53 protein-coding genes and 2 pseudogenes are annotated in these 43272 nt (G+C 42.7%); 46 read left to right on the top strand and 9 right to left on the bottom strand.

Annotation, left to right across the window (positions count from 1 at the left end; all coding sequences use genetic code 11):
• The 4 genes from NT141_02985 to NT141_02970 form a co-directional block, all read right to left on the bottom strand.
• On the bottom strand, positions 1 to 1006 hold a 1006-nt coding region (locus NT141_02985), incomplete at its 3' end, for a recombinase family protein (protein MCX6784008.1).
• Between the two features lie 117 nt (positions 1007 to 1123).
• Positions 1124 to 1543 carry a hypothetical protein gene (locus NT141_02980; GenBank protein ID MCX6784007.1) on the bottom strand — a complete coding sequence of 140 codons (420 nt, stop codon included), beginning with the start codon at positions 1541 to 1543 and terminating at the stop codon, positions 1124 to 1126.
• A 2-nt stretch (positions 1544 to 1545) separates the two neighbouring features.
• On the bottom strand, positions 1546 to 1797 hold the full coding sequence (locus NT141_02975; protein MCX6784006.1) for a hypothetical protein: 252 nt from the start codon (positions 1795 to 1797) through the stop codon (positions 1546 to 1548).
• Positions 1798 to 2147: 350 nt separating this feature from the next.
• Positions 2148 to 2312: a hypothetical protein gene (locus NT141_02970; protein MCX6784005.1), complete on the bottom strand. Its 165-nt coding sequence runs from the start codon at positions 2310 to 2312 to the stop codon at positions 2148 to 2150.
• A gap of 259 nt (positions 2313 to 2571) precedes the next feature.
• Between NT141_02970 and NT141_02965 the strand changes: the two genes are divergently transcribed.
• The 3 genes from NT141_02965 (at position 2572) to NT141_02955 (ending at position 4760) form a co-directional block, all read left to right on the top strand.
• Positions 2572 to 3729 carry a hypothetical protein gene (locus NT141_02965; GenBank protein ID MCX6784004.1) on the top strand — a complete coding sequence of 386 codons (1158 nt, stop codon included), beginning with the start codon at positions 2572 to 2574 and terminating at the stop codon, positions 3727 to 3729.
• A 38-nt stretch (positions 3730 to 3767) separates the two neighbouring features.
• On the top strand, positions 3768 to 4085 hold the full coding sequence (locus NT141_02960) for a hypothetical protein (GenBank protein ID MCX6784003.1): 318 nt from the start codon (positions 3768 to 3770) through the stop codon (positions 4083 to 4085).
• A 390-nt stretch (positions 4086 to 4475) separates the two neighbouring features.
• Positions 4476 to 4760 (top strand): hypothetical protein, encoded by a 285-nt coding sequence (locus tag NT141_02955; protein MCX6784002.1) that lies wholly within the window; start codon positions 4476 to 4478, stop codon positions 4758 to 4760.
• 5 nt (positions 4761 to 4765) lie between these two features.
• Here the strand turns inward: NT141_02955 and NT141_02950 are convergent, their stop codons facing one another.
• Positions 4766 to 6253 carry a hypothetical protein gene (locus tag NT141_02950; GenBank protein ID MCX6784001.1) on the bottom strand — a complete coding sequence of 496 codons (1488 nt, stop codon included), beginning with the start codon at positions 6251 to 6253 and terminating at the stop codon, positions 4766 to 4768.
• A 102-nt stretch (positions 6254 to 6355) separates the two neighbouring features.
• Positions 6356 to 6655, bottom strand: coding sequence for a hypothetical protein (locus NT141_02945; GenBank protein MCX6784000.1), 300 nt, complete (start codon positions 6653 to 6655; stop codon positions 6356 to 6358).
• Positions 6656 to 6804: 149 nt separating this feature from the next.
• Between NT141_02945 and NT141_02940 the strand changes: the two genes are divergently transcribed.
• Both NT141_02940 and NT141_02935 read left to right on the top strand, forming a co-directional pair.
• On the top strand, positions 6805 to 8034 hold the full coding sequence (locus NT141_02940; protein ID MCX6783999.1) for a restriction endonuclease: 1230 nt from the start codon (positions 6805 to 6807) through the stop codon (positions 8032 to 8034).
• Positions 8035 to 8297: 263 nt separating this feature from the next.
• Positions 8298 to 8525 (top strand): DUF5652 family protein, encoded by a 228-nt coding sequence (locus tag NT141_02935; protein MCX6783998.1) that lies wholly within the window; start codon positions 8298 to 8300, stop codon positions 8523 to 8525.
• A gap of 45 nt (positions 8526 to 8570) precedes the next feature.
• Here the strand turns inward: NT141_02935 and NT141_02930 are convergent, their stop codons facing one another.
• Positions 8571 to 8981, bottom strand: coding sequence for a hypothetical protein (locus NT141_02930; GenBank protein ID MCX6783997.1), 411 nt, complete (start codon positions 8979 to 8981; stop codon positions 8571 to 8573).
• Positions 8982 to 9072: 91 nt separating this feature from the next.
• On the opposite strand from NT141_02930, the gene NT141_02925 reads away from it, so the two are divergent.
• From NT141_02925 to rpsG, 5 genes and pseudogenes are all read left to right on the top strand, one after another.
• A complete protein-coding gene (locus NT141_02925) occupies positions 9073 to 9570 on the top strand; it encodes a GreA/GreB family elongation factor (protein ID MCX6783996.1) in 498 nt (165 codons plus the stop codon).
• A gap of 825 nt (positions 9571 to 10395) precedes the next feature.
• Complete coding sequence (locus tag NT141_02920; GenBank protein MCX6783995.1) at positions 10396 to 13689, top strand: DNA-directed RNA polymerase subunit beta; 3294 nt, start codon at positions 10396 to 10398, stop codon at positions 13687 to 13689.
• Positions 13690 to 13691: 2 nt separating this feature from the next.
• Positions 13692 to 17388, top strand: a pseudogene (gene rpoC / locus NT141_02915) (DNA-directed RNA polymerase subunit beta').
• Positions 17375 to 17791, top strand: a complete 417-nt coding sequence (gene rpsL, locus NT141_02910; protein MCX6783994.1) for a 30S ribosomal protein S12 — start codon at positions 17375 to 17377, stop codon at positions 17789 to 17791. The pseudogene rpoC and the gene rpsL overlap by 14 nt, the downstream one beginning before the upstream one ends.
• 4 nt (positions 17792 to 17795) lie before the next feature.
• Positions 17796 to 18263, top strand: coding sequence for a 30S ribosomal protein S7 (rpsG, locus tag NT141_02905; protein ID MCX6783993.1), 468 nt, complete (start codon positions 17796 to 17798; stop codon positions 18261 to 18263).
• 61 nt (positions 18264 to 18324) lie between these two features.
• On the opposite strand, the gene NT141_02900 is transcribed toward rpsG, so the two are convergent.
• Complete coding sequence (locus NT141_02900) at positions 18325 to 18792, bottom strand: hypothetical protein (protein MCX6783992.1); 468 nt, start codon at positions 18790 to 18792, stop codon at positions 18325 to 18327.
• Positions 18793 to 18939: 147 nt separating this feature from the next.
• On the opposite strand from NT141_02900, the gene fusA reads away from it, so the two are divergent.
• The 33 genes and pseudogenes from fusA (at position 18940) to mltG (ending at position 40190) form a co-directional block, all read left to right on the top strand.
• Positions 18940 to 21021 (top strand): elongation factor G, encoded by a 2082-nt coding sequence (fusA, locus tag NT141_02895; protein ID MCX6783991.1) that lies wholly within the window; start codon positions 18940 to 18942, stop codon positions 21019 to 21021.
• Between the two features lie 171 nt (positions 21022 to 21192).
• Positions 21193 to 22371 carry an elongation factor Tu gene (gene tuf, locus NT141_02890; GenBank protein MCX6783990.1) on the top strand — a complete coding sequence of 393 codons (1179 nt, stop codon included), beginning with the start codon at positions 21193 to 21195 and terminating at the stop codon, positions 22369 to 22371.
• A gap of 59 nt (positions 22372 to 22430) precedes the next feature.
• The gene (rpsJ, locus tag NT141_02885) at positions 22431 to 22742 is read left to right on the top strand and encodes a 30S ribosomal protein S10 (GenBank protein ID MCX6783989.1); all 312 of its coding nucleotides are present in this window, start codon (positions 22431 to 22433) and stop codon (positions 22740 to 22742) included.
• A gap of 278 nt (positions 22743 to 23020) precedes the next feature.
• Positions 23021 to 23323: pseudogene (rplC, locus tag NT141_02880) on the top strand (50S ribosomal protein L3).
• Between the two features lie 2 nt (positions 23324 to 23325).
• Positions 23326 to 23946 carry a 50S ribosomal protein L4 gene (gene rplD / locus NT141_02875; GenBank protein ID MCX6783988.1) on the top strand — a complete coding sequence of 207 codons (621 nt, stop codon included), beginning with the start codon at positions 23326 to 23328 and terminating at the stop codon, positions 23944 to 23946.
• A 1-nt stretch (position 23947) separates the two neighbouring features.
• Positions 23948 to 24253 carry a 50S ribosomal protein L23 gene (gene rplW, locus NT141_02870; GenBank protein MCX6783987.1) on the top strand — a complete coding sequence of 102 codons (306 nt, stop codon included), beginning with the start codon at positions 23948 to 23950 and terminating at the stop codon, positions 24251 to 24253.
• A gap of 3 nt (positions 24254 to 24256) precedes the next feature.
• Positions 24257 to 25087: a 50S ribosomal protein L2 gene (rplB, locus tag NT141_02865; protein MCX6783986.1), complete on the top strand. Its 831-nt coding sequence runs from the start codon at positions 24257 to 24259 to the stop codon at positions 25085 to 25087.
• A gap of 2 nt (positions 25088 to 25089) precedes the next feature.
• Entirely contained in the window at positions 25090 to 25416 is a 327-nt protein-coding gene (rpsS, locus tag NT141_02860) for a 30S ribosomal protein S19 (protein MCX6783985.1), read from the top strand.
• Positions 25417 to 25421: 5 nt separating this feature from the next.
• Entirely contained in the window at positions 25422 to 25781 is a 360-nt protein-coding gene (gene rplV, locus NT141_02855) for a 50S ribosomal protein L22 (protein MCX6783984.1), read from the top strand.
• A complete protein-coding gene (rpsC, locus tag NT141_02850) occupies positions 25781 to 26413 on the top strand; it encodes a 30S ribosomal protein S3 (protein ID MCX6783983.1) in 633 nt (210 codons plus the stop codon). The genes rplV and rpsC overlap by 1 nt, the downstream gene beginning before the upstream one ends.
• 11 nt (positions 26414 to 26424) lie before the next feature.
• The gene (gene rplP / locus NT141_02845; GenBank protein ID MCX6783982.1) at positions 26425 to 26844 is read left to right on the top strand and encodes a 50S ribosomal protein L16; all 420 of its coding nucleotides are present in this window, start codon (positions 26425 to 26427) and stop codon (positions 26842 to 26844) included.
• Complete coding sequence (gene rpmC, locus NT141_02840; GenBank protein ID MCX6783981.1) at positions 26841 to 27041, top strand: 50S ribosomal protein L29; 201 nt, start codon at positions 26841 to 26843, stop codon at positions 27039 to 27041. The genes rplP and rpmC overlap by 4 nt, the downstream gene beginning before the upstream one ends.
• Positions 27042 to 27043: 2 nt before the next feature.
• Entirely contained in the window at positions 27044 to 27283 is a 240-nt protein-coding gene (locus NT141_02835; GenBank protein MCX6783980.1) for an uS17 family ribosomal protein, read from the top strand.
• On the top strand, positions 27280 to 27648 hold the full coding sequence (rplN, locus tag NT141_02830) for a 50S ribosomal protein L14 (GenBank protein ID MCX6783979.1): 369 nt from the start codon (positions 27280 to 27282) through the stop codon (positions 27646 to 27648). The genes NT141_02835 and rplN overlap by 4 nt, the downstream gene beginning before the upstream one ends.
• Complete coding sequence (rplX, locus tag NT141_02825; protein MCX6783978.1) at positions 27649 to 27960, top strand: 50S ribosomal protein L24; 312 nt, start codon at positions 27649 to 27651, stop codon at positions 27958 to 27960.
• The gene (gene rplE, locus NT141_02820; GenBank protein ID MCX6783977.1) at positions 27957 to 28430 is read left to right on the top strand and encodes a 50S ribosomal protein L5; all 474 of its coding nucleotides are present in this window, start codon (positions 27957 to 27959) and stop codon (positions 28428 to 28430) included. The genes rplX and rplE overlap by 4 nt, the downstream gene beginning before the upstream one ends.
• 5 nt (positions 28431 to 28435) lie before the next feature.
• Positions 28436 to 28615 (top strand): type Z 30S ribosomal protein S14, encoded by a 180-nt coding sequence (locus NT141_02815; GenBank protein MCX6783976.1) that lies wholly within the window; start codon positions 28436 to 28438, stop codon positions 28613 to 28615.
• A 1-nt stretch (position 28616) separates the two neighbouring features.
• Positions 28617 to 28997, top strand: a complete 381-nt coding sequence (rpsH, locus tag NT141_02810; GenBank protein ID MCX6783975.1) for a 30S ribosomal protein S8 — start codon at positions 28617 to 28619, stop codon at positions 28995 to 28997.
• 9 nt (positions 28998 to 29006) lie between these two features.
• A complete protein-coding gene (gene rplF, locus NT141_02805; protein ID MCX6783974.1) occupies positions 29007 to 29552 on the top strand; it encodes a 50S ribosomal protein L6 in 546 nt (181 codons plus the stop codon).
• A gap of 4 nt (positions 29553 to 29556) precedes the next feature.
• Positions 29557 to 29916: a 50S ribosomal protein L18 gene (rplR, locus tag NT141_02800; protein ID MCX6783973.1), complete on the top strand. Its 360-nt coding sequence runs from the start codon at positions 29557 to 29559 to the stop codon at positions 29914 to 29916.
• A gap of 4 nt (positions 29917 to 29920) precedes the next feature.
• Positions 29921 to 30388 carry a 30S ribosomal protein S5 gene (locus NT141_02795; GenBank protein ID MCX6783972.1) on the top strand — a complete coding sequence of 156 codons (468 nt, stop codon included), beginning with the start codon at positions 29921 to 29923 and terminating at the stop codon, positions 30386 to 30388.
• Positions 30385 to 30651, top strand: a complete 267-nt coding sequence (locus tag NT141_02790; protein ID MCX6783971.1) for an uL15 family ribosomal protein — start codon at positions 30385 to 30387, stop codon at positions 30649 to 30651. The genes NT141_02795 and NT141_02790 overlap by 4 nt, the downstream gene beginning before the upstream one ends.
• Positions 30652 to 30707: 56 nt before the next feature.
• Positions 30708 to 32909 (top strand): DNA translocase FtsK, encoded by a 2202-nt coding sequence (locus tag NT141_02785; protein MCX6783970.1) that lies wholly within the window; start codon positions 30708 to 30710, stop codon positions 32907 to 32909.
• Positions 32910 to 32960: 51 nt separating this feature from the next.
• Complete coding sequence (locus NT141_02780; GenBank protein ID MCX6783969.1) at positions 32961 to 33278, top strand: hypothetical protein; 318 nt, start codon at positions 32961 to 32963, stop codon at positions 33276 to 33278.
• Positions 33256 to 33603, top strand: coding sequence for a YtxH domain-containing protein (locus NT141_02775; GenBank protein ID MCX6783968.1), 348 nt, complete (start codon positions 33256 to 33258; stop codon positions 33601 to 33603). The genes NT141_02780 and NT141_02775 overlap by 23 nt, the downstream gene beginning before the upstream one ends.
• Positions 33604 to 33684: 81 nt before the next feature.
• The gene (locus NT141_02770) at positions 33685 to 35454 is read left to right on the top strand and encodes an alanine--tRNA ligase (GenBank protein ID MCX6783967.1); all 1770 of its coding nucleotides are present in this window, start codon (positions 33685 to 33687) and stop codon (positions 35452 to 35454) included.
• 18 nt (positions 35455 to 35472) lie between these two features.
• On the top strand, positions 35473 to 35769 hold the full coding sequence (locus tag NT141_02765; GenBank protein MCX6783966.1) for a nucleotidyltransferase family protein: 297 nt from the start codon (positions 35473 to 35475) through the stop codon (positions 35767 to 35769).
• Entirely contained in the window at positions 35756 to 36109 is a 354-nt protein-coding gene (locus NT141_02760) for a DUF86 domain-containing protein (protein ID MCX6783965.1), read from the top strand. The genes NT141_02765 and NT141_02760 overlap by 14 nt, the downstream gene beginning before the upstream one ends.
• Positions 36110 to 36129: 20 nt before the next feature.
• Complete coding sequence (locus NT141_02755) at positions 36130 to 36726, top strand: hypothetical protein (protein ID MCX6783964.1); 597 nt, start codon at positions 36130 to 36132, stop codon at positions 36724 to 36726.
• A gap of 5 nt (positions 36727 to 36731) precedes the next feature.
• Positions 36732 to 37262, top strand: a complete 531-nt coding sequence (locus NT141_02750) for a cell division FtsA domain-containing protein (protein ID MCX6783963.1) — start codon at positions 36732 to 36734, stop codon at positions 37260 to 37262.
• On the top strand, positions 37259 to 38779 hold the full coding sequence (locus NT141_02745; GenBank protein MCX6783962.1) for a hypothetical protein: 1521 nt from the start codon (positions 37259 to 37261) through the stop codon (positions 38777 to 38779). The genes NT141_02750 and NT141_02745 overlap by 4 nt, the downstream gene beginning before the upstream one ends.
• Positions 38776 to 39192, top strand: a complete 417-nt coding sequence (gene ruvX, locus NT141_02740) for a Holliday junction resolvase RuvX (GenBank protein MCX6783961.1) — start codon at positions 38776 to 38778, stop codon at positions 39190 to 39192. Before NT141_02745 ends, ruvX begins: the two co-directional genes overlap by 4 nt.
• A 5-nt stretch (positions 39193 to 39197) precedes the next feature.
• Positions 39198 to 40190, top strand: a complete 993-nt coding sequence (gene mltG / locus NT141_02735; protein MCX6783960.1) for an endolytic transglycosylase MltG — start codon at positions 39198 to 39200, stop codon at positions 40188 to 40190.
• Between the two features lie 93 nt (positions 40191 to 40283).
• Here mltG and NT141_02730 read toward each other — a convergent pair whose 3' ends face one another.
• A complete protein-coding gene (locus tag NT141_02730) occupies positions 40284 to 40787 on the bottom strand; it encodes an NUDIX domain-containing protein (GenBank protein ID MCX6783959.1) in 504 nt (167 codons plus the stop codon).
• 100 nt (positions 40788 to 40887) lie between these two features.
• Here NT141_02730 and NT141_02725 point away from each other — a divergent pair, with 100 nt between their 5' ends.
• From NT141_02725 to NT141_02715, 3 genes are all read left to right on the top strand, one after another.
• On the top strand, positions 40888 to 41487 hold the full coding sequence (locus tag NT141_02725; protein MCX6783958.1) for a hypothetical protein: 600 nt from the start codon (positions 40888 to 40890) through the stop codon (positions 41485 to 41487).
• A 207-nt stretch (positions 41488 to 41694) separates the two neighbouring features.
• Positions 41695 to 42903, top strand: a complete 1209-nt coding sequence (locus tag NT141_02720; GenBank protein ID MCX6783957.1) for a hypothetical protein — start codon at positions 41695 to 41697, stop codon at positions 42901 to 42903.
• A gap of 61 nt (positions 42904 to 42964) precedes the next feature.
• Positions 42965 to 43272, top strand: a 308-nt coding sequence (locus NT141_02715; GenBank protein ID MCX6783956.1) for a hypothetical protein, incomplete at its 3' end; no start/stop codon positions are given.

Below are 43272 nucleotides of genomic sequence, written 5' to 3'. Positions count from 1 at the left end.
CTTTAAGTAACTGCTGGAAATCGTCAGCTCCGATAGGGTGCTCGTGGCAACCACCTTTTCGATGAGTGCAGTGGTTATAAAGATAAGTGGCGGTTCGGTCTGTCTCCTTGTAGTGCTTGGTTTTTATTGTCGTGGTTATAGCACAGCCGCATTCGGCGCAATAAACAAGGCCGTTAGTCCAATACTTCCAAGTATTCATTCGAGGTTTGGAACGAATTCCTAATGCGACTTGAACCTGATCAAAAAGATTCTTGCTGACAATTGGCTCGTAAGATCCAGAGTACAGCTCACCTAGAGAGTAAAAGCAGCCATAATAGATCGGTGACGTTAAAATTCTGTAAAGATGACTAACGCTTATTCGCTTGCCCTTCTTCGTTCGTAGGCCACTATCAAATAACCAATTAGACAGGTAGTGCAACGACATTTGACCGGTCGCCGCCATTTCGTAAACCTTTCTAATAAGCGGCGCTTCTAAAATGTTAGGTTTAAGGTTGCGGCTTCCCTTCTCGCCAAAAGTGTCAAAACCAACCGGCGCCATCCTTGGGTATTCACCCCGCTCCCGTTTATGAATTAAGCTTCGCCGAACATCTCGGCTGATGTTGCGTGAGTACTGGTTAGCCATTCCAAAATGGATTTGTAACACAAGATGATCTGACTCTGGGGTGTAGGCTTCGCCAGTAGTGGTTCGAATTTCTTTAAGAACCCCGTCCTGTAAAAGTTGAAGAATTCGGCCGCCCTCCTCAGGATTTCTACAAAGACGATTCGGCGCCCAAGCTAAGATGGCATCGGCGGCGCCGTTTTCAATTAATCTAAGCATTTGATCGAATACCGGGCGGATTCGTGGTTTAAATGACGACTTACTTTCCTCTAAACGATAGGTGATGTTTAGATTATTAGTGACGGCATACTTCTCACACTCGGCGTTCTGTTCAGGAATCGATAACGCCTGCTTCTCTTTAGGTTCTGATGACTTTCGGCTGTAGCGTATATATCTTAAGTTACTCATAACTTTAATTCTTTGGTTGTTGTGGTCAGATTGGTGAGGCTTTCATCAATGGGTGCACAAAATGCCTCACCTATCTAATCACACTCGAATCTTAGTCTTCCAGAGTACCGGTATCAATTAGGATCTACTAAATTTCGTTTTTAGATCCCAGTGTCTCAATATTCCCAGGAAGTATATGGGTTTCCTTGTTCTTATGATTCCCATCTCATATGCTTCAAGCGTTAAGGCAAGTGCCTCAAGTAGCAAATCGGATTTATAATTTTCAGCTAATACTGTGTAGTATGCTCTGCTTTCTATATCACCGAGATCGGTAGCTAATTTATCGGCTATATAATCAGACTTACAACCAAAATCGTGAACAAGACCCTCAAACTTACTTGAAAAATCAGTTTCATGGCCAACAGTACTATTACTGTTAACTGTATTTATGGATCTATCTTTACTGTTAACTGTAGATAAAGATTTATCTGTACTGTTAACAGTACCATTAAGTTTTAAAGATCTATCAGCTAAGATCTCCTTCATAGATTCTGTCATTGTTATCTCACCTCCTTTCCGGGAATTGATCTCGAATGTACTAAATTCTTAAGTCTTTTAATGGCTTCCGCATACATCGAGGCATTAATGGTTAGCGTTCCGGCCCACCAAGCCTCCTCGATTTTCTTGCAGGCGGCGGGCATCCCGAAAACGAATATTAGGTGGGAGCCCAAATCTTTAGTTCTTAGTAGCGGCAGACCTTCTGATAAAATCGCCGCCGATAACATCAGGTCTCTAGACTCAAAGGTATCCATAATCGGATTCCTCCTTTCGTTTTTGTACAACCGATGTTATTCGTCTTTGAATGCCTCCAGAGGCCAAATATTTCAAGGTCGATTCTTTAGATTCTGGGGTACGGGAGTTCCAGGATTTAATTCCGCCCAACTCTTTCGGAAACAGACCTTTATTTTGAAGCTCGTTACCCAGTTTGAGCCGGATTGATTTTCCGAGCGTGCATTTTTGTTCTTCTGGGAAGCGGAACCGTGTTTGCATTAACGGATCGAGAGGACACCGGGGAGCAGAGCAGAATTCAAAGCGAGGACATCTTTTGATTATTGTTAAATCTTCCATAATTACTACTTTCTCAGGAATTCAACGATTCCTTTTACGAATTTAAATTTGGTTTATTAATCCCGGCCACACTCTCCATAAAACTAACTAAATTAGTGGCGATAGTTTCTAACTCCTCATTAGTCAACTCCCGACCGTAGCGGGGTTTAAATACTTTCTGAATCTCTGCTTTTAGTGTTTCGTTGAGCCATGTGACCATACTGGATGAAATGTACCTTCAGGGTTATGAGAATAAAATTAGATAATTTTGAAGCTTTCAGGATATGCGGATGTTCGGTAAATTTGTTGGCAAAATTGTTGAGTTATACGCTTAAAGAGCTACAATATGGTCAATCTATTAGCCTGACAGCTAAAAAACGCTCAAAAAGCGTTTGGTCCGTATTTAGGGGTTACTCTCTATGGACCAAACGCTGTCAGGCTGAGGTTACGAGGGTAGCCCCTTCGTGTTTCTTAGCTGTATGAGGTTATTCGCGGGTATTCGGTCAGCATTTCATAACCAGAATCTATTTTTACCATTTGTATTGGTTATAACTGCTTTAGGCAGTGCTCTTTTTGTCTACACTGTATACAGCTCGGGGTTACCCGCCAAATTATTGGCTTACCTCAGTCAATCGAAATCAGGTATAGAAAGTTCGGTGCCACCGGTACCAAAACTTTCAAATGCTGACCATGCCCAATTTCTAACACTTTTGGGTAAGATAAACGCCTTAAAAGTAAAACTACCGGCGTCTGGTGACGTTAGCACCCGCATTCAAACTCATCTTGAGGATCTTCGTTTAGAGTTAACGGGGAACAACGACAGCTTAGTTGACCCTAAAACACCGGCCACGACAGCTGGTATTCTAAGAGACAGAAACGGTGTCATAGCTGAAGAGCTAAACCAGCTAGATAAAGATTTAGCGAATGGACTTGAGGGGCTAAATGCTTTTGAGGCGGCGGCCAGCGAGCAGGACGCAATTAATCAGATTTTTACAGATACCGCTCTTACACCAAATACAACTAATCCAAACACCGACACGACCACAAAGCCGGCTCAACAAGAGAATAGCGACCCTATAATTACCTGTAAATTCGATCATTGCGGCGATTTTCAACTTCCCCAAAATGAATGCAAGGTGAGTGTTTGTTGCCCCATCGGTGACACCTGGAAGTGGGAAAAATCCACTGATATCTGCACAGATGATCAAAATGCCTATGCCGAGCGGAAAGTGACCACTAATTTATTCCTTAACGGGCTAAATTTCACTAGGAATTGCAGTGCTAATAAGGCCGGGTTATTTACTTCTTTGGAACAAGATTATGTAAATGCAGCGAGAGAGTGGGTTTGTCAAAGTCAGTGTTGGGAAACATACAAACAGGCACTAGATAAGTTTAACGCTGACTTTGTGATATTAAGGTCTCAAGGTATGCCGATACCCGCTATTAACTACCCAAACAATTGGTCTTCCTGCTCGAACAAATGCTGCGGCTTGGATTCAAACAGCGATAAATACTGCCCCGGGGCTAGAAATTCAGGTAATGGCTACAACTACGAAGGCCCTACAAAAGCTGCTGAATCAAAGACTAATGGTATTGGCGACGAAATAAATAACGACATTAATCTTTATTGCGAGTAAGCAACGGGCCGCAGCGACTTGTATAGGAAGGTTAAATAATGATTTTATTTAAAATTAAAAAGTTCGAAATTACATTATTTGAGGCGGTTATTTATTTCCTTATTTTCTGGATTTTCTTTATTAATCCGTTAGTTTGGGTTTATAAATCGAACCCCATGCTTTGGAGCCGTGGTATAAATTCTATCTTTAAAGTTACTTTTTTCCCTCTTTTAAGTACAGACAAAAACTTTAACATAAACCTTTTACTCAATTACAAAAATTTAAGTAGCGACCTACTTTTAACTAACATCAATTTAGCAATCGGGTTTTTGGCGGCAATATTTACAAGATTTGTGACAAAAAGAGGTAAGAATTAATACAAAACTCACTGAAATAGACTTTTGTCATACCTATACCCGTCACATTGGTGGGGTGAGCTGGAAGACCCCCGGTACCCGGGCTGAAGGATGGAAAACCACCAGTTATAGGACGGTATTTTGTTAAATGAAGCATTTTAGAAGTTACAATAAGATCACCAGATGTCGAATAATCCCTACAGTTACAATACATTATAAGAGGTAGTTACATAAATAATCTAGTCGTATAATCTCTATTTAACGACGTGTCGCTCACAAATCATTGGCCACCCAATCTCCAAGTTAAAACAATTTTGACGAAATTGTGGGTAATGGCCACACCTTTTTGTACTACTTTTTCTATTGGTTTTATGGAGCTCCCACTCGTAGGATTAGTAGTATAATTGCGGCGTGTTTAGCATAAACGTTGAGAGCTTCGCCAAAAATCCCTATCACTACCTTAACCACGTAAAGCTTCCTATGGCCGTGACCGTACACGGAAAGCCTTCCTACTACGTAATGCCTATAACTAAGGTTGCCAAAAGCCGGGACGGTCTACGGTTCCTAAAAGAGCTCGGTCGTCATGACAGTAAAAAGGTTGCCGGGGGAGAATCAACTCGATACAGCCCCGCCACTATTTGCCCGGATCACAATACTTACCGGGCCGCCTGTGGTTGCGGGTTATTTGTTGGATAATTTTACTACCTATAAATAACATGGTCTGTGCTCATCATAGTTTTATACCAGTCAATGTCCCATGGTAAGTTCATCCAAAAAGCGAATGCGTTGTTATAATGCCGGTGTTCTTGTAAGAATTTATCAACGCTACTGCGTATGAAATTTTGGTTCGATTTCTGCAGAAAGTTATCAATCGCAACATTTCCCCATGCATTAAGCATATACAGAACACCTTCGATATCTTTTATCACCAATGTTCTAAAAGGATGGTCTTCTGACGATGACAGGTAAAGATATTGGAATTTATCCCCCCTACTCGCCGCTTCACTAAAGGCTCCAATTAGGTCGTTTAAGGAATTAAAAATAACTACATCGGGCTTACGACAGCCATCCATATTAGGTATGCAAGTCAGACCCGGTTGATAAAGTCCCCATTTTACTAACAATGTTTTTTCTTTAAGTTCTTTATCTAATAATGATGATATAGCATCAAATGAGTCCGCATAGATATATTTTTCACCATTTTTAGTAATTGCTAGAATCCCAACATCGTGCTTCCTTCCACTAATATGCTCTAGGGTTTGTTTAAATTCTAGTTCATCAGATAAAAATGTGACCACTACTACTTCAAATTCACTACAGTAGTGCAAGAGGTCATTTTTTTCGGGTAGTGTAATACCACTTTCGGAAAGTCTAATGTTCATGTTTGCGACTATAAGAGATTGCGTGTTTTCTAAAACGGCAGCCGCACCTTCAGGAACTTGTTTTACATCAATTTCAGTCATTTTTTGGTCAATACCCGCAAGGTCATACAAGTAGTTTATAAACTCGGCTACCTCTACTTTTGTTGCGTCAGGGAAGTATTCAACATCTGCGGCCGCACAAATGTCGATCTCACTCTTCTTCAATAAGCTTGGTGACTTAGCTACTGTTTGTACCAGTTTCAGTAGTCTGATATCCGGAGAAACACTCGGGCTTGCAAGAAAATGTTGTAGCCCCTTAATATTACCGAAAAGATCTCTCTCATAGCAGGCTTTTCTAAATCCATTTTGGAAAGTTATTCTTGATATCTTTGTTGTAAAGTTTTCTCTATATCGGTTGCTCATACTGATTACAAACGACATTGGTGAGAACCAGTCGTAGTACTCCTGCGTTAAGTTCGCTCTTGCCCAAATTAGGCTGGCCCGCTTACCTATTTCTCCCCGCAGCATTAAAAGCTCCATTAGCGTTGCCAAACCCTCTTGTGCATTTGTCTGATTTCTCATAAGAGATTGTTTTATCTTGTCCTTGTCTTCCCTGGATATAGAAGTGATTTTAGGCAAAAGATTTAGTATTGGTAGGATTGCTAACCCGTAATCTGTCGTTGAGGTAAGAAGTGAGTGTGTAACTTCGTGAAAAAGAGTTTGTTTAGCGCGAAGAGGGTCAAGGTAAAGTTTCCCGTAGTCAACACCCATCAATCGGGATTCCGGATTATATAGTCCCAATGTTAGTCGATTCCAGGAATTTTCCATAAGTTGATTTTAGAATAAAAGCTCAAAGTCGAGTTGCAGCAGGAAACACCGCCACCGAGATGATTCCATTTACGATTTGATCCCATATACTCTACTTATTTATTAATTACTGTCTGGGGGTACCACTACGGTGAACTGGATCCTGCTTACCACGCTACTTGCATCATTATTCTTGACTGTAGCGTTTACTCCCAAACCTACAACTTGTATAACACCTATACCAATTTTACCGTCAGCGGACTGCTCTGTTGAGTTCGCTGTTGTCACTGCGACATCGAAGTGTACTCCGTTGTTCGGACTAGAGATTTCTATATAAGAACTTTTCCCAGTCACCTTACTCGCATCCGATAATCCCTTATTTATATCGGAAAGGGCTCCGGCGACAAAATCATCAAGCTTCATACCGTTATTTTAGCATAGTAATAGCTTTATTCGGCGATAATTAAGGTGCTGAGTTAGGTCCTCTGAATTGTTAATAAAATATCGTGGCCCTCCTCTTTTATACTAATTAACGAACGTAGTAATATATTAGGTGTCTAATTAATTTACAAATGTTTAATCAATTCACCAGTAAATACCTAGCAAAGCTTCTTTCTTATGGACTGACTTCCATGGTTTTAGTTATCCCTGTATTTATTTATTTTTTACTTACTAGTAGTCTTTGGCTAGGGGTATTGTCGGTAGGAGTATTCCTATTTTTCGTGGCATACGGAACATATAAAGAGCTTGTAGATAAGGTCAGCTCTGAAACACAAATCGCCATCGCTTTACTAAAACAGAAGCTAGAAACTTCTGAAGCCAAGGAGAGTATGTGGAGACAATCACTTAAAGAGCGGGCATCTGGATTTCCCAGTCTCTTCAAGAATATTTCAAATTATGAAAAATTGATGGACGACGCACTTTCTGGGTACCTAACCAGAAAATCGCACCCAGCGTATTCTTCATCCGAAATCGTCAAATTAGAAGCTAAGAGGAGACGAGAAGCGGAAACATCACAACGAGTGACTCAATCTATTATCGAGTATTACGAGAACATAGCCCCATTTTTATTAGATTACAAAGAGCAGGAATTTGATGAAAACGAAGAAATAGCGGCTGGTTATAGTGAGGAAGAAAGCGCCGACCCGGTTACAAACTTCCTCACAAAAGACGAATATCACAAACTTTCCTCTGCGGAAAGAAATCAAATGGCACTTGATCGGTTTTGGAAGCGCCCCAATAAGCCCAAATGGTTGTTGGGTAGATTATATGAGCGGTATGTTGGATATTTGTACGAGACGGCCGGCTATGATGTCGAATACACCGGCATATTTAAGGGTTATGAAGACTTAGGTCGAGACTTAATTTGTGCTAAAGGAAAAGAAATAGTGGTAATACAGTGCAAAAACTGGTCGCAATTTAAAACAATATTCGAAAAACATATTTTCCAATTCTTCGGGACTGTTTTTCAGTACAAAGATCAAAACCCAAATAAAAAGGTGACCGCCGTCTTCTATACGACAACTGAGGTATCAGATTTAGCTAGGCGGTTCGGTGGTGAGCTGGGTATAGAGATAAAAGAAAAGTTTAAAATGTTAAACGAATACCCTTGCATTAAATGTAATATATCAAAGGTTGACGGCGCTAAAATTTACCATTTGCCATTTGATCAGCAATACGACAACACTAAGATAGAAAAATCAAAGGGGGAGATATACTGCCAAACCGTAGGCGAAGCCGAGAGCAACGGCTTCAGAAGAGCATACAGATGGCACGCTGCTAAAGAAACCTCAGCCGCCTAAACAAAATTCTGCAGTGGTCTCCCGAACAGCTTTGTACTCTTTGATGTTGCATAGTTTTCTGTAGTCTGGTAGTAGTTGCTCACGTATTCGACGAGGCGGTACCACGTAAAAATATTGGCGAATTGCAGCTTCGCTTGCAATGAGTCTAGATTTTTACAGTGTGGCGTTTAATTCGAGCATAGCGAGAATTATTACGCCACTAGTAAACCTGTCGCCAATCTTTAACGTGGCACAGCCATTTTTATTAGGTATATAATTTAAATATGCTCTCTAATCTTTCCGCTACTTCACCGATTCTTGATTTTTATTTTAAGTATTCTTGGGTTTTAATAATTTTGGTTTTAGTCGATGTGATCCTTAAAGGTATGGCCCTGTGGCAGGCCGGCCGAAATAATCAAAAAAGCTGGTTTGTGGCTTTGTTTTTACTGAACACCGTTGGGGTATTACCGATTATTTACCTACTGTTTTTTAAGAAGACTCCTACGCAGTAGTTGTCAAAACTTTAGTTTAGTGTTTACAAGAAAGATTGCGGAAAGTTAGTAAGATGGTACGTTTGTGTCGCTTGATGGAAGGACTGGCTCTGGAAGTGTCGTACCGTTGTTGAGCGGCAGGTTCTGCTCGGAATTTTGAAGTTGCTGTTGTTGCATTTGGTTGGCGCGGTTGAGGGCTTCCTTAGGATTAATAGCCACTAACAAAATTGAGCCGAAGAAAAATATTATAGCGATCAAAATTGGTAGACAGGTTATACAGGTCACTAGGGCTTTAATCGATTTTTTCCATTTCGCCCAAAACCACATTAGCGCAAACCCGACCGGATAAACAAAAATCAAAAGTAGAATCGTGACAATTGTCCGCGTGTCTTCGGTCTCTCCCGCCGGCTTAACTACCGGTGGAGTTTGCGGAGCGACTGGCGGAATGGGTGTGGCGTTGATAGTTTTTTCTGGCATTAAGTATATAATCCTCTTGAAGCAACTATTTGTCAACACCTGGGTTGCTGGTGATTCATGAATCGTTCTTACTACTATATAATGTAGCCTTATGTCGACATCTCGCACTAAAACACCTACTAAGGAGGAAACACCGCGAACTGTCATTCTTACGGCCGACAGTGTTAAAAAGCTGCAAAAAGAGTTAAAAGATATTATTAAAGTGAAGCAACCGGCTTTATCGAAAAAGTTGGCGCTAACAGCGTCATTCGGCGATTTACCGGAAAACCACGCTTGGGATAATGCTCAGGAAGAACAGGCTTTTTTGCTGGGCCGAAAAGCCGAGATCACAGCACTTTTAACAATCGCCAAAATTGTCCCTAGTGGTGAAAGTGACATTGTTGCCATCGGGTCCAAAGTGACAGTGAAAAGCGAGCACGGTCAAGAAACCTTTAAAGTAGTTGACACCACGGAGGCCAACCCGATCAAGAAACTTATTTCTTTTGATTCACCACTTGGGCAAGCACTACTTGGTCGAAAAGTTGGGTCAGAAGCAATCCTAAAGGCTGGTAATTCCCAAACCTCTTTTAGGATCCTAAAAATTTCGTAGTACAAACCCTTGACTTTGGCCGGTTTTCTGCTATAATATATGGTTAGAAGGTGATAATTTCGTTACGATTCCTTGCGAATCTTTTTGAAGTAGTCACCCGTTTACGAAAGAAGGTGACTATATACTAATGGATTATCAACAAAGAGCTCCTCGTCAAATGTTTGACGTGTCTTCTTTAGGATTAACTTGCGCTCAATGCAATGCCGCCGTAACTGAACTTCCTTTCCAACCTACTAAAAAGCAGGATGGAACTTTTGGAAAGATTTACTGTCGGGATTGTAACAAGCAGAGGATGCAAAACCGTCCTCCCCGAAGTTACTAAACTGAAGGTGAATTAAACACTGATTCCTCGGGTAAAACCGGGGAATCTTTGTTTTTTCTATATTAATTTTTAACGCTCGGCTTCGCCTCGCTACCAATTCTCGCGAGGCGCTCAAATTGTAACAAGCAGAGGATGCAAAATCGTCCTCCCCGAAGTTACTAATTTGAAGTAGATTAAACATTAACTCCTCCAAGAAATTGGGGGAGTTTGTGTTTCCCACGGTTTCTATTTTATTATACCGCTATAACAAGTTACCAGCGACAAATCTCTCGGTAGGGGAAAGGTCATCGAAAGGCGGTCTAGCTGGACTAACTGACCTCGATGAAAGTCGGGGTTTTTTATTTGGTTAGTTTGACGAGACTAAAACTGACAGTTGACAAAATTCTCATTTGTGGTAAAAGTAACTAACTTAGGTGATGGTTTCCAATATTAACGCAATTAGTTAGATAGCCGATTAGATTTGATAGGCAGTAGTAGTACCGCCATGTTTCGTTCCTAAACTTATGAGGCAAACTTTTGGTGAACAAACCCGAGAAATCCTACCCCTGCCTAATCTTAGTAGCATTCAGCGCGATTCTTTTGATTTCTTCAAAAAAAATGGCATCTCCGAAATCTTAGATGAAGTTAATCCTATCAAAGATAACACCGGGCGCAACTGGGAAGTGTCTTTTGAAAGTCCCAGGATCGATAAACCAAATTCCACTATTGCCGATTCCTTAAAATACGATATTACTTTTGATGCTCCTTGGTATCTCACCGTAAAACTAACCGATGCCAACACCGGCAAAAACCGGAAGCAGGAAATTTACATGGGTGATATTCCCCTCATGACGGAGCAGGGTACCTTCGTTATTAATGGGGTGGAACGAGCGGTTATTAATCAGTTAGCTCGTTCCGAAGGCGTTTTATTTAGTGATGAATACGATAAAGCTACCGGGGCGCGTTTAGCCGGAGCTAAAATTCTCCCGAAAAACGGGGCTTGGCTTGAAATAGAAACCTCTAAAAGCGGTGTTCTGTCCGTTAAGATTGATCGTCGTCGTAAACTAACAATCACTACTTTATTACGTCTCTTTGGTTTGGAAAGCAACGATAAAATTCGGGTCGCTTTTAAAGACATAGATACTAACAACGAACTTTCTTACATCGAAAAAACTTTAGAGAAAGACGTAGCCACTTCTTACAACGAAGCTTTATTGGAATTTTATCGAAAGATGCGTCCCGGGGAGCCGTTAGTAATCGAAAACGCTAAATCTCTAGTTGAAGCAATGTTCTTCAATCCCAGACGTTACTCTTTAGGAAAAGTGGGTCGTTTTCGTTTAAACCAAAAAATGGGGATTGACACGCCTAATGACCCCGAACATCGCCTCTTAACCATCACCGACTTAGTAAAAATAGTCGGTCGAGTGATCGAAATGAATAACGGCTCTAAATTTGTGGATGACACTGATAGTTTAGCCAACCGTCGGATCAGAAGCGTCGGAGAATTGCTACAGTTACAGGCCCGCGTCGGCTTTTTGCAGATGGAACGTAATATTAAGGAGCGAATTGCCCTGCAGCCCCGCGAAGAACTGTGTGATCCGGCCGTCCTAGTCTCACCCCGTCCCGTCGCTGCCCGCTTGCATGCTTTCTTTGCTTCCGGTCAACTCTCACAATTTCAAGAGCAGACCAATCCTTTGGCCGGCCTTGATCACCTTCGTCGTTTGTCAGTTCTTGGTCCCGGCGGTTTAACTCGCGAACGGGCTTCTTTTAGCGTTCGTGATGCTCATTACAGCCATTATGGTCGCATTTGCCCTACCCGGACTCCAGAAGGCTCTTCCATTGGACTTATCACTTACTTGGCTTTGCATGCTCGAGTTAACGAATATGGTTTTGTGGAAACTCCATATCGAAAATTGAAACACGAAACTGACGGTCGAGTGCGAGTGACCGAAGAAGTGGAATTTTTAGCGGCTTACGAAGAAGATAAATTTTATACTACTGATACTTCGGTTTCTATCGATTCTAAAGGTTACATCACCAGTGTTAAAGTGCCGCTTCGAAAAGGATCGGAATTTGTTCTTGGAGATCCTAAATTAGCATCCTACATCGACGTTATTGCTGAACAAACAGTTGGCTTAACCACGTCCTTGATTCCATTCCTTGCCAATGACTATATTGCCAGGGCACTAGTGGGTACTCAACAGGCTTCCCAAGCGGTGCCGTTAGTCCGGCCACAAGCGCCAATTGTGGGAACCGGTATGGAAAAGGTAACTTCCGATAATTCCGGAATTCTGCTTACGGCCTCTGAAGCCGGTGTTGTTACCGAAATTACCGGCGAAACCGTCGTCGTTACCGGGAAAGACAGTAATAAGAAGAAAATATATTTCTTGAAGAAATTCGTGCAGTCCAACATGAAGACCTGCTATAACCAACGAGTAGCTGTCAACGTTGGCGATAAGGTCAAAGTAGGCTCCGTTCTCGCTGAAGGGCCCGCTTCCGAAAATGGAGAATTGGCTTTAGGAACCAACCTTAAAATTGCTTACATGTATTGGCATGGTTATGGTTACGAAGACGCAGTGATTATTTCCAGCCGCTTAGTCATTGAAGACGTTTTAACCTCGGTGCACATTACCGATCATACGGTGCAGGTTTTGGAAACTAAACTGGGGAATGAAGAAGTCACTGCTGATATTCCTAACGCCTCTGAAGAATCATTACGAAATTTAGATGAAAATGGCATTGTTATAATTGGGGCCAAGGTAAAGGCCGGCGACATTTTGGTCGGAAAAATCGCTCCCAAAGGGGAATTAGAACTCTCCGCCGAAGAGCGACTACTGCGGGCTATTTTCGGTGAAAAAGCCGAGGAAGTCCGCGACAATTCTTTGCGCATGCCTCATGGTGAGCAGGGAACGGTGATTGGCGTTAAAGTTCTTACAAAGGCTGAAAATGATGAACTTTCAACCGGAGTGATTAAAGAGATTAAAGTTTTTGTAGCTCAGGAGCGCAAGATTTCGGTTGGTGACAAACTAGCCGGGCGTCACGGAAACAAAGGTGTGATCGCTAAAATCGTGAGAGCTGAGGACATGCCTTATACGGCCAGTGGCGAGCCAATTGATATCATCTTATCTCCGGCGTCCATGTTCTCTCGAATGAATCTTGGTCAGTTATATGAGGCTCACTTAGGGGCTTGTGGGGTGGCTTTACATAAGAATTATGAAGTGCCTTCGTTTAAGCACGTGTCGATGGAAACTTTAGCGTTGGAATTAAAAGAAGCGGGATTGCCGGTTTCCGGTAAGCAGCTATTGATTGATGGCCAAACCGGAGAATTTTTTGATCACGAAAGTGTGGTTGGCAGTGCTTATATCTTTAAATTAATTCACATCGCTGAAGATAAAATGCATGCTCGCAGTACCGGGCCGTATTCCTTAATCACGCAGCAGCCACTAGGAGGCAAGGCTCAATTTGGTGGTCAGCGCTTTGGAGAAATGGAAGTTTGGGCCTTGGAAGCCTATGGAGCAGCTCATACTTTGCAAGAAATGCTAACTATCAAATCCGACGATTTAATTGGCCGCACTAAAGCTTACCGGGCTATTTTGCAAAACCAAACTTTGCCGGAATCGGCTGTTCCCGAATCCTTCAAATTATTGGTCCGAGAGCTAAATGGTTTGGGACTAAAACTGGAAACGGTGGTTACTACTCCTCGAGAAGTGATCGTGGCGGAGCCGGTAATTTCCGAGGAAACGCCGGTCGCGACTCCGGTGGTTGATAAAATATTGGACATTCCTGAAGCCGAATTATTGGCCGTGGCGGAAACATAATTATGAATCAAATTGGCGCCCTTACAAGTTTCGATGCTCTAAAAATCAGTCTGGCGTCACCGGAGGATATTTTATCCTGGTCTCGCGGCGAGGTTACCAAACCGGAAACTATTAATTACCGAACTTTTAGGCCCGAAAAAGCCGGTCTCTTTTGTGAGGTAATCTTTGGCCCCACTAAAGATTACGAGTGTTATTGCGGTAAGTACAAGCGAATTCGTTTTAAGGGCGTAATTTGTGAAAAATGCGGCGTGGAGGTAACTCAAAAAAGAGTTCGCCGGGAGCGGATGGGTCATATTAAATTAGCAGCACCTGTTGCCCATGTGTGGTTTTTCCGAAATATTCCTTCTAAAATGGCCACCTTGCTTGAGGTTTCGCCACGCAGTTTAGAATCTGTCGTTTATTTCTCTTCATTTCTAGTCGTGGAAGTCGATGGCGATAAAAAGGCTCAAGTAATCTCTAATTTAGAGAAAGAACTGCTGAAGAAAAAAGATGAACTGCGTAAAGAAGTCGAAAAGCAATCCGAAGAAATTCTAGCGATCGCCGAAAGCGAAGCCAAAAAGATTGAAATTAAAGACAAAGCTCAAAAAGAGCTCGTTGCTAGTGAATTAAATCTCAAGGCCAAGAAGCAAGCGGCTAACTTACGAGAAACACTGGCGTCAAAGGAAGAAAATTGAGTTTAAAAAACTCGAAGGTAGTTTAGAGGATTTAACTTATTTAGCGACCTTAAGTGATAGTGAGTATGCCAGATTAGCCGATTTTGCCGATCAGTTCGCGGTCATCAAAACCGGAGCCGAGGCCATTCTTGGGGTTCTTGAAAAGCTTGATCTTACCGAAATTGCTCGTGATTTACGCTCTAAAATTGAAAAGGCCAACGGGCAGCGACTGGTCCGCTTAACTAAGCGCTTACGGGTGGTTGAAGGAATGCGCCGCGCAAAGATCAATCCTACGTGGATGATTATGAGCATGCTCCCGGTGATTCCGCCTGATTTGCGGCCTATGGTGCAGCTTGAAGGCGGTCGCTTTGCTACGTCTGACTTAAATGATTTGTATCGTCGCGTTATTAACCGCAACAATCGTCTAAAAAGACTTTTAGATTTAGGGGCCCCGGAAATTATCGTTCGTAACGAAAAGCGAATGCTACAAGAAGCAGTCGATTCTTTGCTTGACTCACCTCGTCAACAACGTCGTAGCGCCCCTCGTAAGGGCAACAAGGAAGAGCGTTCGCTATCAGATATGTTAAAAGGCAAGCAGGGCAGGTTTCGCCTTAATCTTCTAGGCAAGCGGGTCGATTATTCCGGTCGCTCAGTCATTGTTGTCGGTCCAGAATTAAAATTCAACGAGTGCGGACTTCCCAAAGAGATGGCTTTGGAGCTTTTTAAACCGTTCGTGCTACGTGAAATATTATTGCGAGGACTGGCTCCAAATATTAAAAGCGCCAAGATGTTTTTGGAAACCAGAGACGCCGCCGTATGGGATATTTTGGAAGAAATTACCATTAATTATCCGGTAATGCTTAACCGCGCTCCTACTTTATGGCGTCTGGGTATTCAAGCTTTTTATCCGAAATTAGTTTCCGGTAACGCCATTCAATTGCATCCTTGCGTTTGCCCGGGCTTTAATGCCGACTTTGATGGTGATCAAATGGCCGTTCACGTGCCTCTTTCCGATGCCGCCATCGCCGAAACCAAAGATATAATGCTTGCTCCTTTGAATATTCTACGCCCTAGTTCCGGTGAAATTATGCACGGCCCGGGCCGAGAAATGATTTTTGGAATTTATTACTTAACTAGCACCGATACATTGCTTCCTGTCTACAAATCCGTTCTAACACCGACGGAAGCTCTAAGTGCCGAAGCTTGTGGTGTCATCGCTCTTCGTCAACGAGTAAACCTGCGCATCAATGGCGAAACTATTGAGTCCACGGTCGGTCGGATTATTTTTAATCAAAACTTACCGGTGTCTTTAGGATTTAGAAATCAAACTTTTGATCGTAAGAACTCGGATAATTTAGTTCAAGAAGTTTTGGCTAAATTGGGTCGAGAAGAGACAGTGGCCGTTATCGATGTTTTTAAGAGTTTAGGCTTTAAATACTGCACTATTTCAGGGTATTCCTTGGCTATCTCGGACTTTAGTATTCCGGCCGGGAAAACGGTGTTACTAAACGCAGCGATTGAAAAAGTTTCTGAAATTGATCGCAACTATCACCGCGGTTTAATTACTCCATCGGAAAAGACTCGTTTGGCGATCGAAATTTGGAAGTCGGTTTCGAATGATATTGAAAAACTGGCTTGGGATAATCTACCAGCTGATTCTGTCGCTAAAACTATGATTGGCAGCGGTGGCGTTAAGGGTACTAAGTCACAATTAAAGCAAATTTCCGGCATGCTTGGTTTAGTGACCACGCCAACCGGGGAAATCGTAGAAATGCCGGTCCTATCTAACTACGTCGAAGGTTTATCGACCACCGAATACTTCTCCTCATCCCGAGGGACTCGTAAAGTGCTTACCGATAAGGCTTTATTAACCGCTGATGCCGGTTACTTAACTCGTCGTTTAGTGGATGTGGCTCAGGACGCGATTATTCGCGAAGACGATTGTGGAACTACCGATGGCCGCGCCGTCAATCGCGACGATGAAACTTTTATCGCCTCTTTTGGGGATCGACTGGTGGGTCGTTATTTATTAAATGACGTTACCGAGGGCCACAAGGTGCTGGCTCGGGCTAATACGTTAGTGACCGTTGATTTAGCGGAGATAATTTCGGCTTCCAAAATCGATTCCGTGATCGTTCGGTCACCGCTAACTTGCAAGACTCATTTTGGTGTTTGCACGAAATGTTACGGCACTGATTTGTTAACCGGTAATTTAGTTCACGAAGGCTCTGCTGTCGGGGTGATTGCCGCTCAAGCTATTGGCGAACCGGGTACCCAGCTCACTTTAAGAACCTTCCATACCGGAGGACTAGTCGGAGTTAAGGATATTACTCAAGGCATTCCGCGGATTGATGAGGTCTTTGAGGCCCGAATTCCTAAACAATTAGCCGTAATGAGCGAGATTGCCGGTAATGTGGAACTGGTTGAGGATGGCGAAGTTCGTCAAATAATCGTTCATCCGGTTGATAAAAAAGAGCTTGACGTCACCTACAGTGTGGCCCAGACGACGGAGATCATAGTTAAGGCTGGGGTCCAGGTTCTACCAGGCACGCCATTAACAGCCGGTCATTTAGATTTACGGGAATTGCTTTCTGTCGTGGGGGTGGCCCAAACAGAGACTTACATTATTAATGAAATTCAACGAGTCTACGCTTCTCAAGGGGTACTCCTTAATGACAAGCATGTAGAAGTAATTGCCAGACAGATGTTTAATAAAGTCCAAATCGAAACTATTGGTGATACCGATCTTTTGATCGATGAAATTACCAATCGCTCCGACTTCGAAGCCACCAATAATCGAGTCCTCGCTTCCGGTGGGGAACCGGCTGTGGGTCGTATCATAATCCTGGGGATTACCAAGTCGGCTTTAGAAACCGCTAGTTTCTTATCAGCGGCGTCCTTCATGACCACGACCACTGTTTTGACAGAAGCCGCGTCCTCTGGTAAAGTCGACAGGCTCCTAGGTCTTAAGGAGAACGTTATCATTGGGCGTCTAATCCCGACCGAGCAAACGGCCAATTTAAAAAAGAAATATGCCAACAATTAACCAATTGGTCCGCAAGGGCCGAGTTACCATTAAAAAACGCTCCAAAGTTAAGGCCTTAAAAGAGGTCTATAACTCCCGGACCCGCCATTTAAAAGTGGCTCCGGCCCCGTTCAAAAGAGGGGTGTGTTTGGCTGTTAAAACCATGACCCCTAAAAAGCCAAATTCGGCTTTACGAAAAGTGGCCAGGGTACGTCTCTCTAACAATAAAGAAGTTACCGCTTATATCCCTGGGGAAGGCCATAATCTGCAGGAACACTCAGTGGTCCTGGTGCGCGGTGGCCGCGTCAAAGATCTACCGGGAGTGCGCTTTACTATTATTCGAGGGCATTACGATTTAGCGGGAGTGGAAGGCCGAAAGCGAGAACGCAGTAATTACGGCACCAAACGGCCGAAGGTTAAATAATATTATGTCACGTTCAGGAATTATTAACAAAAAACCTAAAGAACTCGACTCCGTTTATAAATCGCGGGTAGTGACTCGTTTACTGTCACTCGTGATGCGGGGTGGGGAAAAAGCCACTGCCAAACGCTTAATCTACGCGGCACTTGCTCGTTTGTCGCCAGACACAAAGGAAGCGGCCACGCAATTTGAGCAGGCTGTTAAATTAGTGATGCCAAAAATGGAAGTGCGTAGCCGGCGGGTTGGTGGAGCTAATTATCAAGTGCCTATGCCATTAAAGCATGAGCGCAGTGAGGCTTTAGCTCTGCGTTGGATGGTCACTGCCGCTCGGGCCCGTAAAGGTAAACCGTTTGAGGAAAAGTTTTTCTTAGAAATTAAAGATGCTTTAAACAACACTGGTGCTGCCATTAAAAAGCGCGATGACGTCCACCGGATGGCTGAAGCCAACAAAGCCTTCGCCCACTTTAAATTCTAAAATAAAGAAGCCTGTTTGGTGTTTATTCAAACAGGCTTGCTACGAAACCCTACTTAGTTTTTTACAGACACGTCTCGTTTGGATCAAGATTGAAAGTTTCAATGAGTTGCTGTGACAATTCTCTCAATTCATTCAACCCTAATTGAGCCATGAATCCCAGAAATCCAAAACTAAAAGAGGCATGTGGGTATTTAGGGTTGCATCTTAGCGTCATAGTTACTCCTGGTAACTCGATTTCAGTTATTCGGTTAATGACACTAGGCCAGGCTTTCACAAATTGATCAAGCGTGCAGTTGAGTTTACGAGCCGCCGCTGCCGAATGGATCTCATACCTAGCTACCTCAACGATCCCAGGTTTAATATAATCAACAGCTCTTTTTACTTCCTGCGATTTACTGCTGTTTTTTTGCTGGAACCACATTATTCCTAGTTGTACCAATATGCCGGGAGTATAACTGCCATCCAGATGTTTGTGAGAGGTTTTTGTTAAATAAAACAGATCTCCCACGTTAACTACTATCGCTGACATTTTCTAATCTCCTTCGTTATCTTCCTTTGTTTTTCGATTTCGCATCGAATGGCGGAAATATAGCACTTACAAAGTTTAAACACAATTTTTACACCCCAACCATTGACAGCCACTAGTCTCTTTTGCTATAACTCCCCGTACTGACATATGGCCGAGATAAATCAAAACACAAAAGAATACCCACTTGATCACGTTCGCAACATCGGCATTATCGCTCATATTGATGCCGGTAAAACCACGACTACTGAGCGAGTTCTTTATTACACCGGTAAAACTCACAAAATCGGCGAAGTACACTATGGCGATACTCAGATGGATTGGATGGATCAGGAGCGCGAACGGGGCATCACTATCACCTCCGCCGCTACCACTTGTTTTTGGAAAGATTATCGCATCAACATCATTGATACCCCTGGCCACGTCGATTTCACCGCTGAAGTGCAACGTTCTTTACGCGTTCTTGATGGCGGCGTTGTCCTCTTCGATGGCGTTTCCGGTGTCGAACCGCAAAGCGAAACGGTCTGGCGTCAAGCCGATGGCTTTAATGTACCTCGACTTTGTTTTATCAATAAATTGGATCGGATGGGGGCTAATTTTAAATTCGATGTCGCCAGTATTGTTGATCGTCTGGGAGCTAAAGTGGCGGTTCTTCAAATTCCAATGGGCCTGGAGGATAACTTTCGGGGCATTATTGATTTAATAAAAATGAAAGCGATCACCTTTGAGGGTGATTTAGGGGAAACTATCATTGAAGCCGAAATTCCCGAAGAATTTGCAGCCGAAGCCAAAGAATATCGGGCTCAACTGGTCGAAGCCATTGCTGAAACTGACGACACACTACTTAACAAGTTTTTTGCCGGTACTGAAATTACCATTCCGGAACTCAAAGTGGCCCTGCGAAAAGCTACCATTAGCTCGGTTTTAAAGCCGGTGCTTTGTGGTAGCGCTCTTAAAAATAAAGGGGTCCAATTAATGTTGGACGCGGTTCTTGACTATTTACCGTCACCGCTCGACCGTCCGGCCGTTATTGCCACAAAAGAAGATGGGACTACCGTTCCTCTAATTGCCGATGAAAATGGCCCTTTTATGGCCTTAGCCTTTAAGATTCAAACTGATCCTTTTGTCGGTCGTTTAACCTATTTTAGAATCTATAGTGGTAAGGTTCAAGCTGGATCTTACATTTATAATAGTAATAAAAATGAGGACGAACGGTTGTCTCGTCTTTTATTAATGCATGCCAATCATCGTGAAGAAATTAAGGAACTCGGAGCCGGAGAAATTGGAGCGGCCGTGGGGTTAAAAAATACTTTTACCGGTGAGACGCTGTGTGATCCTAAAAATCCCATGGTGCTAGACACTATTAAATTTCCGGATCCGGTCATCTCCGTGGCCATTGAGCCCAAAACCAAAGCCGATCAGGAAAAAATGGGTATGGCCCTGCATCATCTGGCAGAAGAAGACCCAACGTTTAAGATTCGCACCGACTCCGAAACTGGTCAAACCCTTATTTCCGGAATGGGCGAACTTCATTTAGAAATTTTAGTGGATCGCATGAAGCGTGAATTTAAAGTGGACGCTAGTGTTGGGAAGCCAATGGTGGCCTATCGAGAAACTATTAGAGCCGAGGCCGAACAAGAAGGTAAGTATATTCGGCAATCCGGGGGCCACGGTCAATATGGTCACGTCTGGATTCGTTTATACCCTCGGGCTCGCGGCGAAGGCTTTGAATTTAAAGATGAAGTGGTGGGCGGCTCCATTCCCAGAGAATTTATTCCGGCGGTGCAAAAAGGAGTTAAAGAAGCTCTTGATCGCGGAGTTATGGCCGGTTACCCGATCGTCGATGTCGGCGTTGCTCTATATGATGGGTCTTTTCACGAAGTCGACTCTTCCGAAATGGCTTTCAAAATTGCCGCTATCGAAGCTTTTCGTGATGGCTGTAAAAAAGCCAATCCGGTCCTCTTGGAACCAATTATGAATTTAGACGTGGTGACTCCGGAAGAATTTCTGGGAGACGTTATTGGTGATATTTCCTCGCGTCGCGGTCAAATCGAAGGCACCGAAGCTCGTGGTAATGCCAAGGCCATTCAAGCTAAAGTGCCAATGTCCTCCATGTTTGGTTATGCTACTGAGCTGCGGAGCATGACTCAAGGTCGAGCCTCTTTTACTTTGGAGCCTAGTCATTACGCCGAAGTTCCGGATAGTATTGCATTGACTGTTGAGAAGAGGTAGAATGGAGCGGCCTATCACGTCGCTTAGTTAAAAATCAGTAGTGTTCGATCAAGAATTTTGACCGAATAATATTGGATTTTACGCCGCTTTTTTTAAATCTCTAAGATAGATCGACTGTAGATTTTAGGCTTTGACGCGCCTTAAAATTTCCAAACGATCGAAAGGAAAGTTATGCCCGAATTCGTTCGGAATAAGCCTCACGTAAATGTAGGCACCATCGGTCACGTTGATCACGGTAAGACGACTCTTACCGCCGCTATTACCAAATACCTGTCCGGTAAAGGTCAGGCTGAGTTTAAAGCCTACGATAAAATTGATAGCGCTCCCGAGGAAAAAGCTCGCGGTATTACTATTAACATCGCTCACGTGGAATACGAAACCGACAAGCGGCATTACGCCCACGTTGACTGTCCAGGACACGCCGATTTCATTAAAAACATGATTATCGGGGCCGCTCAAATGGATGGAGCAATTCTCGTTGTCTCAGCACCCGATGGTCCAATGTTACAAACCAAAGAGCATATACTGCTCGCGCGTCAGGTAAACGTTCCTTCCATGGTTGTTTTTATGAACAAGACCGACATGGTCAAGGACGCTGAACTTTTAGACTTGGTCGAAATGGAAGTTAGGGAACTGTTAACTAAGCAGGGCTATGATGGTGCTAATACTCCAATCATCCGTGGTAGCGCTTTAAAGGCTTTGGAGGGAGATCTCGAGGCTCAAAAAGCCATTGCCGAGCTATTAGATGCCGTCGATAGCTATATTCCAACGCCGACCAGGGATTTAGAAAAACCGTTCTTAATGCCGGTCGAAGATATCTTCTCGATTGCCGGTCGGGGTACTGTGGCTACCGGTCGTATTGAGCGAGGCAAGATTGATCTTAACGATGATGCCGAAATCGTGGGTATTCGTCCCACCGTTAAGACCGTCATTACCGGAATTGAAATGTTCCACAAATCAATGCAGGAAGCCCAAGCTGGCGATAACGTTGGAATTCTTCTGCGGGGAGTGGAGCGCGAAGGTATCGAACGCGGCCAAGTTCTGGCTAAACCCGGATCCATTAAACCGGCTTCAGAATTTGATTCTGAGGTTTATATTCTTACCAAGGATGAGGGTGGCCGTCATTCACCGTTTTTCTCGGGTTACCGTCCTCAGTTTTACATGAGAACGACAGATGTTACCGGAGAAATTACATTACCAATCGGAGTTGAAATGGTAATGCCTGGTGATAATGCTAAGATGCACGTGAAGTTAATTACTCCGGTCGCTGTTGAAGATGGTCTCCGTTTTGCCATTCGTGAAGGTAGCAAGACTGTCGGTTCCGGTGTAGTTACTAAGATTATTAGTTAATTTAAAGAATTAGATCGACCTGTCCTCCCGATAATCGGGAGGATTTGGTACTAAAGACTATGGCCACAAAAGGACGGATTCGAGTAAAATTAAGTTCTTATGATAACCGCATCATTGATCAGAGTGCGGAAAAGATTGTAGATACGGCGATTCGGACCGGCGCTAAAGTAGTTGGTCCCGTGCCTCTACCAACCGATCGGGAACACTTTACCGTTATTAAAGGCCCACACATCGACAAAAGAAGCGGTGACCATTTTGAAATTAGAACGCACCGCAGACTTATTGATATTTTAGAACCGACTGCTCAAACAATCGATCAGTTATCTCATTTGAATCTCCCGGCCGGGGTGGGGATTGAACTGAAGATGTGACTTTAATCAACTAGATGATATTAATATTAAGTATAAGGTCTAAATTAACGGGATTATTAATAATTAGACTTTATACTTGATACTTAATAGCGCGTCTTAGGAGATTTAAGTCCGCCAAATGGCGGATTAAATTTTAAAATATGGCGATCTTGATTTTAACCGGCACAAAACTTAATATGACTCAAATTTTTGAGGATACCGGAAAAGTTCGGATCGGCACTTACGTTAAGTTAGCTGATTTTCCGGATATTTTAGATGAGGTTACAGAAATTACTCGTTTAAGCGGTATTTCTAAAGGTAAGGGCTTTGCCGGAGTTGTTAAACGCTATCATTTTAACGGTGGGCCGGCGACACACGGTCAGAGCGATCGCGAACGCCATCCCGGCAGCAGTGGCCAAACCACTACTCCCGGTCGCGTTTACAAAGGTAAACGCCGTGCCGGCCGAATGGGTAACGATAGGGTAACTTTAACCGGCATTGAAATTCTAAAGAAAGATAAAATCGCCAAAACTTTATTGGTGGCTTGTCCGGTGCCGGGGGCTTATAACGGCCCTGTAATCTTGGAGATTGGGAAGAACTAATTATGGGAAACATACTTACAGTACCTCAATTTAATATCGACGGCGAAAAAATGGCTGATTATACTGTCAGCGTTGCTTTACCGGAAGTGGTAAACCAGGATTTATTGTCGCAAGTAATTCGGGTTTATCAAACTAATCAGCGTCAGGGAAATGCCAACGCTAAAACCCGCGGTGACGTTTCCGGTGGTGGCAAGAAACCGTGGAAACAAAAGCACACCGGGCGGGCGCGGGCCGGATCAACCAGATCGCCTATTTGGCGTCATGGTGGGGTAGCTCACGGGCCGGTCGCTCACGATTACAATGCCACAATTCCTGATAAAATGCGAACCGCAGCCTTTAAGATGGCTCTAAGTGATAAGATTAACTCGAGTAAAGTAGCGGTAATCGCCGGCCTCCCGGCTAAAATTGGTAGCCGTAAAATATCAACCACTTTTGGTAAAATCGTTGCCAAATCACCTTTTACCCTGGTTATTTCGGCGAAAACAGAAGATACATTAGCTAAGAGTTCTCGTAATTTAGCCGATATTAATATGAAAGCCCTAGAATCTTTTAATGCTTATGATATTATCTCGTCACCTTGGATTATCTTAAGTACGGCTGCCGCCAAGAAGTTTTTAAATTAATATGAATTTAACTAAAGTAATTATAAAACCTTTAATTTCCGAAAAAACTGTCGCTGCTGGTTCGACAAGCTCACCACAATATACTTTTTTAGTAAATAAATTAGCTACTAAAAATGAAATTAGAGAATCTTTAAAAAAGATTTTAGATGTTGACGTGGTTTCGATTCAAACTTTGATAATTTCTCGAAAAATTAAACGTTCCATTCAAAAATCTCGAGTTCAATATAAGACTCAGGCTTTAAAAAAAGCGATTGTGACTTTAAAAACCGGCCAGAAATTGGATTTTATTAATAAGAAGAGTAGTTAATATATGTCACTTAAATACAGTAAACCCACCACTTCATCCCGTCGCTTCTACGTTAAAGCCGTAGATGATGAAATTACCGTCAAAAAAGGCGGCGAAAAATCACTGTTAATGCCATATACCGGAGTGCCTGGTCGGTCTGGTGGCCGCGTTAGCACTCGTCACAAAGAACGAGGCGCCAAGAAGATGTTGCGAATGGTTGATTTTAAACGCGAAAAGCTAGAAGTGCCTGCCCGAGTGGCTACGATCGAATACGATCCCGGCCGCAGCGCAAATATTGCTTTAGTTGTTTACAAAGACGGCGAAAAACGTTATATTATAGCCCCGCAGGGGTTAAAAGTTGACTCGTTTGTTCAAAACGGTCCCACGGCTCCGGCCACCGTTGGTAACTTCCTACCTTTATTAAATATTCCCTTAGGTACCTTGATTCATAATATTGAGTTAGTGCCGGGAAAAGGCGGCATTATGGTGCGGGGGGCAGGCACCTCCGCAATTTTAATGTCAGCCGATAATGGTATGGTTAACATTAAATTACCGAGTGGTGAGGTTCGCCAGGTTAATGGAAAGTGCAGCGCCACGATTGGAACAGTTGGCAATGCCGATCACAAGAATCGGACTTTAGGTAAAGCCGGTCGCAGTCGCCATTTAGGCATTCGCCCAACAGTCCGCGGTGTCGCTCAGCATCCTAATTCTCACCCGCATGGTGGTGGTGAGGGCCGCAGTGGTATTGGAATGCCTGGTCCGAAAACGCCGTGGGGTAAGCCGGCTTTAGGCAAGAAAACTCGAGTTCGTAAGCAAACCAGCCGTTTTATTATTAAAGATCGGAGAATTGATTAATTATGTCAAGATCTGCAGCCAAAGGCCCGTACGTCGATGAGAAGTTACAGGCCAAAGTTATAAAAGCTAAAAACGAAGGTAATAAGGCGGTTATTAAAACTTGGAGCCGTCGTTCTTCTATTTCTCCGGAAATGGTAAGCCTTACTTTTGGGGTTCACAATGGTCGAACTCACGTTCCGGTCTTCGTTACAGAAGCGATGGTGGGCCATAAATTAGGTGAATTCTCATTAACCCGAACTTTTAGAGGTCACAGTAAAAAGGGTGTAGAAAAGCCAACTACCGCCGGGGCACCAGTTACGGCCGCTCCTAAAACACCGGCTAAGAAATGATAATTATGAATGCCACTTTTACCTCAAAATTAAATGATCGTCGTACAGGGCAAAAGAAAGTTCGCTTAATGGCGGATTTAATGCTTGGTAAAAGTGTTATTGAAGCCAAACGGATTCTGACTTTTAGCCCTCGCAAGGGCGCTTTCCTTCTCCTTAAGACTCTAAATAGCGCCGTCGCTTCGGCAAAAGATAGTGGCGTTAAATTGGAAAATCTTAAAATTGCTAAAGTTTTGGTTGATCAAGGGACTCCGATGAAACGAGCCAAAGCCGCTTCGCGCGGTCGAATGAATACCATTCACAAGCCAACTTCTCATATCACTGTGTCCGTCACCGAGGTTTCAACAACCAAAAAGGAGGCTAAATAATGGGTCAAAAAGTTAATCCTATTGGCTTTCGAGTGGGTGTTAATAAAAGCTGGAGTGCTCGTTGGTTTGGTGTTCCAGGCCGTGATTTTATTGCTAATCTTTTAGAAGACCAAAAAATACGCAAATATTTAGCCGAAAAATTAATTAACGCCGGTCTGGCGGGTGTTGAGATCGAGCGCAGTGTGGGGATTGCTAAGGCCACTGTTCGAGTCTCTCGGCCCGGAGTGGTAATTGGCCGGAGTGGTAGCGGGGCCGACTTAATTAAAAAAGATTTAGAGGCTATTAGCAAATCAAAAATCTCCTTAACCGTGGAAGAGGTTAAAAATCCTGAATCCACGGCCGCTATTGTTGCTTCCGATATTGCCCGGCAACTGGAGCGACGAATGACCACTAAACGCGTCATAAATATGGCCGCAGAACGGGCCATGGATCATGGCGCGCAAGGAATTAAAATTGTGGCTAAAGGTCGGATTGGTGGCGCCAAAATTGCTCGTCAAATGAGCTTATTCAAAGGTAAAGTGCCCTTGCAAACACTGCGTGCGCCAATTGATTACTCCGGAGCGACGGCTAACCTTAAATATTTTGGAACAGTGGGAATTAAAGTCTGGATTTATAAGGAGCCTAAAATTTAACTATGCCTGGTATAATGCTACCCAAACGTCAAAAATTCCGACGGCAAATGGATCGTAAAGCCGATACTTACGGCTCTCGGGGCACGACTATTTCTTTTGGTGAGGCGGGCCTAAAGGCGCTTGATTACGGTGTCTTAACTTCCCGTCAAATTGAATCGGCCCGTAAAGCGGTTACCCACTTTACTAAAAGAGGTGGCCGGCTTTGGATCCGAATCTTTCCGGATAAACCAATTACTAAAAAAGCCATTGGGGTGCGGATGGGTAGTGGTAAGGGAGCAGTTGATCACTACGCGGCCGTCATTACTCCCGGAAAATTGGTCCTGGAAATGAGCGGGCTTCCTCGGGAAACGATGGCAACAGCTTTAACTCGGGCCAGCCATAAATTACCAATTGCTACTAAAGTGGTTTTTGTAACCAGTGAGATTTTATGATTAAAGCCATAGAAGTAAGAAAACAATCTATTACCGAATTAAAAAAAATGGTCGCGGAGACGGAAATGAAGCTGGCTCGCACTAAAATGGATATTATTTTAGATAAATCGAAAAATACCAGTGAGCTGTCTAAATTACGGCGGACAATCGCTCAAGCGAAAACAATTATTGCCGAAAAAGAATTATTAGAAAATTAATTATGAATAAAAAAGCCTTAACTGGAAAAATTGTGAGTTTTAAACTTTTGAAGACGGTGACCGTTGAGTACAGCGTTCCTAAAAAGGACCCAAAATACGGGAAACGCATCAAGTTTCATAAGAGGGTTCTAGCCCATCTTCCGGAAGCTATTAAGGTCGTTATCGGTAATAAAGTGGTTATTAATCCTTGTCGTCCTTTAAGCCATCGGAAGCATTTTATAGTGACGGAGGTTCTAAAATGATTCAAATCCGCACTCGTTTAGTGGTAGCTGATAATAGCGGAGCCGATAGCTTAATGACTATTTCTTTTCCCGGTCCCACCGGTAAAAGAATCGCTCGTTTGGGCGATGTGATAAAATGCGTCGTTCGGGGAGCGGTTCCGACAGGAGCGGTTAAAGATCGAGAAATGGTAAAAGTGGTTATTGTGCGAACTCGGAAAGAAGTGCGGCGCAGTGACGGCTCTTATGTCCGTTTTGACGATAACGCTGGGGTGGTCATTGATAAAGATGGTAATCCTTTGGGGACTCGGATTTTTGGGCCGGTGGCTCGGGAGTTACGTGATTTAGGATTTGCTAAAATTATTTCTTTAGCGCCCGAAGTTTGGTAATTGTCTATGAAAATTAGAATTAACGATAAAGTAAAAGTATTATCCGGTAAAGATCGTGGTCACGAAGGTGTCGTTGGCGTGGTGTTTCCTAAATCCGGCCAAGTATTAATCGAAGGTGTTAATATGGCCACTCAACATGTTAAGAAAAACGCACAGAATAAAGAAGGCGGTCGAATTAAGATTGCCAAACCAATTGACGCCAGTAATGTTGCCATTATCTGTTCTAAATGCAACAAAGTATCTCGAATCGGCTTTAAATTTGTAGAGGGTAAAAAAGTGAGGGCTTGCAAAAAATGCGGAGAAGTATTATGAATAAAGCTTCCATAACGAAGATAAACGTTAATATGGGAATCGGACGCGTAAAAGACGATAAGGCTTTTGTAGAAGAGTCAACTAACGAATTGGCGTTAATTTGCGGCCAAAAAGCTTTTGCTCGTAAATCAAGACTCGCCATTTCTAACTTTAAATTACGAGAGGGAGAATTAATTGGTTTAACTTGTACTTTGCGGGGGCCCAGGGCCAAGGCTTTTTTGGATAAATTAATTCAAGTAGTGTTACCACGAGTCCGAGATTTTAGAGGCGTTTCTCCTAAATCTTTTGATGGGGCCGGTAATTATACACTGGGTATTTCCGAGCACTCTATTTTTCCGGAGATCGACCCGAACAGAGCAACGAAAATAAAGGGTTTGGAAGTGACTATTGGGACTAATTGTAAGACTGATGATGAGGCCAGGTCATTCTTAACCTCATTGGGAATGCCTTTCATAAAAGGCAAGGTTTAATATTTATGGCTAAAAAATGTTTGGTAATTAAACAAAAGCAAACCCCGAAATTTTCGACTCGCAAGTATAACCGCTGTGCGCTTTGTGGTCGGAGGCACGGTTTTATTCGCCGTTTTGGAATTTGTAGGATCTGTTTTCGAGAACTTGCGCTTAAAGGCGAGATACCGGGAGTAGCTAAAATATAATATGGTTAATGATACTGTTGCCGATTTTATAATTAGAATTAAAAACGCCGCCGCCACTCAAAAAGCGGTAGAACTACCTTTAACAAAGCTTAATGAGCATATTGCCAAGTTGCTCGAAAAACTTGGTTATGTTTCAGAGGTCAGAGTTTTTAAAGAAAGCAAAGTTAGCTATAAAAGTTTGCATGTAATGCCTACAAGTAAATTATCAGGAATTCGACGGATTTCTAAATCCGGCTTACGGGTTTACAAAGGTTACGCAGATTTAAATCCGGTGCTGGGAGGCATGGGAGTGGCTGTTTTGTCTACTCCAAAAGGCATCTTAACTGATCGTGAAGCTCGAAAATTAAAAATTGGCGGCGAAGTTTTATTTGAAGTTTGGTAATTATTTATTATGTCTAGAATTGGAAAATTACCGGTCGTAATACCAATGGGTGTTGCCGTAACGGTTAAGGACCGTGAAGTTTTGGTGCATGGGTCTAAAGGGGATCAAATGGTCTCTTTTCCCCAAGGAATTCACGTTAACGTACAGGACGATAAAGTCAACGTCACTTGTGAAAAAGAGCTACTGTATCCGTCTTGGGGTACCACTCGGGCTCTAATTAATAACGCCGTCATTGGGGTCTCAACCGGTTGGACTAAATCCTTGGAAATGGTCGGGGTTGGTTTTAAATCGATTGTTAAAGGTCAAATTTTAGAAGTTACCGCTGGCTATTCACACGTGGTTCTTTTTGAGATTCCCGAGGGCATTACTGCTGTTGTGGAGGCTAACACTAAAATAACGTTAAGCGGTAACAGCAAGAATTTAGTGGGCCAAACGGCCGCCAAGATTCGAAAGATTCGCAAACCGGAACCGTACAAGGGTAAAGGAATTAAATACGCCGGTGAGATAATTCGTCGTAAGGCCGGGAAGTCGGGGAAGGCCGGCGCTAGCAAGTAATTTTATGGCTGCTGTAACTAAAAGAACAAATTTAGAAAGACGCAAGATCCGAGTCCGGGCCAAGGTTTGGGGTTCGTCCGAAAGTCCTCGAATTAGCGTTCGTCGCACTAATACTCGAATGATCGTGCAGGCAATCAACGATGATAAAGCGGCCACTTTAGCCTACGCTTCAGATTTTGATTTAACGGCCGCGGAGCAAAAAAAGAATAAATCAGAGCGGGCGGAATTAGTGGGAAAACTCTTTGGCGAAAAGTCTATTAAGGCGGGAATTAAATCAGGTGTTTTTGATCGTAACGGTTATTTGTATCATGGTCGGGTCGCACGTCTCGCGGATGGCATTCGCGCGGCAGGTTTAATAATTTAAAATTATGGCTTATCAACCACGGGAAAAAAGTGAATACGAAGAAAAGATTATCCAAAATAATCGGACCAGTAAAAAAATTAAGGGTGGAAATAAAGTTGGTTATGCGGTCTTGGTGTGTATTGGAAATCGCAAAGGTCAAGTTGGTGTTGCTTTAGGCAAAGCTCCCGAGGTCGCAACAGCTCTTCATAAGGCTGTTTCCAAAGCGAAGCGGGCGTTATTTACTATTCCGCTGCGTAATAACACTATTCCCGGAGTGGTAGCTACGAAGTTTGGTGGGGCTTCTGTTCTTTTAAAGCCGGCTCCCGCGGGCAGTGGACTTATTGCCGGTGGCGCTTTACGGATTATTTTGGATTTGGGCGGGGTGCACGATGTTTCCGCTAAAATGCTTGGTAATAACAACAAAATTAATAACGCTTACGCTACAGTGAAGGCTTTAAAATTATTGTCAGCCACAATTGCTAAGAGAACATGATTACCATACATTCTTTACCACAATTAAAAGGCTGGAATAAACCAAACAAGCGTCTTGGTCAAGGCTATGGCTCCGGCAAGGGTTCTAAATCTGGGCGGGGTGATAAGGGTCAAAATAGTCGTGAGGGTACCGGTAAAATTTCGGCTTTCTTTCAAGGCGGTCAAAGTCGTTTAACCAAGGGGCTCGGTTGGAAGCGCGGCGTCAAAAATCCGGCCAACAACCCCAAAGCCAAACGCAAGCGGATTCGATACAAGGTTAAATAATTTCTTCCTCTAAACAAGTCTTCAAGTAATTCCAATCTTTCTGCTACAATTAAAGGGTGGCCAGGGGACGAAAACGAGCGATTAAATTTAAATTAAAGAAAGGCAGTGTTACTTCTACTGCCTCGGTCCTTCTCATTTTAGCTGCCCTGTTAACCGGGTTGCTCCTTTATTCCGGCAGCAATTCCGCTCCCAGTAATTATATAAAACATCTCTTTGGTTGGGGCAGTTGGTTTATACCGGTGTTACTTATCTTTACCGGTTTAATTTTGTGGCGCCGGCTAAAACTCCCGCTAATTGAACTGCGAGTGCTATTTGGGGCTCTAACTTTTTGGGTGTCGTTTTTGCTATTAGGATCATACATATCTATTGAAAAAGGCGGGGTGTTGGCGGGAGCGCTTTATAGTAGTTTAACCAGGTTTATTCCAGCTCTCGGTATTCTCTTTATCGCGGTGGCCGGTTTTCTGATTTCTTTTATTATTTCCTTTAACGCTTCAATTGAAAACGCTCTTAAGTTTATTAGTTGGTTATTGCGGGCTATAGCTTCTCTGTTTATGGTTTTATTTAAGGCAATAATTGGGTTGTTTAAATCCCTTCAAGAGGCGGCGGTGGCTAAAAAAACAGAAGCAGAGGTCGCAGCCGATATCGATGATCCGGATATTGAAATTATAAAGCCGGTTTCGGAACTAAAAATTAAAGGCGCTAATTTTGAAATTATAGATAGCCCCAGGGAGCCGGTAACGGAGGAAACTCCCAAGACCGCGGAGCCTTTTAAAAAGCGAGAACTGGGAGAGAAAGTCACTCTAAAAGAGGAAACGGTTACTAATATGCCTTTTTCGGACCATGTGTGGGAGTACCCGCCTTTAACTTTACTTTCTGACGCGCCGATTAAGGCCGGAGATTACGGCGATCCCAAGTTGCGAGCGGGCATTATCGAAAACACGCTTGATTCTTTTGGCATTCGGGCGAAAGTGGTGGAGGTTAATCCCGGTCCGGCCGTTACTCAATACGCTTTGGAATCACCAATTGGCACTAAAATTGCTAAAGTGGTTAGCCTCCAAAATGATTTGGCGATGGCCCTGTCCTCTCCCAACGGTCAGGTTCGCGTCGAAGCGCCTATTCCTGGGCGTTCACTGGTTGGCATCGAGGTCCCGAACTTCTCCCCATCACTAGTGACTTTACGGAATGTTTTAACTTCGGAGGTGATGAAAAATTCCAAATCTAAGCTCACCGTGGCTTTAGGGCTTGATGTTGCGGGGACGGCGATTATGGCGGATATTACCCGTATGCCACACATTTTAGTCGCCGGTAGTACCGGTAGCGGTAAATCGGTTTTAATTAATGCTTTTATTTCCTCAATTTTGTTTAGGGCTTCTCCCAGCGAGGTCAAATTTATTTTAATAGATCCAAAACGCGTGGAGTTTACAGCCTATGAAGACATTCCCCACTTAATCACCCCGGTTATTACTGAACCGGATAACGCTTTAAAAGCCTTGCGATGGGCGGTTTCGGAAATGGAGCGTCGCTACCGTCTTTTTGAAAGTGCTAAAGTTAGAAATATTAGTGGCTATAACGAGCTGTCTGGCTTCCAAGCTTTACCTTACATTGTTATCGTCGTTGACGAATTCGCTGATTTAATGCACGTGGCGCCGGTTGAAATTGAAAAATCCATTTGTCGCCTTGCCCAAATGGCCCGAGCGGTGGGCATTCATTTGGTCCTGGCTACTCAGCGACCATCAGTAGACGTTTTAACCGGTCTTATTAAAGCCAATATTCCAACTCGAGTGGCCTTTAACGTCACCTCTCAAATCGATTCGCGAGTGATTATTGATCAACCGGGGGCCGAAAAACTACTAGGGCGGGGCGATATGTTGTATGTGCCGCCGGAAGCCAGTAAACCCAAGCGAATTCAGGGAGTATACGTTAGTGATGCCGAAATTAACGGCTTAACCGAGTTTCTGCGAAATTCGAATGTCACTCCGGAATACAAAGAAGAGGTTATTAACCCTAAATTGTCGGTTGATACCTCTATGGGTGGCGATAGTGCTACAAGCAACGATCGTGATGAGCTTTTTTCGGAGGCCAAATCTATGGTTCAACAAAATGACACAGCTTCTTCCTCACTTTTACAGCGGCGCTTTAAAATTGGTTACGCCCGGGCTGCGAGGTTACTCGATCAACTGGAGGCAGCTGGAATAGTGAGTGCCCCCAATGGCAGCAAGCCCCGCGATGTCTTAAGTCGAGGCGATAGCGAAGGTTAGTTTTGGGCGTTGACGGTCGCCTTTATTCACTCTAAAGTATTAATTACTGCCATGGATACTAATACACTGCTTATCATTATTATCGGTCTTCTCTCACTCAACCTCATGTTAGTAGGTGTTTATATTGCTTTAATTCTTAAAGAAGCTCGGGAAACTATTAAAAAGGTTAACGTTCTACTTGATACCACTAATAATATGGCCGAGGCCGTTTCCGTGCCGGTCATTAACACCAGCGGTGTTTTGGGGACCCTTTCGGCCGGGCTATCTTCATTTAATTTTATTAAAGATCTAATGGATAAACGCGGTAGTGTCTCATCTATTTTGAGAGAAGAGAAAGGAGGTAGAAATGTGCGAACACCACTCCGGTGAAAGTTTTACGTTAGGAGTCCTTCTGGGAGCAGTCTTGGGGGCGGCGGCGGGGATTTTATTCGCTCCGGCAAGCGGCGAGGAAACTCGGGAATCCTTAGTAGTTTCCGGTCGTCATTTGCAAAAAAAAGCTCGTAAGGTGGCTCGGGAAGTGGCGGAAGCGGCTGAGCCTTACGTAGAGGAATTTGAAGATAGCCTCTCCAATATGGCGGAAGAGGTGTCAGACCGAGCCACAGAAGCTCGCGGTCAAGTCGAAGATTTTGTAGATGATCACCGTAAAGAAATTAAGAAAGTAACGCGGCCGATTAAGAAGTTGTTTAATCAATAATTAATCACGTCGGATAAACCTGTAGAGACGCATTACAATGCGTCTCTGTCTGTTTTATACGGTTTGTAATATAATTGCCACATGACCTCCTCCGAATTACGCCAAAAATATCTCGATTTCTTTGTTTCTAGGGGACATAAAATTATTCCCTCGGCTTCTTTAGTTCCCGAAAACGATCCGACCACACTTTTTACCAGTGCTGGGATGCAACCGATGATACCTTATCTTTTAGGTGACAATCATCCTTTAGGGACTCGTCTAGTAGACTCTCAAAAATGCTTTAGAACCCAGGATATTGATGAGGTCGGCGATTCCCGCCACAACACTTTTTTTGAAATGCTTGGAAATTGGTCACTTGGAGATTACTTTAAGAAAGAGCAGTTGACTTGGTTATACGAGTTACTTACCAATGAACTTCAGATTCCAGTTGACCGTTTGTACGTTTCGGTGTTTGAAGGAAATGATTTAATTCCTAAAGATGAAGAAACGGCCTCGATTTGGAAAAGTTTAGGAATTCCTGAAAATCATATCTATTTTTATGGCGTTGAGAAAAACTGGTGGAGTCGCTCGGGAACTCCCGATCAGATGCCAGTAGGGGAACCCGGAGGACCTGATTCTGAGATTTTCTTTGAGTTTCCAAACGTCCCCCATAATCCAAAATACGGCGAGCACTGTCATCCAAATTGTGATTGTGGTCGCTTTTTAGAATTTGGAAATAGTGTTTTTATGACCTACAAAAAAACGGAGAGAGGTTTTGAACCTTTAATCCAGAGAAATATTGATTTTGGTGGGGGGCTTGAGCGATTGCTTGCGGTTGTAAACGATAATCCGGACGTATTTCAGTCAGATTTATTTACAAATATTACCGCAGTTGCTGCTTCAACTTGTGGTGCTAGTAACGGACGTGACATAAAAAGTGATTGCCAAATAATTGCTGACCATCTAAAGGCGGCGGTCTTTTTAATTGCCGATGGGGTGCGTCCCGACAATAAATTACAAGGATATTTTTTAAGGCGTTTAATGCGTCGAGCTATGGTAAAAATGCAGAAAATGAGTGGTAAAACCTCCGATATCCTCACTGACAATGTTTATAATAGCGTCGTGACAGCTGTTTTTGAAACTTACGGTTCAACAGATTATTTTAAAAACACCACTGTTGAAAACATCTTGGCAGTTGTGCTTGAGGAACGCGATCGTTTTGGAAAAACTCTTAATTTAGGCCTAAGTAAAATTGGTCAAATTTCACCGTTTGACTTGTATCAGTCGTATGGCTTTCCAATTGAGGTGACGGAAGAGATTTACCAGGAGAAAGGTTTAGTTTTAGATAAAGAATCCTTTAATAAAGATTTAAAAGCCCATCAGGAGCAATCTCGAACGGCTTCAGCGGGCATGTTTAAAAGTGGCTTAGTTGACGAATCTGTTCAAGTAGTTAAATATCACACCGCCACTCACCTTCTGCACGAAGCTTTACGTCAAGTTTTAGGCAAAGATGTCAACCAAAAGGGTAGTAATATTACGTCGGAACGCTTGCGTTTTGACTTTTCTTATCCTCAAAAGGTCGAAGCTCTGGTACTTCAGAAAGTTGAGGACATCGTTAACCAGAAAATTAAAGAGGCGTTACCGGTCAAATTTAGTGTTATGTCCCCAGATGAAGCGCGGTCTTTAGGGGCGACGTTACTGTTTGAGACTAAATATGGCGACCAGGTTAAAGTCTACCAAATCGGCGATTTCTCAGTCGAAGCCTGTACTGGACCGCATGTTACTAATATTTCAGAGTTAGGTCATTTCAAGATCGTTAAAGAAGAAGCGGTTTCTGCCGGGGTCAGACGCATCAAAGCTGTACTGGATTAAAATTGCTATAATTTAACTATGCAATTACATTACGAACAGGAAAATTTAAATAAACTATGTCAGAAGAATCAGATTTCGTATTTGGGGCTTTTTGGATCTTTCGCGAGAGGCGAGGCCGACTCTAAAAGCGATATTGATCTGCTGGTGGAGTTTTTGGAAACTCCCAGCCTACTTCGTCACGTCGGTATCGAATATGATCTCTCCGAAAATATCTTTAATAATCGAAAGGTTGATTTGGTAACTAAAAAATCTTTGAACAAATACATTAGCCCCAGCGTTCTTCAAGATGTAATTACCTTGTATGAGAAAAAGTAAAAATTATTTGCCTTACTTAAAGGATATTTTGGAAGCAATTAAGGCAATTGAGCTTTATTTTCAGGATGCTCCGAAGAAGGAGGACTTTATCGAAGGTAAAGGACTTTATCAAGATGCGATTGTTCGCAACATTGAGATAATCGGTGAGGCAGCGAAGAAAGTCGAAGAATCATTTAGAATTAAGTATCCGGATATTCCGTGGCGAGAAATGGCTGGCATGCGGGACAGAATAGTGCACGAATACAACGATGTTGATTGGGAAGAGGTGTGGAAAGTGGCAGCTGAGGACATTATTACTCTAAAAACTTCCATTGAATCAATTCTGAAAAATTTTAATTAATAATTGTATACTTAACCGTAATGGATCTTTTTGCTAAACTTCTGCCTAAATCACAAAGTTTATCGTCGTATCTCGTTCTTGATGTGGGGACTGATTTCGTGAAAGTGATGGCTTTTGAAAATGTCGACGGGAAGCCGCAGGTCAAATCATACGCTAAGCAAAGTTTGCCGGATGGCGCGGTGCGAGGTGGTTTAATTATTAGTGAACTGGGGGTGCTTGAGTCCTGTCGTCAAGCTTTAGAAGAGGTTTCTTCAACTTTTAAATATCCTATTAAAAATGTTTACGTTAGTTTAAGTGGCGAAATGGTGCAGTGTTTAACCACTTCAGCGCGTTTAACTCGCCCCAGTCCAGAAAATTCTATTTCCGAAAAAGAATTAGCTAGCACTCGGCGGCAAATTGAAGAAGCGGCCAATATAGAAGCCTCTAAGGAATTCGCCATTCTTTGCGGTAGCGATTTTGAGTTAAAGTTACTACATTCCGATAAATTCATGGCTAAAGTCGATAATTTTAATGCCGACAATTTAGTTGGTATGAAGGGTGAGGTTTTAGAATTGGCTGTAACTACCTCTTTTATACAAGCTGTCAGTCTAATTTTCGAAGTTCTTTATATTCTTTAGGAGCAGTGCTAAAAAAGAATTATACCGGGGCTTTAAACACGATTTTACTGGACATTGGCGGCGAGACAACAGATATTGCGGTTATCTTTGGGGGCGGAATTACAGGCAATCGGACCTTGGGACTGGGGGGTCGCTTTTTTAGTCAAATCATTTCCGAACGCCTCGGTAACAGTATTAACGAAGCGGAACTAAAGAAAATTTCCTACGGGGAAAAACGGCTACCCGAAGATCAACTCGCATTAATTTCGGAGTCTCTTAAAGATTTAATTCCGGTGTTTTTAAAGGGTTTGGAAGTAGGGCTTTCCGATATCGAAGGGATAAAATTATTACCATCTGAAATTTTGATTAGCGGTGGTGGCAGTTTGCTACCGGATGTTGTGAAGTTTATTTCCGATCCCGCTTGGTCTCATAATTTACCCATAAAAGGCGAATTAAAGGTTAGAAATTTAATGCCTCCAGACTTAGGTCTTCCTAGTGATAATATTTTAGGTCCGGAATATCTTCCCGCAATAGCGATTGGTCTACTTAATTTATGACATTCGCAGCCACTGAAAACGATAATTTTATAACTTTATTAAAAAAAATTCGGGCAAATCCTGATAATACAATCGAAGTTGTTGTTAAATCCGGACTGCCAATTTTAGATAATGTTATTAATTTAAAGCTATTAACTAAGGAAGCTCTGGATTTGGGCAAGAGTTTGGAATTTAAAGGAACCGATCCGCAGTCCGAGGCTTTAATAGGCGGTATTTTCGGGACAGAGCTGGTAGTGGTGGCACCGGTTGCTGCTCCAGAGTTACTAAAGTCTAAATTCGATGTTAAAAAGATAATCAGTTCTTTTAATTTTAAACGATTCCGGCCGGCTAAATTTGGGATTATCTTTGGGGCAATTGTTGTTGCCGGAATTTTATTGGTAATTATTAGTGGGGTCTTTTTAACAAATTTACCAAGGGCTACAGTGACTCTTAAGTTTTCGACTGATTCTTTAGCCAAAAGCTTGGTCGTAAATTTGTCGGAGGCGGCAACCGCTGTTGACAGCGCCCAGGCAATATTACCGGCCCAAAAGATTGTAATTTACGCCACGGCCTCTGCGGGAGCAGCGACGACCGGGACTAAAATCGAGGGCGACTATGCCAAAGGGACAATTACGGTTCTTAATAAAACCGATCATGCTAAAACTTTCCCCAAGAATACCTTGATTTCTCTAGTTACCACCAGTAATAATAATTTAGCCTTTAATTTAGACAAGGAAATTAACGTTCCCGCTCGGTCTGTGGCTACCGTCTCCGCCACTCCGCAAGGCGAAACCACTACTTATGAGTATGGTAAGGTGACGGCGACAGTGACGGCTCAGTCCTACGGTGACCAGTTCAACATTGCTGGTGGGTCGCAATTAAGCGTGGCTGATGAAAGCCCAAATAATTTTATCGCTCAAAACGATAATGGATTTTCCGGTGGTAAGCAAAATAAAGTGGCGGTGGTAGCCGAGGTCGATCAAAAAAAGCTTTTAGATACCGTTACCGCGCAACTGGTTGAAGCTATTAAACAGAAGTTTACGTCTGCCATTCCGGTTGGTTTAATATCGCCCAGCATTGGCACCGATTTCGCCGTAGTCGGCCAAAATTTTGACAAGGGACTCGGGGAAAAGGCCGATAATCTAAATTTAACGGCCACGGCGGTGTCAACAACTTATGCTTTTAAAGAGGACAATGTAAAAACTCTGTGGAAGGCATTAATGCAGGCGCTTGTCCCTCAAAATTACACTTTATCGCCGGAAGAAAAACAGATCGATATGAGTTTGATAACCGATACTTTAGAGACTACTCATCCGCAAATGATTATTAAAGGTACGTCCGCAGTCGTTCCCAAATATGTCACCGCTGATATTCAAAATAGTTTGGCCGGTCAAAGTTTGGCCTACGCTAAGCATTATTTGGAACTGCTACCCAATATTGACTCTTATAAAATTGACATTACGCCTGCCATTCTAAACTTTGGATCACGGATGCCTAAAGTTCCCAGTCACATCAACGTCGTTGTTTCAAAATTATGAGATTACTCGGGATTGACTTTGGGATGCGTTTTTTGGGCTTGGCGTTGGCGGAAGGCGATGTTGCTTCACCACTCACATCCATTGATTCCAGGAATTGGGAAAGTGCGGCTTTCGAATTAATCAAAATAATTGTCGGCAGTGACGTCGAAAAAATCATTATTGGCTACCCTTTGTCGTCGGATGGGGCAATCAATCCTCAGAGTACATTAACGCAAAAGTTTGCTCAGTTTTTAAAACGACGTTCGTCGCTACCGATCTGCTTGTTTCCGGAAAGTTACTCGTCGCAAGAGGCGTTGGCGCGGTCAATTGATTTGGATACTCCAGCTCACGCCCGTCGTCACTTGGACAGCATGGCGGCGACTATTATTTTAGAGCGCTATTTGTTAAAATCAGAAGACGCGATTTTGGTATAAATTTTATGCAACCAACTAAAAGTAAACTCTTAATTTTTGGCACCATTTTTGTTTTTATTACTCTTTTTTCCATAGCTTATGTTTTTTTAGCCATTAAGAGGCCTAACTTTGGTGATGGTAGTGAGATAGCTTTTGATGTTAAAAACGGCGAAAGTTTAAGTGAGATTGGTAAAGATTTATTCACTAAAAAATTAATAAATTCGGAGAATTTGTTTCGGGTGTACGCTCATTTTGATAAACGCGGTAATCTTGTTCAAGTAGGTCATTACAAGATTCCTAATAATCTAACTATCGATGGGATATTAAATGTGTTAACTTCCGGGCCTGGGGATTTACGGTTAACGTTCTTGGAGGGCTGGCGTCGGGAAGAGATGGCGACATACTTGGCCGAGCATTTGCAAGCTCCTGCAGCTTACGGAGATTTCTTAAAGGCTTCCGCTAGCCTTGAAGGCATGCTTTTCCCCGACACTTATTTTACTCCGCAACAGGTAAACGCCGCGGCAGTGGTAGATTTACTTAATCGCACTTTCACCGATAAACTGGCCCCAGAAATTAAAGAGGCTTATACCAAGTCAAATATCAGTGTACTGCAAGCCGCTACCTTAGCTTCACTAGTTGAGCGTGAAGCCAGTAATTCCGAAGATCAAAAAATGGTAGCCGGAATTTTATTTAATCGTCTTAAAGCCGAATGGTTTTTAAATGTTGATGCCACTGTTCAATACGCTGCCGCTTCCGAAACCTGTTTAGGGCGGAACAACTGTACTTGGTGGCCCCGTAAAATATCGGCCTCGGATTTAAGAATTAACTCCCCTTACAATACCTATGTAAACAAAGGCTTACCACCGGGTCCTATTTGTAACCCTGGCCTTAGCGCCCTTACGGCCGTGGCCTTTCCCACCAAATCCGACTTTATGTACTACCTTTCTGATTCTAAAGGCGTTTTTCACTACGCTAAAACCATAGAAGAACACAATCAAAACATTTCGAAATACTTGTAACATTGTAGGGGTCGACCTATGTGTTTACCCTCAATTGATTTTCAACATAACAAAAAGCAGGTCTTGGATTTATTTTGCCAAAACCTGCCAATCCTACTCAAAGTTATACTCTGGTAGCAACTCCTCTAATTTAGGATCATACATTTGATCGTTAGCGTCATACCGAAAACTAGCTTTAAATTTACCACCTGCCAGTAGTGGTTTAAGCCAGTACTTATCGGTCGTGCCCATCCTTTCATAGGGGATAGCGTCAATCGAATACCAGTGTGGATCCATCTCTGGTTCTCCTGTATCGCTGTTATACACTTTGTGTGGTTCACCATGCCACTGTTTAACCACATATACGTGGCATTCGTGTGTTAAACCAGGATCATAAAAATAGACCTCTCCGTATTTCTCGATATCTAGAACTTTAATACCAAATTCTTCGGTAGTTTCTCTAATAGCGCAATCTTTGTAAGTTTCACCAGCTTTTAGTTTACCTCCAGAGCCGTTTAGGGTTCCTTTTCTAAAACCTTTTAACTTCTCGCCTAAGCAGATTTCTTTAATCCCGTTATTTACTCGAAATAGAAAACAAATGGTATAGATTATTCCCATAATTACTCCTTATTTTTAAGTTGATATTTATCGCGACATGTATATAATTACCATTAATTAAGTGTGTAGTCATTACACATAAAGATTAAGATTTACACATATGAAAATTTGGTTTGGCACCACCACCTTAAATTACAAAGTATATAAAGATTACTACCTTAAGATTCGGCAGTACCTCCTAGATCAGGGTCACGTTTTAACAGATGATTGGATCGGTGAGTGCGGGAAATGGATTGAGGATAACCCTCAGTCTCGTCGAGATATTAAAGATGTTTACCGCCATGTTTTACATGCAATCGATACCGCAGATGTTTCGGTAATTGAATTCACTGTTCCTAACTTTAGTACGTCGCATCAGATAACATATACTTTGCAGCAGCACAAACCAGTTTTAGTGTTGCGCTTAAAACGCGAAAATACCTTCCCGGATTCATACATTGAGGCCCTGGATTCTCCTTACTTAACTCTCAAAACATATACGCTCGTTAATTATAAAGATATTATTGCTGAGTTCTTAAATTACTCGTCACTTGAAGATGGTGACGGGCGTTATAATATTGTTTTAAAAAAAAGACAAAAATATTTTTTAGATTGGGCTGCTAGCAAATATAAAAAAAGCCGTTCCGAAATTATTCGTGATTTACTAAACGAGCAGATGACACACGACAGCAGGTTTAAATTGTATCTTCAAAAACCATAAAGGATAATGATCAATGTAGAGACTTGTTACGGTTGAGGGCGATTTATGAATCGCCCCTACAATTTTGCCGCGAAATTGGTAGAACCGAAGGTTCGTCACGTTGAACTTTGGGAGGCCTTCTCTCGATCAAGTAGGGGCGCATCATGATGCGCCCTCGGCGATAGGTAAAATGTTGACAACGCCACTACAAATATATATATTTAAACTGTGCCAACTGATAATTCACCCGTAAATCAACCAACAACGGCGCCTAACATTCCAGAGCCTCCCATTAAGAGTAACCATCGTACCTTGATTAGCATTATTATTGTGGTCATAAGTCTTTTCATTGTTGGTAGCTTAGTCTACTCTGCTTATTACTTTGGCAAATCTCAAACTTTAAATCCAACCACCACTAACAATGCCGTTACTCCGACCAAAACCACCACCGCCACCGCATCCGCAACCTCCGATCCCACCGCCGACTGGAAGACTTACACTAGCCAAAAAGGAAATTTCTCGATTAAGTACCCACAAGATTCTTTGAAAATGGTTGCCATTTCCGGATGCGAAGGTTGTATTGATGAAGTAAGAATTGTACCGGTTGGTAACAATGGCGCTGCTTTAGATAATGTGGATGATGTCGTTGGTGTTATTTTAGTTAGTACTAATAAAATTTCCAACTTACCGTTTGACCAATATTTTCAAAAACATATTTTGGGAGATACTAATAATATAGATGTTAAGAGGACAATTTTAGGGGGCTCACCAGCGGCATCTTACAGATATGCGGGAGGATTTGACCCACTACCTATTACTAAATACGAAACCATAAAAGACGGTGCTAGCTATATACTTTGGATATACGACAGCGTAGCTACAAATAAAGACAGATCTAAATACTTAACTCAATTTAACCAAATGATTTCTACATTTAACTTCATAGATTCTGCTAAAGGGATCGAATCGGCGGTTGGTACGAGCACCTGGAAGACATACAAAGATTCTAGAAATAGCGCTTTCACTTTTAATTATCCCGCAATCTATACTTTAGCCGAAGCTTCCGATATTGTGCTTAAAGGTCTTACTTTGAGCGCCGGTTTCCCAGAATTGATCGTATTTTCTCCAATATATATCTATGGTAAAACATTAGAGCAATATGTTCAGAATGACCGTTCTTTTAGTGCTTGGGGTCCTGACCCAAACCCAAGCGGGAACTGTCCTTGTTATACAGATATAACTCCTGTAAAGTTTGGAAGTAACTCAGGATTAATGTTTGACGTTGTTGCGCGGGGAAGCAGTCGATATATTTATTTGGAATCTTCTTCTAATCCTGGGCATGTTATTAAAGTTACTTTCAGTTTTTTAAATAAAAACGACAAAATCGTTAAGGACTTAACTGACATCCTTTCCTCATTTAAATTCTTAAATAACTAATATAGATCATCAAGATAATTCCACTTTACACTTAACTGTATAGATGGTAGTCTATATAGTTATGAATAACTCTTTAAAAAATTTAACGATCGTTGGTTTACTAATTGTGGCTCTAGTAGAAGGTGGCTACATTATTAAAAATAGGAATACTAATAGCGCAGTAATAACCCAAAGGACTACGGTATCCGCTGAGCCCGAAAAAGCTCCCGCTAAAACAGATTTACCAATGTTAAAAAAAGGCGACAAGTTAGCTGATTCCGCAATCGCCAAAATGGCCTACAAAATTGCTCCTGGTGATTTATCTACGGATGCTACTAAGGCTATAACTGGTTTTACTATGGCTCGTGTAATTAATACCGACGGTTCAAT

It is taken from the genome of candidate division WWE3 bacterium (assembly GCA_026396615.1).
In the GTDB taxonomy this organism is placed as follows: domain Bacteria; phylum Patescibacteriota; class WWE3; order JAPLWK01; family JAPLWK01; genus JAPLWK01.
This window is presented reverse-complemented; position numbering and strand designations above follow the sequence as displayed.

Excerpts from the sequence above, each read along its gene's own strand:
- NT141_02980 (MCX6784007.1), bottom strand. The coding sequence starts at position 1,543 with ATGACAGAATCTATGAAGGAGATCTTAGCTGATAGATCTTTAAAACTT.
- NT141_02975 (MCX6784006.1), bottom strand. The coding sequence starts at position 1,797 with ATGGATACCTTTGAGTCTAGAGACCTGATGTTATCGGCGGCGATTTTA.
- NT141_02970 (MCX6784005.1), bottom strand. The coding sequence starts at position 2,312 with ATGGTCACATGGCTCAACGAAACACTAAAAGCAGAGATTCAGAAAGTA.
- NT141_02965 (MCX6784004.1), top strand. The coding sequence starts at position 2,572 with ATGAGGTTATTCGCGGGTATTCGGTCAGCATTTCATAACCAGAATCTA.
- NT141_02960 (MCX6784003.1), top strand. The coding sequence starts at position 3,768 with ATGATTTTATTTAAAATTAAAAAGTTCGAAATTACATTATTTGAGGCG.
- NT141_02950 (MCX6784001.1), bottom strand. The coding sequence starts at position 6,253 with ATGGAAAATTCCTGGAATCGACTAACATTGGGACTATATAATCCGGAA.
- NT141_02945 (MCX6784000.1), bottom strand. The coding sequence starts at position 6,655 with ATGAAGCTTGATGATTTTGTCGCCGGAGCCCTTTCCGATATAAATAAG.
- NT141_02940 (MCX6783999.1), top strand. The coding sequence starts at position 6,805 with ATGTTTAATCAATTCACCAGTAAATACCTAGCAAAGCTTCTTTCTTAT.
- NT141_02935 (MCX6783998.1), top strand. The coding sequence starts at position 8,298 with ATGCTCTCTAATCTTTCCGCTACTTCACCGATTCTTGATTTTTATTTT.
- NT141_02930 (MCX6783997.1), bottom strand. The coding sequence starts at position 8,981 with ATGCCAGAAAAAACTATCAACGCCACACCCATTCCGCCAGTCGCTCCG.
- NT141_02925 (MCX6783996.1), top strand. The coding sequence starts at position 9,073 with ATGTCGACATCTCGCACTAAAACACCTACTAAGGAGGAAACACCGCGA.
- NT141_02920 (MCX6783995.1), top strand. The coding sequence starts at position 10,396 with ATGAGGCAAACTTTTGGTGAACAAACCCGAGAAATCCTACCCCTGCCT.
- rpsL (MCX6783994.1), top strand. The coding sequence starts at position 17,375 with ATGCCAACAATTAACCAATTGGTCCGCAAGGGCCGAGTTACCATTAAA.
- rpsG (MCX6783993.1), top strand. The coding sequence starts at position 17,796 with ATGTCACGTTCAGGAATTATTAACAAAAAACCTAAAGAACTCGACTCC.
- NT141_02900 (MCX6783992.1), bottom strand. The coding sequence starts at position 18,792 with ATGTCAGCGATAGTAGTTAACGTGGGAGATCTGTTTTATTTAACAAAA.
- fusA (MCX6783991.1), top strand. The coding sequence starts at position 18,940 with ATGGCCGAGATAAATCAAAACACAAAAGAATACCCACTTGATCACGTT.
- tuf (MCX6783990.1), top strand. The coding sequence starts at position 21,193 with ATGCCCGAATTCGTTCGGAATAAGCCTCACGTAAATGTAGGCACCATC.
- rpsJ (MCX6783989.1), top strand. The coding sequence starts at position 22,431 with ATGGCCACAAAAGGACGGATTCGAGTAAAATTAAGTTCTTATGATAAC.
- rplD (MCX6783988.1), top strand. The coding sequence starts at position 23,326 with ATGGGAAACATACTTACAGTACCTCAATTTAATATCGACGGCGAAAAA.
- rplW (MCX6783987.1), top strand. The coding sequence starts at position 23,948 with ATGAATTTAACTAAAGTAATTATAAAACCTTTAATTTCCGAAAAAACT.
- rplB (MCX6783986.1), top strand. The coding sequence starts at position 24,257 with ATGTCACTTAAATACAGTAAACCCACCACTTCATCCCGTCGCTTCTAC.
- rpsS (MCX6783985.1), top strand. The coding sequence starts at position 25,090 with ATGTCAAGATCTGCAGCCAAAGGCCCGTACGTCGATGAGAAGTTACAG.
- rplV (MCX6783984.1), top strand. The coding sequence starts at position 25,422 with ATGAATGCCACTTTTACCTCAAAATTAAATGATCGTCGTACAGGGCAA.
- rpsC (MCX6783983.1), top strand. The coding sequence starts at position 25,781 with ATGGGTCAAAAAGTTAATCCTATTGGCTTTCGAGTGGGTGTTAATAAA.
- rpmC (MCX6783981.1), top strand. The coding sequence starts at position 26,841 with ATGATTAAAGCCATAGAAGTAAGAAAACAATCTATTACCGAATTAAAA.
- NT141_02835 (MCX6783980.1), top strand. The coding sequence starts at position 27,044 with ATGAATAAAAAAGCCTTAACTGGAAAAATTGTGAGTTTTAAACTTTTG.
- rplN (MCX6783979.1), top strand. The coding sequence starts at position 27,280 with ATGATTCAAATCCGCACTCGTTTAGTGGTAGCTGATAATAGCGGAGCC.
- rplE (MCX6783977.1), top strand. The coding sequence starts at position 27,957 with ATGAATAAAGCTTCCATAACGAAGATAAACGTTAATATGGGAATCGGA.
- NT141_02815 (MCX6783976.1), top strand. The coding sequence starts at position 28,436 with ATGGCTAAAAAATGTTTGGTAATTAAACAAAAGCAAACCCCGAAATTT.
- rpsH (MCX6783975.1), top strand. The coding sequence starts at position 28,617 with ATGGTTAATGATACTGTTGCCGATTTTATAATTAGAATTAAAAACGCC.
- rplF (MCX6783974.1), top strand. The coding sequence starts at position 29,007 with ATGTCTAGAATTGGAAAATTACCGGTCGTAATACCAATGGGTGTTGCC.
- rplR (MCX6783973.1), top strand. The coding sequence starts at position 29,557 with ATGGCTGCTGTAACTAAAAGAACAAATTTAGAAAGACGCAAGATCCGA.
- NT141_02795 (MCX6783972.1), top strand. The coding sequence starts at position 29,921 with ATGGCTTATCAACCACGGGAAAAAAGTGAATACGAAGAAAAGATTATC.
- NT141_02790 (MCX6783971.1), top strand. The coding sequence starts at position 30,385 with ATGATTACCATACATTCTTTACCACAATTAAAAGGCTGGAATAAACCA.
- NT141_02780 (MCX6783969.1), top strand. The coding sequence starts at position 32,961 with ATGGATACTAATACACTGCTTATCATTATTATCGGTCTTCTCTCACTC.
- NT141_02775 (MCX6783968.1), top strand. The coding sequence starts at position 33,256 with ATGTGCGAACACCACTCCGGTGAAAGTTTTACGTTAGGAGTCCTTCTG.
- NT141_02770 (MCX6783967.1), top strand. The coding sequence starts at position 33,685 with ATGACCTCCTCCGAATTACGCCAAAAATATCTCGATTTCTTTGTTTCT.
- NT141_02765 (MCX6783966.1), top strand. The coding sequence starts at position 35,473 with ATGCAATTACATTACGAACAGGAAAATTTAAATAAACTATGTCAGAAG.
- NT141_02760 (MCX6783965.1), top strand. The coding sequence starts at position 35,756 with ATGAGAAAAAGTAAAAATTATTTGCCTTACTTAAAGGATATTTTGGAA.
- NT141_02755 (MCX6783964.1), top strand. The coding sequence starts at position 36,130 with ATGGATCTTTTTGCTAAACTTCTGCCTAAATCACAAAGTTTATCGTCG.
- NT141_02745 (MCX6783962.1), top strand. The coding sequence starts at position 37,259 with ATGACATTCGCAGCCACTGAAAACGATAATTTTATAACTTTATTAAAA.
- ruvX (MCX6783961.1), top strand. The coding sequence starts at position 38,776 with ATGAGATTACTCGGGATTGACTTTGGGATGCGTTTTTTGGGCTTGGCG.
- mltG (MCX6783960.1), top strand. The coding sequence starts at position 39,198 with ATGCAACCAACTAAAAGTAAACTCTTAATTTTTGGCACCATTTTTGTT.
- NT141_02730 (MCX6783959.1), bottom strand. The coding sequence starts at position 40,787 with ATGGGAATAATCTATACCATTTGTTTTCTATTTCGAGTAAATAACGGG.
- NT141_02725 (MCX6783958.1), top strand. The coding sequence starts at position 40,888 with ATGAAAATTTGGTTTGGCACCACCACCTTAAATTACAAAGTATATAAA.